At 69.1% G+C, this 57,671-nt stretch carries 56 protein-coding genes (2 of these 56 cut by a window edge); 46 read left to right on the top strand and 10 right to left on the bottom strand.

Features of this window, described 5'->3' with window-relative positions; all coding sequences use genetic code 11:
- Positions 1-594, top strand: partial view of an RNA polymerase sigma factor gene (locus tag A8G18_RS18170; protein ID WP_064064938.1) — the 3' end only. It extends 642 nt beyond the left edge of the window; 594 of the gene's 1,236 nt are visible here — the last part of the coding sequence; its start codon lies beyond the left edge, outside the window; it ends in the stop codon at positions 592-594.
- Here A8G18_RS18170 and A8G18_RS18165 read toward each other — a convergent pair.
- Entirely contained in the window at positions 587-967 is a 381-nt protein-coding gene (locus tag A8G18_RS18165) for a DUF1622 domain-containing protein (protein WP_064064937.1), read from the bottom strand. The genes A8G18_RS18170 and A8G18_RS18165 overlap by 8 nt on opposite strands.
- A gap of 164 nt (positions 968-1,131) precedes the next feature.
- Between A8G18_RS18165 and A8G18_RS18160 the strand changes: the two genes are divergently transcribed.
- The 4 genes from A8G18_RS18160 to aroB are packed head-to-tail and all read left to right on the top strand — an operon-like array spanning position 1,132 to position 4,662.
- Entirely contained in the window at positions 1,132-1,749 is a 618-nt protein-coding gene (locus tag A8G18_RS18160) for a prepilin peptidase (RefSeq protein ID WP_064064936.1), read from the top strand.
- A 48-nt stretch (positions 1,750-1,797) separates the two neighbouring features.
- Positions 1,798-2,985 (top strand): chorismate synthase, encoded by a 1,188-nt coding sequence (gene aroC, locus A8G18_RS18155; RefSeq protein ID WP_064064935.1) that lies wholly within the window; start codon positions 1,798-1,800, stop codon positions 2,983-2,985.
- A 4-nt stretch (positions 2,986-2,989) separates the two neighbouring features.
- On the top strand, positions 2,990-3,556 hold the full coding sequence (locus A8G18_RS18150; protein ID WP_064064934.1) for a shikimate kinase: 567 nt from the start codon (positions 2,990-2,992) through the stop codon (positions 3,554-3,556).
- On the top strand, positions 3,553-4,662 hold the full coding sequence (gene aroB, locus A8G18_RS18145; protein ID WP_064064933.1) for a 3-dehydroquinate synthase: 1,110 nt from the start codon (positions 3,553-3,555) through the stop codon (positions 4,660-4,662). Before A8G18_RS18150 ends, aroB begins: the two co-directional genes overlap by 4 nt.
- 3 nt (positions 4,663-4,665) lie before the next feature.
- On the opposite strand, the gene A8G18_RS18140 is transcribed toward aroB, so the two are convergent.
- Positions 4,666-5,277: a TIGR03086 family metal-binding protein gene (locus tag A8G18_RS18140; RefSeq protein ID WP_064064932.1), complete on the bottom strand. Its 612-nt coding sequence runs from the start codon at positions 5,275-5,277 to the stop codon at positions 4,666-4,668.
- A 79-nt stretch (positions 5,278-5,356) separates the two neighbouring features.
- A complete protein-coding gene (locus tag A8G18_RS18135) occupies positions 5,357-5,941 on the bottom strand; it encodes a B-4DMT family transporter (RefSeq protein ID WP_064064931.1) in 585 nt (194 codons plus the stop codon).
- Positions 5,942-6,016: 75 nt separating this feature from the next.
- On the opposite strand from A8G18_RS18135, the gene A8G18_RS18130 reads away from it, so the two are divergent.
- From A8G18_RS18130 to A8G18_RS18055, 16 genes are all read left to right on the top strand, one after another.
- Entirely contained in the window at positions 6,017-7,114 is a 1,098-nt protein-coding gene (locus A8G18_RS18130; protein ID WP_064064930.1) for an aminopeptidase P family protein, read from the top strand.
- A gap of 34 nt (positions 7,115-7,148) precedes the next feature.
- Positions 7,149-7,712, top strand: a complete 564-nt coding sequence (gene efp / locus A8G18_RS18125) for an elongation factor P (RefSeq protein ID WP_016934777.1) — start codon at positions 7,149-7,151, stop codon at positions 7,710-7,712.
- Positions 7,713-8,222: a transcription antitermination factor NusB gene (nusB, locus tag A8G18_RS18120; RefSeq protein ID WP_016934776.1), complete on the top strand. Its 510-nt coding sequence runs from the start codon at positions 7,713-7,715 to the stop codon at positions 8,220-8,222.
- 211 nt (positions 8,223-8,433) lie between these two features.
- The gene (gene pyrR / locus A8G18_RS18115) at positions 8,434-9,072 is read left to right on the top strand and encodes a bifunctional pyr operon transcriptional regulator/uracil phosphoribosyltransferase PyrR (RefSeq protein ID WP_026003434.1); all 639 of its coding nucleotides are present in this window, start codon (positions 8,434-8,436) and stop codon (positions 9,070-9,072) included.
- Positions 9,069-10,010 carry an aspartate carbamoyltransferase catalytic subunit gene (locus tag A8G18_RS18110; protein WP_016934774.1) on the top strand — a complete coding sequence of 314 codons (942 nt, stop codon included), beginning with the start codon at positions 9,069-9,071 and terminating at the stop codon, positions 10,008-10,010. Before pyrR ends, A8G18_RS18110 begins: the two co-directional genes overlap by 4 nt.
- 44 nt (positions 10,011-10,054) lie before the next feature.
- A complete protein-coding gene (locus A8G18_RS18105; RefSeq protein ID WP_064064929.1) occupies positions 10,055-11,368 on the top strand; it encodes a dihydroorotase in 1,314 nt (437 codons plus the stop codon).
- Between the two features lie 8 nt (positions 11,369-11,376).
- The gene (locus A8G18_RS18100; protein ID WP_016935410.1) at positions 11,377-11,868 is read left to right on the top strand and encodes a PH-like domain-containing protein; all 492 of its coding nucleotides are present in this window, start codon (positions 11,377-11,379) and stop codon (positions 11,866-11,868) included.
- A 117-nt stretch (positions 11,869-11,985) separates the two neighbouring features.
- Positions 11,986-13,167, top strand: a complete 1,182-nt coding sequence (carA, locus tag A8G18_RS18095; protein WP_064064928.1) for a glutamine-hydrolyzing carbamoyl-phosphate synthase small subunit — start codon at positions 11,986-11,988, stop codon at positions 13,165-13,167.
- A complete protein-coding gene (gene carB, locus A8G18_RS18090) occupies positions 13,168-16,512 on the top strand; it encodes a carbamoyl-phosphate synthase large subunit (RefSeq protein ID WP_064064927.1) in 3,345 nt (1,114 codons plus the stop codon).
- Positions 16,509-17,351 carry an orotidine-5'-phosphate decarboxylase gene (gene pyrF / locus A8G18_RS18085; RefSeq protein WP_064064926.1) on the top strand — a complete coding sequence of 281 codons (843 nt, stop codon included), beginning with the start codon at positions 16,509-16,511 and terminating at the stop codon, positions 17,349-17,351. The genes carB and pyrF overlap by 4 nt, the downstream gene beginning before the upstream one ends.
- Before the next feature lie 430 nt (positions 17,352-17,781).
- Positions 17,782-18,102: an integration host factor, actinobacterial type gene (gene mihF, locus A8G18_RS18080; protein WP_006551450.1), complete on the top strand. Its 321-nt coding sequence runs from the start codon at positions 17,782-17,784 to the stop codon at positions 18,100-18,102.
- A 64-nt stretch (positions 18,103-18,166) separates the two neighbouring features.
- Entirely contained in the window at positions 18,167-18,718 is a 552-nt protein-coding gene (gene gmk / locus A8G18_RS18075; RefSeq protein ID WP_016934195.1) for a guanylate kinase, read from the top strand.
- A gap of 57 nt (positions 18,719-18,775) precedes the next feature.
- Positions 18,776-19,096: a DNA-directed RNA polymerase subunit omega gene (gene rpoZ / locus A8G18_RS18070; protein ID WP_371053292.1), complete on the top strand. Its 321-nt coding sequence runs from the start codon at positions 18,776-18,778 to the stop codon at positions 19,094-19,096.
- Positions 19,093-20,376: a bifunctional phosphopantothenoylcysteine decarboxylase/phosphopantothenate--cysteine ligase CoaBC gene (gene coaBC / locus A8G18_RS18065; RefSeq protein WP_064064925.1), complete on the top strand. Its 1,284-nt coding sequence runs from the start codon at positions 19,093-19,095 to the stop codon at positions 20,374-20,376. Before rpoZ ends, coaBC begins: the two co-directional genes overlap by 4 nt.
- 134 nt (positions 20,377-20,510) lie before the next feature.
- The gene (metK, locus tag A8G18_RS18060) at positions 20,511-21,725 is read left to right on the top strand and encodes a methionine adenosyltransferase (RefSeq protein ID WP_016934198.1); all 1,215 of its coding nucleotides are present in this window, start codon (positions 20,511-20,513) and stop codon (positions 21,723-21,725) included.
- A 17-nt stretch (positions 21,726-21,742) separates the two neighbouring features.
- Positions 21,743-23,761: a primosomal protein N' gene (locus A8G18_RS18055; protein WP_064064924.1), complete on the top strand. Its 2,019-nt coding sequence runs from the start codon at positions 21,743-21,745 to the stop codon at positions 23,759-23,761.
- Between the two features lie 41 nt (positions 23,762-23,802).
- Here the strand turns inward: A8G18_RS18055 and A8G18_RS18050 are convergent, their stop codons facing one another.
- The gene (locus A8G18_RS18050; RefSeq protein ID WP_064064923.1) at positions 23,803-24,135 is read right to left on the bottom strand and encodes a hemerythrin domain-containing protein; all 333 of its coding nucleotides are present in this window, start codon (positions 24,133-24,135) and stop codon (positions 23,803-23,805) included.
- Between the two features lie 170 nt (positions 24,136-24,305).
- On the opposite strand from A8G18_RS18050, the gene A8G18_RS18045 reads away from it, so the two are divergent.
- The 21 genes from A8G18_RS18045 (at position 24,306) to A8G18_RS17945 (ending at position 46,920) form a co-directional block, all read left to right on the top strand.
- Positions 24,306-25,316: an esterase/lipase family protein gene (locus A8G18_RS18045; protein ID WP_064064922.1), complete on the top strand. Its 1,011-nt coding sequence runs from the start codon at positions 24,306-24,308 to the stop codon at positions 25,314-25,316.
- 159 nt (positions 25,317-25,475) lie between these two features.
- On the top strand, positions 25,476-26,399 hold the full coding sequence (fmt, locus tag A8G18_RS18040) for a methionyl-tRNA formyltransferase (RefSeq protein WP_064064921.1): 924 nt from the start codon (positions 25,476-25,478) through the stop codon (positions 26,397-26,399).
- Entirely contained in the window at positions 26,396-27,877 is a 1,482-nt protein-coding gene (locus tag A8G18_RS18035; RefSeq protein WP_064064920.1) for an RsmB/NOP family class I SAM-dependent RNA methyltransferase, read from the top strand. The genes fmt and A8G18_RS18035 overlap by 4 nt, the downstream gene beginning before the upstream one ends.
- Positions 27,878-27,954: 77 nt before the next feature.
- On the top strand, positions 27,955-28,884 hold the full coding sequence (locus A8G18_RS18030; protein WP_064064919.1) for a 1-phosphofructokinase family hexose kinase: 930 nt from the start codon (positions 27,955-27,957) through the stop codon (positions 28,882-28,884).
- Positions 28,885-29,024: 140 nt separating this feature from the next.
- Positions 29,025-29,708 (top strand): ribulose-phosphate 3-epimerase, encoded by a 684-nt coding sequence (rpe, locus tag A8G18_RS18025; RefSeq protein WP_064064918.1) that lies wholly within the window; start codon positions 29,025-29,027, stop codon positions 29,706-29,708.
- Positions 29,705-30,724, top strand: coding sequence for a bifunctional diaminohydroxyphosphoribosylaminopyrimidine deaminase/5-amino-6-(5-phosphoribosylamino)uracil reductase RibD (gene ribD / locus A8G18_RS18020; RefSeq protein ID WP_064064917.1), 1,020 nt, complete (start codon positions 29,705-29,707; stop codon positions 30,722-30,724). Before rpe ends, ribD begins: the two co-directional genes overlap by 4 nt.
- A 39-nt stretch (positions 30,725-30,763) precedes the next feature.
- Positions 30,764-31,369, top strand: a complete 606-nt coding sequence (locus tag A8G18_RS18015) for a riboflavin synthase (RefSeq protein WP_016934885.1) — start codon at positions 30,764-30,766, stop codon at positions 31,367-31,369.
- Between the two features lie 74 nt (positions 31,370-31,443).
- On the top strand, positions 31,444-32,694 hold the full coding sequence (locus A8G18_RS18010; RefSeq protein ID WP_064064916.1) for a bifunctional 3,4-dihydroxy-2-butanone-4-phosphate synthase/GTP cyclohydrolase II: 1,251 nt from the start codon (positions 31,444-31,446) through the stop codon (positions 32,692-32,694).
- On the top strand, positions 32,694-33,176 hold the full coding sequence (ribH, locus tag A8G18_RS18005; protein WP_064064915.1) for a 6,7-dimethyl-8-ribityllumazine synthase: 483 nt from the start codon (positions 32,694-32,696) through the stop codon (positions 33,174-33,176). Before A8G18_RS18010 ends, ribH begins: the two co-directional genes overlap by 1 nt.
- Positions 33,173-33,673, top strand: coding sequence for a PH domain-containing protein (locus A8G18_RS18000; protein ID WP_172506040.1), 501 nt, complete (start codon positions 33,173-33,175; stop codon positions 33,671-33,673). The genes ribH and A8G18_RS18000 overlap by 4 nt, the downstream gene beginning before the upstream one ends.
- A 9-nt stretch (positions 33,674-33,682) precedes the next feature.
- Positions 33,683-35,851, top strand: a complete 2,169-nt coding sequence (gene uvrC / locus A8G18_RS17995; protein ID WP_064064914.1) for an excinuclease ABC subunit UvrC — start codon at positions 33,683-33,685, stop codon at positions 35,849-35,851.
- A gap of 14 nt (positions 35,852-35,865) precedes the next feature.
- A complete protein-coding gene (gene rapZ / locus A8G18_RS17990; RefSeq protein WP_064064998.1) occupies positions 35,866-36,789 on the top strand; it encodes an RNase adapter RapZ in 924 nt (307 codons plus the stop codon).
- Positions 36,786-37,838 carry a gluconeogenesis factor YvcK family protein gene (locus A8G18_RS17985; protein WP_084421931.1) on the top strand — a complete coding sequence of 351 codons (1,053 nt, stop codon included), beginning with the start codon at positions 36,786-36,788 and terminating at the stop codon, positions 37,836-37,838. Before rapZ ends, A8G18_RS17985 begins: the two co-directional genes overlap by 4 nt.
- Positions 37,829-38,812 carry a DNA-binding protein WhiA gene (gene whiA, locus A8G18_RS17980; RefSeq protein ID WP_064064913.1) on the top strand — a complete coding sequence of 328 codons (984 nt, stop codon included), beginning with the start codon at positions 37,829-37,831 and terminating at the stop codon, positions 38,810-38,812. The genes A8G18_RS17985 and whiA overlap by 10 nt, the downstream gene beginning before the upstream one ends.
- A 123-nt stretch (positions 38,813-38,935) precedes the next feature.
- Entirely contained in the window at positions 38,936-39,952 is a 1,017-nt protein-coding gene (gene gap, locus A8G18_RS17975; protein WP_064064912.1) for a type I glyceraldehyde-3-phosphate dehydrogenase, read from the top strand.
- Between the two features lie 26 nt (positions 39,953-39,978).
- Complete coding sequence (locus tag A8G18_RS17970; protein WP_064064911.1) at positions 39,979-41,190, top strand: phosphoglycerate kinase; 1,212 nt, start codon at positions 39,979-39,981, stop codon at positions 41,188-41,190.
- A gap of 5 nt (positions 41,191-41,195) precedes the next feature.
- Positions 41,196-41,981 (top strand): triose-phosphate isomerase, encoded by a 786-nt coding sequence (gene tpiA, locus A8G18_RS17965; protein ID WP_064064910.1) that lies wholly within the window; start codon positions 41,196-41,198, stop codon positions 41,979-41,981.
- Between the two features lie 195 nt (positions 41,982-42,176).
- Positions 42,177-42,410 (top strand): preprotein translocase subunit SecG, encoded by a 234-nt coding sequence (gene secG / locus A8G18_RS17960; protein ID WP_026003669.1) that lies wholly within the window; start codon positions 42,177-42,179, stop codon positions 42,408-42,410.
- 64 nt (positions 42,411-42,474) lie between these two features.
- Positions 42,475-45,237 (top strand): phosphoenolpyruvate carboxylase, encoded by a 2,763-nt coding sequence (gene ppc, locus A8G18_RS17955; RefSeq protein ID WP_064064909.1) that lies wholly within the window; start codon positions 42,475-42,477, stop codon positions 45,235-45,237.
- Between the two features lie 90 nt (positions 45,238-45,327).
- Positions 45,328-45,666 (top strand): YciI family protein, encoded by a 339-nt coding sequence (locus A8G18_RS17950; protein ID WP_064064908.1) that lies wholly within the window; start codon positions 45,328-45,330, stop codon positions 45,664-45,666.
- A gap of 3 nt (positions 45,667-45,669) precedes the next feature.
- Positions 45,670-46,920: an RNA polymerase sigma factor gene (locus tag A8G18_RS17945; RefSeq protein WP_064064907.1), complete on the top strand. Its 1,251-nt coding sequence runs from the start codon at positions 45,670-45,672 to the stop codon at positions 46,918-46,920.
- Positions 46,921-46,940: 20 nt separating this feature from the next.
- Here the strand turns inward: A8G18_RS17945 and A8G18_RS17940 are convergent, their stop codons facing one another.
- The 3 genes from A8G18_RS17940 to A8G18_RS17930 all read right to left on the bottom strand — a co-directional run bounded on the left by A8G18_RS17940 (position 46,941) and on the right by A8G18_RS17930 (position 50,200).
- Positions 46,941-48,071 (bottom strand): DUF2235 domain-containing protein, encoded by a 1,131-nt coding sequence (locus tag A8G18_RS17940; RefSeq protein WP_064064906.1) that lies wholly within the window; start codon positions 48,069-48,071, stop codon positions 46,941-46,943.
- A 135-nt stretch (positions 48,072-48,206) separates the two neighbouring features.
- Positions 48,207-48,695: an SRPBCC domain-containing protein gene (locus A8G18_RS17935; RefSeq protein ID WP_064064905.1), complete on the bottom strand. Its 489-nt coding sequence runs from the start codon at positions 48,693-48,695 to the stop codon at positions 48,207-48,209.
- Positions 48,696-48,763: 68 nt separating this feature from the next.
- Positions 48,764-50,200 carry an MFS transporter gene (locus A8G18_RS17930; protein ID WP_084421927.1) on the bottom strand — a complete coding sequence of 479 codons (1,437 nt, stop codon included), beginning with the start codon at positions 50,198-50,200 and terminating at the stop codon, positions 48,764-48,766.
- 1,196 nt (positions 50,201-51,396) lie between these two features.
- Here A8G18_RS17930 and A8G18_RS23455 point away from each other — a divergent pair.
- From A8G18_RS23455 to A8G18_RS17910, 4 genes are all read left to right on the top strand, one after another.
- Entirely contained in the window at positions 51,397-51,963 is a 567-nt protein-coding gene (locus tag A8G18_RS23455; RefSeq protein ID WP_245207910.1) for a hypothetical protein, read from the top strand.
- A 506-nt stretch (positions 51,964-52,469) separates the two neighbouring features.
- Positions 52,470-52,835, top strand: a complete 366-nt coding sequence (locus tag A8G18_RS17920) for a hypothetical protein (protein WP_064064904.1) — start codon at positions 52,470-52,472, stop codon at positions 52,833-52,835.
- A gap of 106 nt (positions 52,836-52,941) precedes the next feature.
- Complete coding sequence (locus A8G18_RS17915) at positions 52,942-53,625, top strand: hypothetical protein (RefSeq protein ID WP_064064903.1); 684 nt, start codon at positions 52,942-52,944, stop codon at positions 53,623-53,625.
- Positions 53,622-55,391 carry a GMC family oxidoreductase N-terminal domain-containing protein gene (locus A8G18_RS17910; RefSeq protein ID WP_064064902.1) on the top strand — a complete coding sequence of 590 codons (1,770 nt, stop codon included), beginning with the start codon at positions 53,622-53,624 and terminating at the stop codon, positions 55,389-55,391. Before A8G18_RS17915 ends, A8G18_RS17910 begins: the two co-directional genes overlap by 4 nt.
- A gap of 385 nt (positions 55,392-55,776) precedes the next feature.
- Here A8G18_RS17910 and pgl read toward each other — a convergent pair whose 3' ends face one another.
- The 3 genes in view from pgl to zwf are tightly spaced (each overlapping or abutting the next) and all read right to left on the bottom strand, a layout consistent with a single transcriptional unit that may run on beyond the window.
- The gene (gene pgl / locus A8G18_RS17905; RefSeq protein ID WP_064064901.1) at positions 55,777-56,538 is read right to left on the bottom strand and encodes a 6-phosphogluconolactonase; all 762 of its coding nucleotides are present in this window, start codon (positions 56,536-56,538) and stop codon (positions 55,777-55,779) included.
- Positions 56,531-57,439, bottom strand: a complete 909-nt coding sequence (gene opcA / locus A8G18_RS17900; protein WP_332307014.1) for a glucose-6-phosphate dehydrogenase assembly protein OpcA — start codon at positions 57,437-57,439, stop codon at positions 56,531-56,533. The genes pgl and opcA overlap by 8 nt, the downstream gene beginning before the upstream one ends.
- Positions 57,436-57,671, bottom strand: the end of a protein-coding gene (gene zwf / locus A8G18_RS17895) for a glucose-6-phosphate dehydrogenase (protein ID WP_026003409.1). It continues 1,306 nt past the right edge of the window; 236 of the gene's 1,542 nt are visible here — the last part of the coding sequence; its start codon lies beyond the right edge, outside the window — the gene reads right to left on this strand; its stop codon occupies positions 57,436-57,438. The genes opcA and zwf overlap by 4 nt, the downstream gene beginning before the upstream one ends.

The following is a 57,671-nucleotide window of genomic DNA, read 5'->3' as shown; positions in this document are numbered from 1 at the left end:
TGCGCGGAGGCCGTGCGCCTGGGCCGATTGCTGGTCCGGCTCGTTCCGGACGATCCCGAGACCACGGGACTGCTCGCCCTGATGCTCCTCGGTGAGTCCCGACGCACGGCACGGACGGGACCCGACGGCGGGCTCGTGCTGCTCGCCGACCAGGACCGATCGCTGTGGGACCGAACCTTGATCGACGAGGGGCAGGCGCTCGTGCGACGCACCCTGCGCTGGAACAGGCCTGGGCCCTGTCAGATCCAGGCCGCCATCGCGGCCGTGCACGCCGACGCGGCCACGATCGACGACACCGACTGGGCGCAGATCGTCGCGCTCTACGACCTGCTGATGGCCTCGGGTCCCTCGCCGGTCGTCGCGTTGCACCGGGCCGTCGCACTCGCCGAAGTGGACGGTCCCGCTGCGGCTCTCGACATCGTCGACCGTCTCGATCTCGATCGCTATCACGTCTTCCACGCGGCGCGGGCCGATCTGCTGAGACGCCTCGGAAGGACCACCGAGGCGAGCGTCGCGTACGGCATCGCCGCCGCACGGACGGAGAACGTGGTCGAACGTGCACATCTGCTGCGGCGGCGCGACGAGCTCAGCTGACAGACGTCGTGCCGGGCGCGCTCTCGGTCTCGGGCACCGAACGCTGCCACGGCCACCGGCCGTCGATCTCCAGTTGCAGCGACCAGCTCAGGAAGGTGCGGATGAACACGATGACCGCCAGCACGCCCACCGATGTGAAGGTGGGTGTGACGGCGACGGTCTTGATGATGTCGGCGGCGACCAGGAATTCGAGGCCGAGCAGGATCGATCGGCCGAGATTGCGCCGGTACGGTTCGTAGATCTCCGCCTCCGGGGTGCGTCGCCGCGCGGTCGCCGCGAGCCAGGTCGCCGCCAGCGCGCCGATCACCATGACGCCTACTCCGACGACGTCGATGACCGTGCCCACGTGTTCGAGCAGCGACGAAATCTCCATTCGACCAGAACCTTCCGACCGGATCCGACAGACTGCGGCAATCCTTGCAGGACGATCGCCGTCCCGTGCGGCTTTGTCCACAGGACCCTGGCGTATCCACAGAAGCCGGGCCGGACCCCGCGCGAGCCCGCTGCCGGGTAGGCGTGGGGTGCACGATCCGGGGCATGACAGGGGAGGCGACAGGCGTGCTCGCGACGGCGGTTCTCGGGCTGGGCGCGGGAGTGATCGTGCGGATTTCGGCGGGGTTGCTGGCCCGACGTCGACCGCCACCGGGACTGTGCGAGCTGGCCTGCGCGGGAGTCGCACTCGTCGTGGTCGCTGCAACCGCCGGCGCCACGACGATCGGAGTGATGGTGTTCGGATGGTGGTGTGTGTGTCTGAGCACCGTGGATCTGCTCGTGCGGCGTCTGCCGAACGTGCTGACCCTCGGGGGAGCAGGAGCGATCCTCGGCGTCGCCACCGCGACGGGACAGGGGCGGGCCGCCTTCGCCGGCGCCCTCCTGCTCGCGGCGCCGTTGCTCATCACCCATCTGACGGTGCCGCGGTCACTGGGCGCGGGCGACGTCAAACTCGCCCTCGGGCTCGGCGCGGTCACCGGACTTGCCGGGCCCTCGGCGGTGCTGCTCGGTGCCCTGCTCCCACCCGTCCTCACCGCAGGTGCGGCCCTGTTTCTGCGGTTCCGGGCGGCCGGTCGCGGGGGAGTGAGGGCCGTTCCGCGTGCGCTTCCGCACGGACCGTCGATGTGTGCCGCCGCGGCACTGGCGTCGATCGTGCCGGGTTGACCAGGGGCGGTATGTCGAGGCGGCGGGCGAACATGGAAGGATGGACCTGTGCTGCGCTGGATAACTGCTGGAGAATCCCATGGTCCCGCCCTCGTCGCGATGCTCGAGGGGATGGTCGCCGGAGTCGAGGTGACGTCGAACGACATCTCGGAGCAACTCGCGCGCCGGCGACTGGGCTACGGCCGCGGCGCACGCATGAAGTTCGAGGCCGACAAGGTCACTGTGATCGGCGGTGTCCGGCACGGACGCACCCTGGGCGGCCCCATCGCGATCGAGATCGGCAACACCGAGTGGCCCAAGTGGGAGACCATCATGGCCTCCGACCCGGTCGATCCCGAACTGCTCGCAGGACAGGCGCGCAACGCACCGCTGTCCCGCCCCCGGCCCGGCCACGCCGACTTCGCGGGCATGCTCAAGTACGGCTTCGACGACGCCCGTCCCGTCCTCGAGCGCGCCAGCGCCCGGGAGACCGCAGCACGCGTGGCGGCCGGCACCGTCGCCCGGAACTTCCTGCGCCAGGCATTCGGGGCCGAGGTCGTCTCGCACGTCATCTCCATCGGCGCATCCGATCCCTATGTCGGCCCCGAACCCGGCGCCGATGATCTCGCCGCGATCGACGCGAGCCCCGTGCGCGCCTACGACAAGGCCGCCGAAGAGTCCATGATCGCCGAGATCGAGGCTGCGAAGCGCGACGGCGACACCCTCGGCGGAATCGTCGAGGTCGTGGTGCACGGGCTGCCCGTGGGCCTCGGCTCGTTCGTCAGCGGCGCCGACCGCCTCGACGCGCGACTGGCCGCCGCCCTCATGGGGATCCAGGCCATCAAGGGTGTGGAGGTCGGCGACGGCTTCGAGACCGCGCGCCGACGCGGCAGTGCCGCCCACGACGAGATGAAGCCCGGTCCCGACGGTGTGCTCCGTTCGAGCAACCGTGCCGGTGGCCTCGAAGGCGGCATGACCAACGGTGAGGCCCTGAGGGTGCGCGCGGCGATGAAGCCGATCTCCACGGTGCCGCGTGCCCTGTCGACGGTCGACATGACCACGGGCGACGAGGCAGTCGCGATCCACCAGCGCTCCGACGTGTGCGCGGTGCCCGCGGCGGGTGTCGTCGCCGAGGCGATGGTCGCACTCGTCGTCGCGCAGGCCGCCCTCGAGAAGTTCGGCGGCGACTCGCTCGCCGAGACCGTGAGCAACATCGACCACTACCTGAAGGGCATCGCGGCGCGGCCGCCGCGGTGATCCCATGTCGCCTCGCCTGGTACTCATCGGCCCGCCGGGAGCGGGCAAGTCGACGATCGGTCGTCGGGTCGCGAACGCACTCGACCTGCCGCTGCTCGACACCGACGCCGAGATCGAGCGCGTGACCGGCCGGACGATCCCCGAGATCTTCTCGCAGGACGGCGAACCCGCCTTCCGGGAGATCGAGGAAGAGGTGGTCGCGCGGGCCCTCGACACCCACGACGGGGTGGTGTCCCTCGGTGGGGGAGCGATCCTGTCGGAACGCACCCGTGCGCGACTCGCCGGACAGACCGTCGTCTACCTCGAGATCAGCGTGTCGGAGGGACTGCGCCGCACCGGCGCGGTCGGAGCCGCCGGAACCCGGCCGTTGCTGGCCGGCGGCGACCCGGCCCAGAAGTACCGCGACCTCATGCGTCGTCGCCGTCCGTTGTACCGGCAGGCGGCGACCATCCGGGTGCGCACCGACGGCCGCAGCCCCGGACGGGTCGTCCAGCAGGTGCTTGCCAAACTCGAAGCAGCGGACACCGCTACCAGCCAGACCATCAGCGAGGATCGGAGCCCCACACCGTGACCGAACCGGTACGCATCGACGTCGAGACCGCCCAGCCCTATCCGGTGATCATCGGCCGGGGACTGCTCGGCGACGTCGTCGAAGAACTGTCCGGCACGCGGACCGTCGCGATCTTCCACCAGCCGACGCTCACCGCGACGGCGGAGGCCGTGCGGGAGGCGCTGGCCGAGACCGGCATCGACGCGCACCGCATCGAGATTCCCGACGCCGAGGACGGCAAGGAACTCGCCGTCGCCGGCTTCTGCTGGGAGGTTCTCGGCCGCATCGGGCTGACCCGCTCGGACGCCGTCGTCAGCCTCGGCGGCGGCGCCGCCACCGACCTGGCCGGATTCGTCGCCGCGACGTGGATGCGCGGTGTGCGCGTCTACCACATCCCCACCACCCTGCTGGCGATGGTCGATGCCGCGGTGGGCGGCAAGACCGGCATCAACACCGAGGCGGGGAAGAACCTCGTCGGATCGTTCCACGAACCGTCCGCGGTGTTCGTCGATCTCGCCACCCTCGAGACGGTGCCGCGCAACGAGATCGTGGCCGGTCTGGCCGAGGTCGTCAAGACCGGCTTCATCGCCGATCCGGTCATCCTCGATCTGATCGAGGAGAACCCCGAGGCCGCGCTCGATCCCGCCGGGACGGTGCTGCCCGAGCTGATCCGGCGTTCGGTCGAGGTCAAGGCAAAGGTGGTCGCGGCCGACCTCAAGGAGTCGAGCCTGCGCGAGATCCTCAACTACGGCCACACCCTCGGGCATGCCATCGAGCGTCGCGAGCGATACCGCTGGCGTCACGGCGCCGCCGTGTCGGTGGGCCTGGTGTTCGCAGCCGAACTCGGCCGGCTCGCCGGGCGCCTCGACGACGCCACCGCCGACCGGCACCGCGCGATCCTCGAATCCGTCGGCCTGCCCACGACCTACGATCCTGACGCCTTCGGCGATCTGCTCGAGGGTATGCAGACCGACAAGAAGAACCGTGCCGGCATGCTGCGCTTCGTCGTCCTCGACGGACTCGCGAAGCCCGGCAGGCTCGAAGGACCCGATCCCACCCTGCTCGCGGCGGCCTACTCCGAGGTCGCGCGACAGGGCAAGGCCGACGCGGGAACCGTGCTGCTCTAGCAGTCACCTCGTCGACGAGGGTGGTCTCCACGACGGGTTGCGCCCGGTGAGTCCGATCAGGCGGTCCAGTGGCGACGCGTCGTCGCCCACCCGGACGGCAGGACCGAACAGACCACCCCCGTCGCCGGCGCGTTCCGCCTCGGTGATGCTCTCCGCGAAGGCGGTGCACGCTGCGATCTCGTCGGGCTCGCAGGTGTACGGCTGTCCCGTGGCGACGGCGAGATCCCAGCCGTGGACGACGAGTTCGTCGAGGGCGACGAGTCCGGCGACCGCCGCCGGAAGGTCGAGTCCGCCCGCGCGGGTCGTGCCCTCCCAGGCCGTGGGCTCTTTCCACGCCCGGCCGAGGTCGGCGAGCCGATCGGGTACGAGGCGACGCCAGTCCGGCTGCAGTTCGCTCGTGAGCTGCGGTGGGGTGTCGGTGTACGGCCCGTGGTCCTTGCGCGCTGCCGCCGTGAACGCGAGCGACAGTCCGAGCACATGGTCGACGAGCACCCCGACGGAAGTGTCGGAACACGGCGTCGGTCCTGTCAGCTGCGCGTCGTCGATGCCCGCCAGGATGCGCTCCATACGGCGGGTGGCGGGAGTCAGGTCGAGCATCTCGGTGGTGTCGGTCATGGGAAGCTCCTCGAGGTCGGCTGTAGGTACCGACCGTCACCACCCGGAAAACTGAGCACCCGCCCGCCTGCCGAGGGGCCTACTGCTTCGGATCGACCCTCGGGAACACCTCGGTGGGGGAGTCGTCGGTGCGCCAGGCAGGGTCGGCCTGCGCCGAACCCGCGGGCGCCGCCGCCCCCACACCTGCGGGCGCGTGGTGCTCCCGATGGACCGACCAGTCGTCGTCACGCGCGGCCTTGCGCTCGCTCCGCCGCGCGAAGAACCTGCCCGAGGTGACCGCGGCCATCGCCGGCAGGAACACCAGCAGCACGGTGAACGCGGCACCGGAGGTGATCTCGAAGAACAGGGACGTCACGCCCACCGGCACCGGGGTGACCGTATCGACGAGCCACGTGAGGACTCCACCGACGATGGCGGTGACCGCGCCGGCGGCGAGCCAGCGCATCGTCAGGTCGTCGCCCTCGTCGGGGTCGGGATGCGCGCGGTGGTCGCGGATGCCGTCGAGACCGGCCCAGACGAACGCGGCGATCACCACCACGGCGAAGCCCAGCCAGCGCAGTACCGATCCCTGCAACGGCCACTGGATGAGAGCGGCACCGAGCAGGACGCGCACGACCACGTGGACGAGGGCGAGCCCGAGTCCGCGAAGCAACCAGGGTTTCATGTACCTCAGCGTAACGGGTGGCGAAGCCGACAGTGTGTCCCGTCCCACAGCTGCCGTCGCGGTAGGTTGAGCGATATGTCTGCCGACCACGCTTCCCGTCGCCGAGCGCTGCGTGCGCTGCTCGCCGACCGCGATCTCGACGCGCTGCTGGTGACCGGTCTGACCGATATCCGATATCTCACGGGTTTCACGGGTTCCAACGCGGCGCTGATCGTCTCCACGGTGGACGATGCGGACGAGACCCGCACCGTCGTCTGCACCGACGGCCGCTACGTCACGCAGGTGGAGGAGCAGGTCCCCGATCTGCGCGCCGTGATCGCCCGGTCGTCGACGGCCCGGCTCATCACCGAGTTCGGAACCGACGCTGCGCGTTGGGGATTCGAGAGCCACTTGGTCACTGTCGACGAGAGGGCCCGGTGGGACGAGCTCGACGTCCCCGTCCGCTTCGTCCCCACTCCGGGACTCGTCGAGCAGCTGCGCGCCGTCAAGGACGAACACGAGATCGGCCTGCTGCGCGACGCGTGCGGCGCGGCCGACCGCGCATTGGCGGATCTCCTCGCGGCGGGCGGGCTGCGCCCGGGGCGTACCGAGAAGGAGGTGGCGCGCGACCTCGAATGGCGCATGTTCGGGCACGGCGCCGACGGGATCTCCTTCGAGACGATCGTCGCCGCAGGCGCGAACTCCGCCGTACCCCACCACCGGCCCACCTCCGCGGTCCTCGTGGAGGGCGACTTCGTCAAACTCGACTTCGGTGCCCGAATCGGGGGTTACCACTCCGACATGACGCGCACCTACGTGCTCGGCCGGGCGGCGGACTGGCAGCGCGACCTGTACGAGCTGGTCCTGCGTGCACAGCAGGCCGGTCGCGAGGCGCTCGCACCCGGTGCCGAATGCTCCGCGGTGGACGCCGCCGCGCGCACGGTGATCGCCGAGGCCGGCTACGGCGAGCTGTTCCTGCACGGGCTCGGCCACGGAGTCGGGCTCGAGATCCACGAAGCGCCCGGGATCGGTGCGGCGGCGACCGGTACACTTGTCGCCGGTGCGGCGGTGACCGTCGAGCCGGGTGTGTACTTCTCGGGGCGCGGAGGCGTGCGGATCGAAGACACGCTCGTGGTGCGGGAGCATACTCCGGAGTTGCTCACGCTCACCGACAAGACATTGACCGTCGTTTGAGGGCGGTTCCTCGACCCTAGGAGACACGAACCAAGTGGCTGATACCAGTGACTTCAAGAACGGCCTCGTTCTGAAAATCGACGGACAGCTCTGGCAGATCATCGAGTTCCAGCACGTCAAGCCGGGCAAGGGCCCTGCCTTCGTGCGTACGAAGCTCAAGAATGTGACGTCGGGCAAGACCGTCGACAAGACCTGGAATGCCGGTGTCAAGGTCGAGACCGCCACCGTCGATCGCCGCGACATGACCTACCTCTACAACGACGGCACCGACTACGTCTTCATGGACGGCGAGACCTACGACCAGATCACCATCTCGCCCGAGCTGCTCGGTACCAGCGCCGACTTCCTGCTCGAGAACATGCCCGTCCAGGTCGCGACGCACGAGGACGTCCCGCTGTTCGTGGAGCTCCCGGTCACGGTCGAGCTCGTCGTCCAGCACACCGATCCCGGCCTGCAGGGCGACCGCTCCACCGGCGGCACCAAGCCCGCGACTCTCGAGACCGGCGCCGAGATCCAGGTCCCGCTGTTCATCAACACCGGCGACAAGCTCAAGGTCGATTCCCGCGACGGCAACTACCTCGGGCGAGTGAATTCCTGAGTGTCCGGTAACCAGAAGAAGCTCGGGGCCCGCCACAAGGCCCGCAAGCGCGCCGTGGATCTGCTCTTCGAGGCGGAGGCCCGCGACGTGCATCCCGTCGACCTCGCCGCCGATCGCGTCGAACTCGCGATCGACGACGATCAGGTCGCACCGGTGCCGGCATACGCGCAGACCATCATCCGCGGTGTCGCCGAGAACCTCGACGAGACCGATCGGGTGATCGCCGACCACCTGCACGAATGGACCCTGGACCGGCTTCCCGCCGTCGACCGCGCGATCCTGCGCATCGCGGTCTGGGAACTCTTCCACGCGACCGACGTGCCGCCCGTGGTGGCGGTCGACGAAGCGGTCGAGCTGGCCAAGCAGCTGTCCACGGACGACTCGCCCGCCTTCGTCAACGGAGTGCTCGGGCAGATCGTCGCCGTCGCCGACCAGGTGCGCGCAGCTGCCGCTGCCACCCTCGTCCGGCCGGCGCAGGCGTCGCAGGACCGGGAGTCGGACGAGTCCTGAGTTCGTCACCCTGTCGGGGCGAGCGACGACACGAGGCACCGTGAGTGGGCCCGGCGGGAATGTTCCTGCCGGGCCCACTCCGGCGTCCGGGAGGTCTGTGTTGCGCTTCACCCACCATCCGTGCCGAGGCGGACGTCGACGCTGATAGGCTCGACAACCGTCAGGCATCCTTTAACGATCCGTCCAGTGAGGCGGAGAAGGAGGTCGCTGCATGGCCGTGTCCGAGGACGGGTCCACAGCTTCTACCCCCACCGAGTCTTCCTCCACTCCTGCTGCGTCGTCCGGTACCGCCGTGCCGGCCCGCGAGCTGCTCTCCGCCGCCGACGTCCATCGGACGATCGCCCGGATCGCACATCAGATCATCGAGAAGACCGCGCTCGACACTCCCGACGACGCGCCGCGTGTCGTGCTCCTCGGAATCCCCACCCGCGGGATCACTCTCGCTCAGCGACTCGCCGAGCGCATCGAGGAATTCGCCGGTGTCCGGGTCCCGGTGGGTTCGCTCGACATCACGCTCTATCGCGACGACCTCCGCACGAAGCCGCATCGACCGCTCGAGCGCACCTCGGTGCCCGAGGGTGGGGTCGACAACACCCTCGTCGTGCTCGTCGACGACGTCCTGTTCTCGGGACGCTCCGTCCGTGCCGCGCTCGATGCCCTGCGCGATCTCGGTCGCCCCCGCGCCGTCCAGCTCGCGGTGCTCGTCGACCGCGGCCATCGCGAACTTCCGCTGCGGGCCGATTACGTCGGGAAGAACGTGCCCACCGCACGCACCGAGGATGTCCGCGTACTGCTCACCGAACACGACGGGCGCGACGCCGTCGAGATCTCCGGAGGCAAGGCTCAGTGAAACACCTGCTCACCATCGCGGATCTGACGAAGGACTCCGCGACGGGGCTTCTCGACGAAGCCGAGCGGTTCGAGCAGGCACTGCTCGGGCGTGAGGTGCGCAAGCTTCCCACGCTGCGCGGCCGCACCATCATGACCGTCTTCTACGAGAACTCCACCCGCACCCGTGTGTCCTTCGAGGTCGCCGGCAAGTGGATGAGTGCCGACGTCATCAACGTCTCGGCGTCGAGTTCGTCGGTGAAGAAGGGCGAATCGCTGCGCGACACCGCGCTGACCCTGCACGCCGCCGGCGCCGACGCCCTCGTGGTCCGCCACTCCGCTTCCGGTGCCGCACACCGGATCGCGCAGTGGACCGACGAATCCGGGTCCGGTCCGGCCGTGGTCAACGCCGGCGACGGCACCCACGAACATCCCACACAGGCGCTGCTCGATGCGCTCACCCTGCGTCAGCGCCTCGGATCGATCGAAGGCCGCCGCATCGGCATCGTCGGCGACGTACTGCACAGCCGGGTGGCCCGGTCGAATGCGCTGCTGCTGAGCATGCTCGGCGCCGAGGTCGTTCTCGTCGCGCCCCGCACCCTGCTTCCGGTGGGCGTGGAGACCTGGCCGGTGACGGTCGCCGATTCGCTCGAGGCGGAACTCCCCACCCTCGACGCAGTGATGATGCTGCGGGTGCAGGCCGAGCGGATGAACGGCGGGTTCTTCCCGTCCGCACGCGAGTACTCGATCCGGTACGGGCTCAACGCCACGCGCGCGGCGCTGCTGCCGGACCATGCCGTGATCCTGCATCCGGGCCCGATGCTCCGGGGCATGGAGATCGGTTTCCCGGTCGCAGACGCCCCGCAGAGCGCGGTGCTGCAACAGGTGAGCAACGGTGTCCACGTGCGGATGGCGGTGCTCTTCCGCCTGCTCGTGGGGACGGAAGGGAACCTGTCGTGACCCACACTTCCCACCCGGGAGATACAGGAACAGGAGACACACAGGTGACGCCGCAGGTGCTCATCCGCAACGTCCGCCTCTACGGCGAGGGCGATCCGGTCGACGTGCTGCTCGGCGACGAGCAGATCCTCGCCGTCGGAACCGACCTCGAGGTCGGCGACGACGCGGAGATCGTCGACGGCACGGGGCAGATCATGCTCCCGGGCTTCGTCGACCTGCATACGCATCTGCGCGAGCCCGGCCGGGAGGACACCGAGACCGTCGACTCCGGCTCGGCCGCCGCGGCGCGCGGCGGGTACACCGCGGTCTTCGCCATGGCCAATACCGATCCGGTCGCCGACTCGGTGGTCGTCACCGATCACGTGTGGCGCCGCGGCCGCGAGGTCGGGCTCGTCGACGTCCACCCCGTCGGTGCCGTCACCGTCGGGCTCGAGGGCAAGCAGCTCGCCGAGATGGGCACGATGGCCGCCGGTGTCGGCGGAGTGCGGATGTTCTCCGACGACGGCAAGTGCGTCTACGATCCGCTGCTCATGCGTCGCGCGCTCGAATACTCCGCCTCGCTCGGGGTGCTCATCGCCCAGCACGCCGAGGAACCGCGTCTGACCGTCGGTGCCGTCGCCCACGAGGGACCGACCGCGGCGCGGCTCGGCCTGGCCGGCTGGCCGCGCGCCGCCGAGGAGTCCATCGTCGCCCGCGACGCGCTGCTCGCCCGCGACGCCGGGGCGCGCGTGCACATCTGCCACGCTTCCACGGCCGGGACGGTCGAGCTCGTCCGCTGGGCACGCTCGCAGGGCATCGCGATCAGCGCCGAGGTCACGCCGCACCACCTGCTCCTCGACGACTCGCGTCTCGAGAGCTACGACGGCATCAACCGGGTCAACCCGCCCCTGCGGGAGCGGAGCGACGTCGAGGCACTGCGACGCGGACTGGCCGACGGGACCATCGACTGTGTGGCCACCGACCACGCCCCGCACGCCGAACAGGACAAGTGCTGCGAGTTCTCGCAGGCACGTCCGGGAATGCTCGGACTGGAGACGGCGTTGTCCGTCGTGATCGAGACGATGGTCCGGCCCGGGCTGCTGGACTGGCGCGGCGTCGCGAAGGTGATGAGCGAGCGTCCCGCGCAGATCGTGGGCCTCGACGACCAGGGCCGGCCGCTCGACGTGGGCGAGCCCGCGAACGTCGTGCTCGTCGACCCGGACACCGAGTGGACGGTGCACGGCCCCGACCTCGCGAGCATCTCCCACAACACGCCGTACGAAGACATGACCCTGCCGGGCCGGGTCACCACCACCGTGTTGCGCGGGCGGATCACCGCCCGCGACGGTGAGGTGTTCCCACGCACAGGCGAAAGGTAGGAACCGGCATGGATCGCCTTTTTCTCACCGTCGGTTTCCTCGCGCTGTGGGTCGTGCTCGTCCTGCTGATGTGGAAGGGCTGGAAGGGACGCGCCCGCCGGCAGCAGGACGCCGTCGGCGAATTGCCGACCGTGCCCGCGGAGCTGGGGGAGCGGCTCGTCGAGCCGAGCACGGGCCTGTACGTCGGCAGCACCCTCGCGCCGAGCTGGCAGGACCGCGTCGCGGTCGGCGACCTCGGACACCGCGCGAACGCGGAACTGTCGCGCTACCGATCCGGTGTCCTGCTCGAACGCGACGGTGCATCCCCGATCTGGATCCCGCAGGATTCGATCCGCGCGATCCGCACCGAGCGCGGGCTGGCAGGCAAGGTCATGTCCAAGGACGGGGTGCTGGTCATCCGCTGGGAGCTGCCCTCGGGGACCGAGATCGACACGGGCTTCCGCGGCGACGACAAGTCGATCTACCCGCTCTGGACGAACGGGAACGACGAAAGATCTTGAGACGGTGACGATCACAACGACGATGACGATCACGACGAACAACACGACGATCACGACACGCGAGATCTCAGCCCGCGCGGCCGGCTCTGGTGCGGTCGATAAGAACGGAGACAACGCATGAGCGGCAGAACATTCGGCGGCGGCACCGCGGTGCTGGTCCTCGAGGACGGACGTGCCTTCCGCGGCACCACTTTCGGCGCGGTCGGCCAGACGCTCGGCGAGGCCGTGTTCACCACGGCAATGACCGGCTACCAGGAAACCCTCACCGATCCGAGCTACCACCGCCAGATCGTGGTTGCCACCGCACCGCAGATCGGCAACACCGGCTGGAACGACGAGGACAACGAATCGGTCGGCCCCGACGGCAACGCGGCCGACTCGAAGATCTGGGTGGCCGGCTACGTGGTGCGCGACCCGTCGCGCACCACCTCGAGCTGGCGCGCCACCGGTTCCCTGCAGGACGAACTCGAACGGCAGAAGGTCGTCGGGATCGCGGGCATCGACACCCGCGCGCTGGTACGGCACCTGCGCACCCTCGGCTCGATGCGCGCGGGAATCTTCTCGGGCGACGCACTCGCCTGGAACGGCGACGACCTCGACATCGACGCCCTCCTCGACCGCGTCAAGGCGCAGCCTCCGATGCTCGGCGCGAATCTCGCACGTGAGGTCACGACCACCAGCGGCTACGTCGTCGAACCCGAGGGTGAGGCGCGCTTCGACGTCGCGGCCCTCGACCTGGGGATCAAGAGCAACACCCCGCGACTGCTGGCTGCGCGCGGGATCCGCGTGCACGTGCTCCCCGCCACCACGACCCTGCACGACATCCTCGACCTGAAGGCCGACGGCGTGTTCCTGTCCAACGGTCCCGGTGATCCCGCGGCGGTCGGCGACGTGGTGCACCTGACGAAGGAGATCCTCGGCCAGGGGCTGCCGTTGTTCGGTATCTGCTTCGGCAACCAGATCCTCGGTCGCGCGCTCGGCCTGAACACCTACAAGATGAAGTTCGGCCACCGCGGCCTGAACATCCCGGTCATCGACCACGAGACCGGGCAGATCGCGATCACCTCCCAGAACCACGGCTTCGCGCTCGAAGGTGAGGCCGGCCAGGAGTTCGACACCCCGTTCGGGCGCGCGAAGGTCACCCACACCTGCGCCAACGACGGTGTCGTCGAGGGCGTCCGACTGCTCGACGGTTCGGCGTTCTCCGTGCAGTACCACCCCGAGGCGGCGGCCGGTCCCCACGACGCCGTCGACCTGTTCGATCGTTTCACCCGCCTGCTCGAGGGAGAGAAGAACTAAATGCCACGCCGTACCGATCTCTCCCACGTCCTGGTCATCGGGTCCGGCCCGATCGTCATCGGGCAGGCCTGCGAGTTCGACTACTCGGGCACCCAGGCGTGCCGGGTGCTCCGCGAGGAGGGCCTGCGGGTCTCCCTCGTGAACTCGAACCCGGCCACGATCATGACCGACCCCGAGTTCGCCGATGCGACCTACATCGAGCCGATCACCGCCGACTACGTCGAGAAGGTCATCGCGACCGAACAGGCCAACGGCACGCCCATCGACGCGGTGCTCGCGACCCTCGGCGGCCAGACCGCACTCAACACCGCCGTCGCGCTGTCCGAGCGCGGCATCCTCGACAAGTACGGCGTCGAACTCATCGGCGCCGACTTCGACGCCATCCAGCGCGGCGAGGACCGGCAGAAGTTCAAGGACATCGTCACCAAGTGCGGCGGCGAATCCGCTCGCTCGGCCGTCTGCTACACGATGGACGAGGTCCGTGCGACCGTCGCCGAACTCGGCTTCCCCGTCGTGGTGCGGCCGTCCTTCACCATGGGCGGCCTCGGCTCCGGCATGGCCTACGACGACGCCGACCTCGAGCGCATCGCCGGCGGTGGCCTCGCGGCCTCGCCCACCGCGAACGTGCTCATCGAGGAATCCATCCTCGGCTGGAAGGAATACGAGCTCGAACTCATGCGCGACGGTGCCGACAACGTCGTCATCGTCTGCTCGATCGAGAACGTCGACCCGGTCGGTGTGCACACCGGCGACTCGGTGACCGTCGCCCCCGCGATGACGCTCACCGACCGCGAGTACCAGCAGATGCGCGACCTCTCGATCGCCATCCTGCGCGAGGTCGGTGTCGACACCGGCGGCTGCAACATCCAGTTCGCGATGGATCCGCGCGACGGCCGGCTCGTCGTCATCGAGATGAACCCGCGCGTGTCGCGGTCGTCGGCGCTCGCGTCGAAGGCCACCGGCTACCCGATCGCGAAGATGGCCGCCAAGCTCGCCATCGGCTACACCCTCGACGAGATCGTCAACGACATCACCAAGGAAACGCCGGCCTGCTTCGAACCGAGCCTCGACTACGTCGTGGTCAAGGCCCCGCGGTTCGCGTTCGAGAAGTTCCCCGGTGCCGACGGCACTCTCACCACCACCATGAAGTCGGTCGGTGAGGCCATGTCGATCGGCCGCAACTTCACCGAGGCCTTCGGCAAGGTGCTGCGCTCGCTCGAGACCAAGTCCGCCGGTTTCTGGACCGGCCCCGAGGTCGAGGGCACGCTCGAGGAGATCCTCGAAGAGATCCGCACTCCCACGGACGGCCGGTTCTACCGGATCGCCCGGGCGCTCGAGCTCGGCGCGACCGTCGAGCAGCTCTTCGACGCCACGAAGATCGACCCGTGGTTCCTCGAGCAGTTCGCGTACATCGTCGAGCTGGGCGAGGACGTCCGCACGGCCGAGCAGTTCGGTGCCACCGAGCTGCGCTACGCGAAGCACCACGGTTTCTCCGACCGGCAGATCGCGGCGCTGCGCCCGGCGCAGTTCGCCTCCGAGGACGATGTCCGTGCCCTCCGTCAGGAGCTGGGCGTCCACCCGGTCTACAAGACCGTGGACACCTGCGCGGCCGAGTTCGAGGCGAAGACGCCGTACCACTACTCGACCTACGAGCTCGACCCCGCGGCCGAGACCGAGGTCGTCGAGCAGCGCGACAAGCCCAAGGTGCTCATCCTCGGTTCCGGCCCGAACCGCATCGGACAGGGCATCGAGTTCGACTACTCGTGCGTCCACGCCGCGCTGACGCTGTCGGAGGCCGGTTACGAGACCGTGATGGTCAACTGCAACCCCGAGACGGTCTCGACCGACTACGACACCGCCGATCGCCTGTACTTCGAGCCGCTGACCTTCGAGGACGTCCTCGAGGTCTACCGCGCCGAGTGCGAGTCCGGCACGGTCGCCGGCGTCATCGTCCAGCTCGGCGGTCAGACCCCGCTCGGCCTGGCGCGCCGCCTGAAGGCCGCAGGCGTGCCGATCGTCGGTACCTCGCCCGAGGCGATCGACCTCGCGGAGGATCGCGGCGAGTTCGGTCGCGTGCTCGACGAGGCCGAGCTGCCGGCCGCGAAGTACGGCACCGCCACCACCTTCGAGGGTGCGCGCGAGATCGCCGCGGGCATCGGCTACCCGGTGCTGGTGCGCCCGTCCTACGTCCTCGGCGGTCGCGGTATGGAGATCGTGTACGACGAGAAGGCGCTCGAGACGTACATCTCCAATGCGACCGAGATCTCCGACGACCGCCCGGTGCTCGTCGACCGTTTCCTCGACGATGCGGTCGAGATCGACGTCGACGCGTTGTGCGACGGCACCGACGTGTACATCGGCGGGATCATGGAGCACATCGAGGAGGCCGGGATCCACTCCGGCGACTCGGCCTGCGCGCTGCCGCCGATCACGCTCGGCCGTGCCGACATGGAGAACGTGCGTCGTTCGACGGCGGCGCTCGCGAAGGGCATCGGCGTCAAGGGCCTGCTCAACGTCCAGTACGCGCTCAAGGACGACATCCTGTACGTCCTCGAGGCGAACCCCCGCGCCTCGCGCACGGTGCCGTTCGTCTCCAAGGCCACGGCGGTGCAGCTCGCCAAGGCCTGTGCTCGGGTGATGCTCGGCGAGTCCATCGCGGATCTGCGCGCCGCGGGCATCCTCCCGGCGGAGGGCGACGGCAGCGACGTCCCGCTCGACGCGCCGGTCGCGGTGAAGGAAGCGGTGCTGCCGTTCAACCGGTTCCGGCGTGCCGACGGCACGGGCATCGACACCCTGCTCAGCCCGGAGATGAAGTCCACCGGTGAGGTCATGGGCCTCGACGACGACTTCGGTACCGCGTTCGCGAAGAGCCAGACCGCGGCCTACGGCTCCCTGCCCACCTCGGGCACGGTCTTCGTCTCGCTCGCGAACAAGGACAAGCGGTCGATGATCTTCCCGGTCAAGCACCTTGCCGATCTGGGCTTCCACATCATGGCCACCGTCGGCACGGCAGAAGTGCTGCGCCGCAACGGTGTTCCCTGCGAGCAGGTCTACAAGGTCTCGGGCGAGGACAAGCCCGAGGGCGCGCTCGACATCGTCAATCGCATCCGCGCCGGCGACGTCGACATGGTCATCAACACCCCCTGGGGCAATGCCGGTCCGCGCGTGGACGGCTACGAGATCCGCAGCGCGGCGGTCGCCGCGAACATCCCGTGCGTCACCACGGTGCAGGGTGCCTCCGCCGCGGTGCAGGGCATCGAGGCGGCACTGCGCGGTGAGATCGGCGTGAGCTCGATCCAGCGGATGCACGCGCGACTGCGCGGCGCACCCGCCGAACGGGCGTGACGCCCTTCGGGCAGCGACTCGCGGACGCCCTCGGGCGCCGCGGGCCGCTGTGTGTGGGCATCGATCCGCACCCGGGGCTCCTCGCCGCATGGGGTCTCGGCGACGACGTGGACGGTCTGTCCCGGTTCAGCGAACTGTGCGTCGAGGCGTTCGGCGATACCGTCGCGGTCGTCAAGCCCCAGGTGGCGTTCTTCGAGGCATACGGCTCCGCCGGCCTCGCGGTGCTCGAACGCACCATCGCCGGGCTGGGGGAGACGGGCGTGCTCGTGCTCGCCGATGCCAAGCGCGGCGACATCGGTTCCACGATGGACGCCTACGCCCGGACCTGGCTGTCGGACGACTCGCCGCTGCGTTCGGACGCCGTGACCGTCTCCCCGTATCTGGGCTTCGGTTCGCTCGCCCCTGCGCTGGATCTGGCGGCCGGGACGGGCCGCGGGGTATTCGTGCTCGCGGCCACCTCCAATCCCGAAGGTGCTCAGGTCCAGCGGGCCCGGGTCGCCGACGGGCGCACCGTGGCGCAGGTCGTGGTGGACGAGTGCGCCGCCCGCAACTGCGCCGACGCGAGCGGCGGAGCGGCAGAGCTCGGATCCGTGGGTGTGGTGGTCGGAGCGACCCTCACCGAGGCGCCCGACCTGTCCGCCCTCCACGGGCCCATCCTGATGCCCGGAGTGGGCGCCCAGGGCGGCACCGCCGACGACGTGCGCCGACTCGTGGGCGACCACCTGCGGGCCGTCGTGCCCAACGTCTCACGGGACGTGCTGCGGGCAGGTCCGTCCGTCGCGGGGCTGCGGGCCGCCGTCGCCCGCACGTTGGACGGCTTCGCCTTCCTGACGGACTGAGACGTTCGACTCTCGTGCCCGGATCGCCACGCGCGGTCCGGGCACGAGTCGTACATACCGCTGGTATGCACTCTGACCTGCGCTCGGAGCGGCGCGACACGCGGAATGGGAAGAAAAATTTCTCGGGCCGCCGAAGTGCCCGAACGTCCGGTCGCCGATCCCGTGAGCCGCTCGGCGCGCTGCGGACCTCTCCGGCGCCCCGGATACCCACTCACCTGCAGTTTTCCCTCATTTGGGCAGGTCGCGGCGATGCGCGGACGCGCACCGGAGGGCGCGGAATCCGCTGCGGAATCGGCGTGCACTACCGCACGGATTTTCGAGCGGAACGCCGGGGGGTGGGTTCGCATTCGTCGGTGGTCGTGAGTACGGTCGCTATCGCCGCTGGTTGCAGCGGTGAAGACTCGAAAGCCAACGATGAGACGGAGGAACCGTGGCCCTTCCCCAGCTGACCGATGAGCAGCGCGCCGCTGCTCTGGAGAAGGCGGCTGCTGCCCGTCGTGCCCGGGCTGAGCTCAAGGAGCGCCTCAAGCGCGGCGGCACCGACCTCAAGCAGGTGCTCAAGGACGCCGAGAACGACGAGATCCTCGGCAAGATGAAGGTGTCGGCTCTGCTCGAGGCCCTGCCGAAGGTCGGCAAGGTCAAGGCGCAGGAGATCATGACCGAGCTGGAGATCGCCCCGACCCGCCGTCTGCGCGGCCTCGGCGACCGTCAGCGCAAAGCCCTGCTCGCCAGGTTCGATTTCGACGCCTGAGCACGTGGTAGCTGACGCACGAACCGTGACGGACAGCGTGCCCGCAACGCGGAGGGGCCGGCTGGTGGTACTGGCCGGGCCCTCCGCGGTGGGTAAGTCGACCGTCGTACGCCTGCTGCGGAGCCGGATCCCGGATCTGCACTTCAGTGTCTCGGCCACCACCCGGGACCCGCGACCGGGCGAGGTGGACGGGGTGGATTACCACTTCGTCGGCCGCGCCGAGTTCGACCGGATGATCGACGCCGGTGAACTGCTCGAATGGGCCGACATCCACGGCGGTCTGCAGCGTTCGGGCACGCCGGCCGAGCCGGTGCGCGACGCACTCGCCGAGGGACATCCGGTGCTCGTGGAGGTCGACCTCGCGGGAGCACGGGCCGTCCGCGCCGCGATGCCGGACGCAGTACTGGCCTTTCTCGCCCCGCCCAGTTGGGAGGTGCTCGTCGAGCGCCTCACCGGCCGAGGCACCGAAACCGACGAGGTCGTCGCTCGCAGGCTCGATACCGCCCGCAGCGAACTGGCCGCGCAGGACGAGTTCGATGTCGTGATCGTCAACGACGACGTCGACCGGGCCTGCGATGAATTGGTATCCTTGTTGGTCGGACCCGGAGCCGACTGACCGTCCGCGCCTCGTGCGCGTCCGGCCGCCGGTTTCGGTGCCCCCTTATTCCGCGACATCTCAGGAGAACACCGAGTGAGCAGCATCCAGGCAGCCGCGACCGACCTTGAGGGCAACGCCCTCCCGGTCTACGACACCCCCTCGGGTATCACCAACCCGCCTATCGACGAGCTGCTCGAGCGCGCCTCCTCGAAGTACGCGCTGGTGATCTACGCCGCCAAGCGGGCACGCCAGATCAACGATTACTACAACCAGCTCGGCGACGGCATCCTCGAGTACGTCGGCCCCCTCGTGGAGCCGGGCCTGCAGGAGAAGCCGCTGTCGATCGCCATGCGCGAGATCCACTCGGATCTGCTCGAGCACACCGAAGGCGAGTGAACAACCCCGCTTCGAGCGGCGAGGCCGGATCCGTGCAGCGCCGCCGCATCGTCGTCGGTGTCGCCGGCGGCATCGCCGCCTACAAGTCCTGCGCACTGATCCGCGCGTTCACCGAGAGCGGCCACCACGTGCGGGTCGTCCCGACGGAGTCCGCCCTCGAATTCGTCGGCCGCGCCACCTTCGAGGCGTTGTCCGGCAACCCCGTCGAGACCGGTGTATTCGCCGACGTGCCGCAGGTTCCGCACGTGCGGCTCGGTCAGGAGGCCGACCTCGTCGTCATCGCGCCGGCGACCGCCGACCTGATGGCCCGGGCGGTCGCAGGTCGCGCCGACGACCTGCTCACGGCGACCTTGCTCACCGCGCGGTGCCCGGTGATGTTCGTGCCCGCGATGCACACCGAGATGTGGGAGCATCCCGCCACCGTCGACAACGTCGCGACCCTGCGCCGCCGCGGGGCGGTGGTCGTGGAACCCGCGTCCGGCCGGCTCACCGGCAAGGACACCGGAGCCGGGCGGATGCCCGAACCCGACGAGATCTTCACTTTGGCCGCGTTGCTGCTCGAACGCGCCGACGCGCTGCCTCGCGACCTGGCAGGACGCCGCGTCGTCGTGTCCGCCGGTGGCACCCGCGAGCCCCTCGATCCGGTGCGCTTCCTCGGCAACCGGTCGTCCGGCAAGCAGGGCTACGCACTCGCACGTCTCGCCGCGCAACGCGGCGCCGACGTGACCCTCGTCGCCGGCAGTGTCGCAGGTCTCGACGACCCGGCCGCGGTCGACGTCGTCCGGGTGCAGACGGCCGCGCAGATGCAGGACGCCGTCGCCAAGCACGCCTCCGGCGCCGACGCTGTGATCATGTCCGCGGCCGTGGCCGATTTCCGGCCGTCCACCTTCGCGATCAGCAAGATCAAGAAGGGGAAGGGCGAACCCGACTCCATCGCGCTGACGAAGAACGACGACATCCTCGCCGGGCTCGTCCGGGCACGCACCGAAGGGGGCCTCTCCGCGGAGACGGTCATCGTCGGGTTCGCGGCGGAGACCGGCGACGAGCACGGTGACGTGCTCACCTACGCCCGGGAGAAGCTCGCCCGCAAGGGATGCGATCTTCTCGTCGTCAACGCCGTCGGAGAAGGCAAGGCGTTCGAGGTCGACGACAACAACGGCTGGTTGCTGTCCGCGGACGGTTCGGAAACCGCCCTCGCTCACGGATCGAAGGCCCTCATGGCCAGCCGCGTACTCGACGCGCTCGGACCTCTGCTGGCGGAACGCAGCAGAATCGGGTGATTTCAATACTCGCGTCGACGCCTGCGGAGCAGTAGCGTCGGCACTGCGATCGGGTCGTTGCGGCCCGTTCGAGGAGCGCACGCTCCACACGGTTTGTCCGTCCAGCGCCTGGCGCATAGTCGAGAGGGAGTTTCGTGGCCAAGACCGGCGGTCGTCTTTTCACCAGTGAGTCCGTGACGGAAGGACATCCGGACAAGATCTGTGACGCGATCAGCGACTCGGTTCTCGACGCGCTCCTCACCGAGGATCCTCGTGCCCGGGTAGCGGTGGAGACTCTCGTGACCACGGGGCAGGTGCACGTGGTGGGTGAGGTCACCACCTCCGCATACGCCGACATCCCCAAGATCGTGCGCGATTGCGTGCTCGAGATCGGCTACGACTCGTCGTCGAAGGGCTTCGACGGCAACTCCTGCGGCGTCAACATCGCCATCGGCGCCCAGTCCCCGGAGATCGCCGGTGGCGTCGACGTCGCCCTCGAAGCGCGCAGCGGTGTGCTCACCGACGACGAGGTCGCGCTGCAGGGCGCCGGCGACCAGGGACTGATGTTCGGATACGCGTGCTCCGATACGCCCGAGCTGATGCCGCTGCCGATCTCCCTCGCCCACCGCCTGTCCCGGCGCCTCACGGAGGTCCGTAAGTCCGCGGTCCTGCCGTACCTGCGCCCCGACGGCAAGACCCAGGTCACCATCGAGTACGACGGCGACAAGCCCGTCCGCCTCGACACGATCGTCATCTCGACGCAGCACGCCGCCGACATCGACCTGAACAACCTGCTCACGCCGGATCTGCGCACCCACGTCGTCGACGCGGTGCTCGCCGACCCCAATCTGGCCGATCTCGACACCGCCGACGTGCGTCTGCTGGTCAACCCGTCCGGATCGTTCGTCCTCGGCGGTCCCATGGGTGATGCCGGCCTGACCGGACGCAAGATCATCGTCGACACCTACGGTGGTATGGCGCGTCACGGTGGCGGCGCGTTCTCCGGCAAGGATCCGTCGAAGGTCGACCGTTCGGCCGCCTACGCGATGCGCTGGGTCGCCAAGACCGCCGTCGCCGCCGGCCTCGCCGAGCGCATCGAGGTGCAGGTCGCCTATGCGATCGGCAAGGCCGCTCCGGTCGGTCTGTTCGTCGAGACCTTCGGTACCGAGAAGACCGACCCGGCCCGCATCCAGCAGGCGATCGGCGAGGTCTTCGACCTGCGTCCGGGCGCGATCATCCGCGACCTCGACCTGCTGCGCCCGATCTACGCGCAGACCGCTGCGTACGGTCACTTCGGCCGTACCGACATCGACCTGCCGTGGGAGAACACCGACCGCGCCGACAAGCTGCGCGCGGCCGCCGGTCTGTAGATTCCGATCGGGCCCGGGTGGCTGCCGATTTCGACGCCGCCGAGGTCGATCCGGTCGCGCGGGTTCTCCCGCTGCTGCCGGTTCCGCACCTCGACCGGGAGTTCGACTACCTGATCCCGCGCGACCTGGACGCGGACGCCCGCCCGGGCGTCCGCGTCCGCGTCCGCTTCGCCGGACGCCTCGTCGACGGTTTCCTGCTCGCGCGCGCCGCGTCGAGCGATCACACCGGCAAGCTGGGCCGCCTCGACCGGGTGGTCTCGTCCGAGCAGGTCCTCACGCCCGAGATCGCCGCTCTGGCGGAGGAAGTTGCGACCCGCTATGCGGGGACCCGGGCCGATGTGCTGCGTCTCGCAGTGCCGCCGCGACACGCACGCGTCGAGGCCGAGGATCCCCGCACACCGCACTCCCCGTCGGTTCCGGAAATCGATCACGGGGCATGGGGCCGGTACCGGCACGGCGAGAACTTCCTCGAAGCGCTCGGTGGCGGCCGTGCCCCGCGCGCGGCGTGGCAGGCGCTGCCCGGTGAGGACTGGCCCCGTCGGCTCGCCGAACTCGCCGCGCTGACCCTGGCCTCGGGAAAGGCGGCCGTGCTCGTCGTCCCCGACCAGCGCGACCTCGACCGCCTCGTGTCGGCGTGCGCCGACGTCGCCGGGGCCGACCACGTCGTCGGCCTCGCCGCCGGTCTCGGGCCGGCCGAACGCTATCGACGTTGGCTCGCGGCATTGAGAGGCTCCGCGCGGATCGTCGTCGGGACCCGTGCCGCGGTGTTCGCGCCGACACCCGATCTCGGGCTTCTCGTGGTGTGGGACGACGGCGACGACCTGCACTGTGAGCCGCGGTCGCCGTATCCGCACGCCCGCGAAGTGGCCGCCCTGCGCGCCCACGCGGTCGGTGCCGCGATCGTGATCGCCGGGCACGCGCGCACCGCGGAGACCCAGGCACTCGTCGACGCCGGATGGGCGCACGACCTCGTGGCGCCCCGTGACGTCGTGAGGGCGTGCGCTCCCAAGGTCACAGCCCTCGCCGACAGCGACCAGGCACTCGCGCGGGACCCGGCCGCGCGTGCCGCGAGGCTGCCGGCCATCGCGTTCGCCGCCGCGCGGTCCGCTCTCGCGTCGGAGCGCCCGGTCCTCGTGCAGGTACCACGGCGCGGTTACGTGCCCGCGTTGGCGTGCGGCAAGTGCCGGGCACCCGCTCGGTGCCGGCACTGCAACGGTCCGCTCGCGCTGCCCACCGCGGCCGGGCCCGACGGAGCCGCGATCCCGGCGTGCCGGTGGTGCGGTGTCGCCGACGCGCGGCACCGGTGCCACGCGTGCGGTGCACGTTCGTTGCGGGCTGTGGTCGTCGGGGCGGCTCGCACCGCAGAGGAACTGGGACGCGCCTTTCCCGGTGTGCCCGTCGTGACCTCCGGCGGAAACGAGGTCAAACACGCGGTGCCCGGTTCGGCGGCGCTCGTCGTCGCCACCGTGGGAGCCGAACCGGTCGCCGAGGGCGGTTACGGGGCGGCGCTGCTCCTCGACGGGTGGGCGTTGCTCGGTAGAGCCGATCTGCGTGCCGCCGAGGAGACGCTGCGGCGCTGGCTCACGGCGTCGGCCCTCGTGCGCTCGGTCGCGGAGGGGGGACAGGTCGTGGTCGTCGCGGATTCCGGGATCCCCACCGTGCAGGCACTCGTGCGCTGGGATCCCGTGGGGCATGCCCGATCCGAGGTCTCCGAACGAGCCGAGGTCGGGTTCCCTCCCGCGGTCCACATGGCCGCGATCGACGGGTCGTCGGCGGCGGTCGCCGAACTGCTCGGGGCCACACACCTGCCCGAGGGAGCCGAAGTACTCGGACCCGTACCGCTACCGCCGGGCCAGCGACTGCCGTTCGGATCCGACGGGCCCGAACCGGAGGACGTGCACCGGATGATCGTGCGGGTCGCACGGGAGCGCGGTCGCGCACTCGGTCGGTCCCTGCGCGACGCGCAGGCCACCCGCACGGCACGTCGCGCGGACGGGCCACTGCGGGTCCAGGTGGATCCGCCGCGTATCGGCTGATCCGGCCACGGGAGGATCTCTCCGGCTCCTCGCCTCGCGCCTCACGCCGCTTTCGGAATCGGTTGCGAAGGAATGGATGCGGCTTCGGAACCCTTCCACAGCGCTGCGAACTCGTCGTCCCACGCCCGCCACTGCGCATCGGTGATGCTGTCCGAGACCAGCGGCATCATCTCCCGTTCCTCGAGTTCGAGGTGGGGGAGCAGAACCTCGGACAGCCGGGACAGAGCGGCCCCGAGCGCCTCTCCGGAACCCGGACGGTCGGAGCGGAGATCGAGGGCGGCGGCCTCGACGGCCGAGATCGCCGGTTCGATCGTGTGGTGGTCGGTGTTCATCCTGTCCGCGAGTGGGCCGGCATCGGAGTTGCATCGCAGCACGAGCGGATACCACCTCGATACGAAGGAGGTCGCGGCGCAGGGCCGAGTACGCAGAAACGACAGCGACACACCGTGCGGGAGATACCATTCGTCACAGTAGCGAAGCTGGTGATTGTGACCGATCTCTTTCGTAAGTGCCGGGAAGGCGCGCAGAGGGAGAGGACGGACGAATGAGAACCGGGCGGAATGTCGGCGGTGTCGTCGGCGTATGCGTCGCCGCGATGCTCACTGTCGGTACGGCGGCGGCGCAGCCGATCTCGCCCGGGGACGGGCCGATACTCGGTCTCGGTGAGGGTTCCGGCAGCAGCGTGCCGGTCCCGGCGGGACCGGTGGCCACCGGCCACGCCGAAGCAGCCGAGTATGCCGAGAACAATCCCGACGTCGCGCCGGCGGGCAGTAACGACTTCTCGTGTGTGCCGTCCGAGGAGCATCCCCGCCCGGTGGTGCTCGCGCACGGCACCGATTCCGACGCGTACTCCGACTTCGCTGCGCTCTCACCGCTGCTCGCCGCATCGGGCTGGTGCGTGTTTGCACTGAACTACGGTCTCGCCGACGGCGCCGACGACTACGGCACGGGTGACATCCGGGTCTCCGCAGCACAGTTCGGCGACTTCGTCACCGAGGTACAGGGCGCCACCGGTGCGGAGGAGGTGGACGTCGTCGGTTATTCGCAGGGAGCCACCGTCGCCCGGTACTACATCAACGAACTCGGTGGCGCCGAGGTCGTCGACCGATGGGTCGGAATGGCGTCACCCACCTACGGGGGCACCTTCTACGGAATCGGTGCGGCCGTCGCCACGCTGCCCGGAGCGACAGACATCGTCGAGGGCGAATTCTCCGTCGCGCTCGTGCAGCAACTCGAGGGATCGGAACTGCTCACCGAACTCAACACGCCCACCGACACCGTTGCCGGCGTGCGGTACACGACCATCGGAACCGAGGTCGACGAGGTCATCCAGCCCGCCGGCAACGTCGCACTGCGCGGGGAAGGCGCGACCAACTACGTCATCCAGGAGCTGTGCCCGCAGGATCTGACCGGTCACTTCAACATGGTCTACGACTCGTTCTCGCTGCAGCTCGCCCGGCACGTGCTCGATCCCGATCGGTACGCGCTCGGTGAATGCAACCCCGTCGCGCTCGGTACCGGCATCCCCGAACTGATCCTCCAGTCCAACACCTGACCGTGACGAGAGCCCGCACGGCGCGGTGATGCGGGTCGCACGGCACCGACTCCCTAGACTGTGGGAGGTCATCGCCGTCGAGAACTGGAGCAGCACCCGTGACATCCCCGCACAGTCCACACGCAGCGCACCCCACGTCCTCCCCGGTGGTGCTCTGACATGCGCGTGGTCTTCGCGGGAACACCGGAACCCGCCGTCCCGTCGTTGCTCCGCCTCATCGAGTCGTCGCGCCACGACGTCGTCGCGGTGGTCACCCGCCCCGACACGACCGCCGGTCGCGGCCGGAAGGTCGTGCGATCGGCCGTGGGGCAGCTCGCCGACGAGCACGGCATCGAGGTGCTCACTCCGCGCACGCCGCACGACCCCGAGTTCGTCGCTCGACTGACCGAGCTCGCACCCGACTGCTGCCCCGTGGTCGCCTACGGCGCCCTGATCCCGCAGCAGGTCCTGGACATCCCTGCTCACGGATGGGTGAACCTGCACTTCTCGTTGCTGCCCGCCTGGCGTGGCGCAGCACCGGTGCAGGCGGCGATCGCCGCCGGTGACGAGATCACCGGTGCAAGCACCTTCCGGCTCGAAGCCGGACTCGACACCGGGCCGGTCTACGGCGTCGTCACGGAGACGGTCCGTCCCACCGACACCGCCGGAGACCTGCTCGGCCGACTCGCGGAAGCGGGAGCCACGCTGCTCGAGTCCACCCTCGACGGACTCGAGGACGGCATCCTCACGCCCGCTCCCCAGCCGGCCGACGGTATCTCGCACGCTCCGAAGGTCACCGTCGAGGCGGCCCAGGTGCAGTGGACCCTGCCCGCGCACGTCGTCGACCGTGGGATCCGCGCGGTCACCCCGGCTCCGGGCGCGTGGACGATGATCGGCGACCTGCGAGTGAAGATCGGACCTGTGACGGTGACCGACGAGTCCCTCGAACCCGGTGAGCTCGAGATCCGCAAGGACGGTGTGCTCGTCGGTACCGCTACCGCGGCGGTGCGACTCGGGACGGTGCAGCCGCCCGGAAAGAAGGCGATGGCAGCCACGGACTGGGCGCGCGGCGCCCGTCTCGACCCGAAGGTGCGTGCGCGATGAGCGAGTCCGGTAGGCCCCCGCGGGGCAAGCGCGATCCGGGGGGACGCACTCCCGCCGGGCGCGGTGGGCGCAACAGCGGAGGGAAGCCGGGTCGCACCCCGGCGTCCGAGCACACCCGCCGCCCGCCGAAGCCGCACTCCGACCCCGCCCGCGTCGCCGCGCGGGACGTGCTGCGCGCGGTGCGCGAACGCGACGCGTACGCGAATCTCGTTCTGCCGTCGTTGCTGCGCGAGCGGCACCTCGATGCGCGCGACGCCGCCCTGGCCACCGAACTCACCTACGGCGCGGCCCGCGCACGGGGTCTGCTGGACGCGGTGATCGCCGACGCCGCCAACCGTCCCGTCGACGAGATCGACGGCGCGCTGCTCGACGTGTTGCGGCTGGGCGCCTACCAGCTGCTGCGCACACGCGTCGCGCCGCATGCCGCCGTCGCCACGAGCGTCGACCTGGTGCGAGCGGAATTCGGTTCCGGCCGAGCCGGATTCGTCAACGCCGTGTTGCGTCGTGTGGGGGAGCGGTCCGAGGACGAGTGGGTCGCACTGCTCGCCCCCGACCGGGAACGGGACCCGGTGGGGCACTTGGCGTTCCGGTACGCCCACCCCCTGTGGATCGCGCAGGCGTTCGCCCACGCGCTCGGCGCGGACGCCTCCGAGCTCGCCGACGTCCTCGCCGCCGACGACGCGCGCCCGATCGTCCATCTGGTCGCCCGGCCCGGTGTCATCACCGCCGAAGAACTCGCACTCGTCACCGGCGGTGAGATCGGTCCGTGGTCGCCGTACGCGGTGCATCTCGACCACGGCGATCCCGGCCGACTCGAACCGGTCAGGGAAGGAATGGCCGCCGTCCAGGACGAGGGAAGCCAGCTCGTCGCCCGCGCCCTCACCCTCGCGCCTCTCGAGGGAGAGGATCGGGGCCGCTGGCTCGACCTGTGCGCGGGACCGGGCGGAAAAGCGGCGCTGCTCGGCGCCATCGCGGCGATCGACGGATTCGCCGTCGACGCCGTCGAACCGGTCGAGCACCGTGCCGAACTGGTCCGCAAGACCGCCCGCGACCTGCCGGTAACCGTGCATGTCGCCGACGGCCGCGACCCGGGCCTCGAACCGGGATACGACCGCATCCTCGTCGACGCTCCCTGCACGGGTCTCGGTGCTCTGCGGCGGCGTCCCGAGGCGCGATGGCGGAGGCAACCGGGCGACGTCGCCGAACTCGTGCGGCTGCAGAAGGAACTGCTCGCGTCGGCGATCGGGCTGTTGCGTCCCGGCGGCGTGGTGCTCTACTCCACGTGCTCACCGCACGTGTCCGAGACGGTCGCCGTCGTGTCCGACGCGGTGCGCCGCCACGGCGTCGAGCAACTCGACACACGCGAACTCGTCCCCGGCGTGCCGGGGATCGGGGAGGGGCCGGGAGTCCAGCTGTGGCCGCACCGGCACGGCACCGACGCCATGTTCATGGCGGCGCTGCGTAGACCCGAGCACTGACCGAGGGGAGTCGCACTCCCGGACCGGTCGGGCGGAAGCCCCGCGCGCCGGCCCGCCGGTCCGAATAGGGTTCGGTCATGCCCGAGATCGTCACCTTGACCATGAACCCGGCGCTCGACGTCACGACCTTCACGGACGCGGTGGTGCCCACCCGCAAGCTCCGCTGTGACGAGCCGTTCTACGACGCCGGTGGAGGCGGAGTGAACGTCGCGAAGGTCGCGCGCGTGCTCGGTGCCTCGGCCGCCGCCGTCTATCCGGCCGGCGGTGCGCGGGGCGAGCAGATGAGCGGTCTGCTCGACGACGACGGCGTCGAGGAGCACATCGTCCCCATCGCGGGGTCCACCCGCGAGTGCTTCACGGCGATCGACCGCAGGAGCGGTCAGGAATATCGCTTCGTCACGCCCGGCCCCGAGCTGACGAGTGAGGAGCAGGAGCGTTGTCTGGCGACGCTCGAGAAGGTCGCCGAAGGTGCGAAGTACGTGGTGGCGAGTGGCAGCTTCCCGCCCGGAGTCCCCGGAACCTTCGTGCGCCGCATCGCCGCGGCTGCCCGGGAAGCCGGCGCCCGCTTCGTCCTCGACTCGTCGGGTGATGCGCTGACCAGCATCGATTCGGGGGTCTTCCTCGTCAAACCGAGCCTGGACGAGCTGTGCGAGTGGACCGGGCGGGAGCTGGACACCGGCGACGAGCAGATCGCGGCCGCACGGGCGCTCGTCACCGCCGGTGTCACGGAGATCGTCGTCGTCTCGCTCGGCGCGGACGGCGCGATCATGGTGACCGCCGACGAGGCCGTGCGGGTACCGGCTCTGGCGGCCAAAGTGCGCAGTGCCGTCGGAGCCGGTGACAGCATGGTCGCAGGTCTCGTCGTGGGGCTGCTGCAAGCACGGTCGCTGCGCGACGCACTGGCACTCGGGATCGCCTGCGGTACGGCCGCTCTCCTCACCGCGGGTAGTCAGGTCTGCCGCCGCGAGGACATCGACCGCTTCGACGCCCTCGCTCGCGCGGTCTGACCTCGCGCGGTCCGAGCACCGCCGTTCACGGTGGACGCGCGCGGATCCCGGGTGCGGGCATTCCCGGGGTGTGCGGCTACGGGCTGTGTGGTCCGATGCAGGTCCGACCCGGTGGAGAGCGCCGACTAGACTCGTCGGTTGTGGCCCACCCGATGATCGCTCCGTCCATCCTGTCCGCGGATTTCGCTCGTCTCGCCGACGAGGCGCAGGCCGTCGCCGGTGCCGACTGGCTCCACGTCGACGTCATGGACGCTCATTTCGTTCCGAACCTCACGCTCGGTCTCCCGGTCGTCGAGTCGCTGCTGAAGGCGACCGACATCCCGCTCGACTGTCACCTGATGATCGAGAATCCCGGCCGGTGGGCGCCGCCCTACGCCGAAGCGGGTGCGCACAACGTCACCTTCCACGCCGAGGCCACCGACGATCCGGTCGCAGTGGCCCGCGACATCCGCGCAGCCGGCGGCAAGGCCGGGTTGTCGGTCAAGCCCGGTACCCCCATCGGGCCCTATCTCGAGATCCTGAAGGAATTCGACACGCTGCTCGTGATGAGCGTCGAACCGGGCTTCGGTGGTCAATCCTTCATTCCCGACGTCCTCGACAAGGCCCGTCAGGTCCGTCGTCTCGTCGATTCGGGCGAGCTCCGCCTGCTCGTGGAGATCGACGGAGGCATCAACGCCGACACCATCGAAGCCGCCGCCGAAGCGGGTGTGGACTGCTTCGTCGCCGGGTCTGCGGTCTACGGTGCCGCCGATCCCGGCGAGGCGGTCCGCAAGTTGCGGGCGCAGGCCGGGGCTTCGTCCCCGCACCTGACGCTCGCGCCGTGACCGCGCCCGAGATCGCCGAAGCCCTCCAGTTCGCGCTCGACGCCTCCGAGGCCGTGCGGGGCACGACCAGCCCCAACCCGCCGGTCGGTGCGGTGATCCTCGACGCGGACGGCGCGGTGGCGGGTATCGGTGCCACCGCACCGCCCGGCGGCCCGCACGCCGAGGTGCGAGCACTCGTGGCAGCGGGGGAGCGTGCCCGGGGCGGTACCGCGGTGGTCACTCTCGAGCCGTGCAATCACACCGGCCGCACCGGACCGTGCGCACAGGCTCTCGTCGATGCGGGGATCGCCACTGTCTACTACTCGGTCGCCGACCCGAATCCCGTCGCCGGCGGGGGAGCCGACACCCTCCGCGCCGCGGGCGTCACCGTGCATCCCGGTCTCGGTGCCGAAGCCGTCACCCGCGGACCGCTGCGGGCATGGCTGCATCGGCAACGTACCGGCCGGCCGCACGTGACGTGGAAGTACGCCGCGTCGATGGACGGCCGCAGCGCGGCCGCCGATGGCACGAGCAAGTGGATCTCCGGCCCCGAATCGCGGGCACGAGTGCACGACCAGCGCAGTCGGCTCGACGCCATCATCGTCGGCACCGGCACCGTGCTCGCCGACGATCCCTGGCTCACCGCCCGCCTGCCCGACGGGGAACTCGCACCCCACCAGCCCCTGCGGGTGGTCGTCGGTATGCGTGAGATCCCAACCTCCGCACGGGTTCTCGACGACTCTGCACCGACGCTGGTGCTACGCACCCATGACCTCGGTGCGGTACTCGCCGCGCTCGACGACCGGCCCGACGTGCTGGTCGAGGGCGGACCCCGACTCGCAGGTGCGTTCCTCGCGGCGGGGTGCGTCGACCGCGTCCAGGCGTACCTGGCGCCCGTCGTGCTCGGAGCCGGCGAGGCCGCCGTCGAGGACGCAGGCGTGGGCACGATCGCGGACGCGCTACGGTTCCGCCGGGAACGCGTCGAGACGGTCGGCTCGGACATTCTGTTGACCCTCGTCCCGGACCGGGACAACTGAATCGGACCCGGTCACGGATCGGGAGCTAAGGAGCGGAACATGTTCACGGGCATCGTCGAGGAACTCGGTGAGATCGTGGCGAAGGAGAGCCTCGCCGACGCGGCGCGCTTCACCGTGCGCGGACCGTTGGTCACCTCCGACGCCAAGCACGGCGATTCGATCGCGGTCAACGGGGTGTGCCTGACGGTCGTCGACGTCCTCGACGGAGACTCCTTCACCGCCGATGTGATGCAGGAGACGCTCGACCGTTCGTCGCTCGGGCAGCTCACGCTCGGCAGCTCCGTCAACCTCGAACGTGCCGCGGCTCTGAACAGCCGGCTCGGCGGTCACCTGGTGCAGGGCCACGTCGACGCCACGGGCGCCGTCGTCTCCCGCACGCCCTCGGAGAACTGGACGGTCGTGCGCATCTCCCTCCCGGCCGAGATCTCCCGCTACGTCGTCGAAAAGGGCTCGATCACCGTCGACGGTGTCTCGCTGACGGTCTCGGATCTCGGTGGGGAACCGGGTGGCGAGTGGTTCGAGATCTCGCTCATCCCCACCACCCTGTCGCTGACCACCCTCGGCACCGCCGAACCGGGCACCCTGGTCAATCTCGAGGTCGACGTGATCGCCAAGTACGTGGAGCGCCTGCAGAACGCGCGTTGAGGCGTCGTAGTGTGGAGATCGACAATGGACGCGGAGCACGAGTCGTCCGGATACGAGAGTTGGAGTCCAGGGAAGTGACGAGGTTCGACACCATCGAGCGCGCGGTCGCCGATATCGCCGCCGGTAAGGCGGTCGTCGTGGTCGACGACGAGGACCGTGAAAACGAGGGCGACCTCATCTTCGCCGCAGAGAAGGCGACGCCCGAACTCGTGGCGTTCATGGTCCGCTACACGTCCGGGTACCTGTGCGTGCCCCTGGACGGGGAGGACTGCGACCGTCTCGGGCTTCCTCCCATGTACAGCGTCAACCAGGACAAGCACGGCACCGCCTACACGGTCACCGTCGACGCGAAGGAAGGCATCGGCACGGGCATCTCCGCGTCCGACCGCGCCGCCACCATGCGACTGCTCGCCGACCCGAACACCACCGCCCAGGACTTCACACGTCCCGGCCACGTGGTGCCGCTGCGGGCCAAGGAGGGCGGCGTCCTGCGCCGGCCCGGCCACACCGAGGCGGCCGTCGACCTCGCCCGCATGGCCGACCTGCGACCGGCCGGCGTCATCTGCGAGATCGTCTCGCAGAAGGACGAAGGCGAGATGGCCCGCACCGCCGAGCTGCGGGTCTTCGCCGACGAACATGAGCTCGCCCTGATCTCGATCGCCGATCTCATCGCGTGGCGCCGTAAGCACGAGAAGCACGTCGTGCGTGTCGCGGAGGCCCGCATCCCCACCCGGTACGGCGATTTCACGGCCGTCGGCTACCAGAGCATCTACGACGAGGTCGAACACGTCGCGCTCGTCCGCGGCGACATCGCCGGTCCGGACGGCGACGGCTCCGACGTGCTCGTACGCGTGCACTCCGAATGCCTCACCGGCGACGTCTTCGGGTCGCTGCGCTGCGACTGCGGTCCGCAGCTCGACGCCGCCCTCGAGATGGTCGCCGAGGAAGGCCGTGGCGTCGTCCTCTACATGCGCGGCCACGAGGGGCGCGGCATCGGCCTGATGCACAAGCTGCAGGCCTACCAGCTGCAGGACTCCGGCTCCGACACCGTCGACGCCAACCTCCAGCTCGGCCTGCCCGCCGACGCTCGCGATTACGGCATCGGTGCGCAGATCCTCGTCGATCTCGGCATCTCGTCGATGCGGTTGCTGACCAACAACCCGGCCAAGCGTGTCGGTCTCGACGGCTACGGCCTGCAGATCACCGAACGTGTCCCGATGCCGCTGCGCGCGAACCGCGAGAACATCTCGTACCTGCGCACCAAGCGCGATCGCATGGGCCACGACCTGATCGGTCTCGACGAGTTCGACGAGGGAGACGCCTGATGAGCGGCGAGGGCCTGCCCGACCTGCAGCTCGCCGACGCCGCGGGCCTGAGCCTCGCGATCGTCGCCGGTCGCTGGCACACCGAGATCTCCGACGCGCTCATCGCCGGCGCCCAACGGGTCGCCGAGCAGGCAGGCGTCACCGACGTCACGCTCGAGCGCGTTGCGGGAGCCATCGAGCTCCCCGTCGTCGCACAGCAGTTGGCGCGCACCCACGACGCGGTCGTCGCGCTCGGCGTGGTGATCCGCGGCGGCACACCGCACTTCGAGTACGTGTGCGACGCCGTGACCTACGGCCTGACCCGGATCGCGCTCGACGAGGGCACCCCCGTGGGCAACGGTGTTCTCACCACCGACACCGAACAGCAGGCCCGCGACCGCGCCGGTCTGCCCGGCTCCGCGGAGGACAAGGGCGGACAGGCCTGTGCGGCCGCGCTCGACACCGCCGTGACGCTGCAGCGGCTGCGGAAGGTGGCGCGTTGACCCGCGAAGAGACCGGCCGGGATCTGGAAGTACGCCCGCAGAAGATGCGGCGCTGGGTCGTCGTGGCGGCCGTCGTCGTCCTTGCCGCGCACATCTTCGCGGCGCTGGTACTCCGCGGGGGCGGCGACACCGGGGTGAACCTGCGGTTCGTCGACCAGATCGCGATCCTCGCCATCGGCATCATGCTCACCGGGGGCGTCCTCTTGTTCACCCGGCCGCGGTTGCGTGCCGGGGCGGAGGGAGTATCCGTCCGCAACGTCGTGGCCGAACGACACATCCCGTGGACCGACGTGCGTGGGTTGTTCTTCGACCACGGGGCGCCCTGGGCGCGCCTCGAACTGCCGTTCGACGAGTACGTGCCCGTCGTCGCCATCCAGGCGCGCGACGGGGAACTCGCCGTGAACGCACTCGAGCGTTTCCGCGAACTCGAGTCCTATTACACCGGCGGAGCCGTCAGGCGCGACGACGACGGGGGAGCCGTCAGGGGCGACGACTAGCCTGGACCTGTGCCCGACCCCTCGACATATCGCCCCGCCCCCGGCTCCGTTCCCACGGAGCCGGGGGTCTACAAGTTCCGCGATCCGCACGGCCGGGTCGTCTACGTCGGCAAGGCGAAGAACCTTCGCTCCCGTCTGAACTCGTACTTCGCCGACATCGCCTCGTTGCATCCGCGCACCCGTCAGATGGTGACCACCGCGGGCCGGGTCGAGTGGACGGTGGTGCGCACCGAGGTCGAGGCACTCCAGCTCGAGTACAACTGGATCAAGGAGTTCGACCCGCGCTTCAACGTCCGCTACCGCGACGACAAGACCTATCCGATGCTCGCGGTCACGTTGAACGAGGAATATCCCCGGCTGTTCGTCTACCGCGGGCCGCGCCGTAAGGGCGTGCGCTATTTCGGCCCCTACTCGCACGCCTGGGCGATCCGCGAGACCCTCGATCTGCTGTTGCGGGTGTTCCCGTCGCGCACGTGCTCGGCCGGGGTCTTCAAGCGGCACGCGCAGATCGGCCGTCCGTGCCTGCTCGGCTACATCGACAAGTGCTCCGCGCCCTGCGTCGGGCGCGTGTCCGCCGAGGAGCACCGTCGCATCGTCGAGGACTTCTGCGACTTCCTCGCCGGACGCACCGACAAACTGGTACGCGACGTCGAGAAGCGGATGCAGGCCGCGGCGGAGGAACTCGACTTCGAGACCGCCGCCCGCCTGCGCGACGACCTCGGTGCGCTGCGCAAGGCCCTCGAGAAGCAGGCGGTCGTGCTCGGCGACGGCACCGACGCCGACCTCGTGGCCTTCGCAGGCGACGACCTCGAGGTGGCCGTGCAGGTCTTCCACGTGCGTGGCGGGCGCGTGCGCGGTCAGCGTGGCTGGGTCGTCGAGAAGTCCGGTGACGTGCTCGATCGTCCCGAGGACCGCGACGTCGAGGGCGTCGAGGCTGTCGAGGGAACGGACGACGCCGAAGAGCTCTCCCTGCTCGTCGAGCAGTTCCTCACCCAGTTCTACGGTGAGGAGGCCGCGCTCGACAGCGGCGACACCGACGCGACCAGCGCCGTGCCGCGCGAGGTGCTCGTCCCCGCTCTGCCGCCGGATCCGGACGAGATGAGCCGCTGGCTCGGGCGCCTGCGGGGTGGTCCCGTGCGTCTGCGCATCCCGCAGCGCGGCGACAAGAAGGCCCTGGCCGACACGGTCGAGCGCAACGCCAAGGAAGCCCTCGCCCAGCACAAGCTGCGGCGCGCCGGCGACTTCAATGCTCGCTCGGCGGCCTTGCAGGGCATCCAGGACGCCCTCGACCTCGACTCGGCTCCGCTGCGCATCGAATGTGTCGACATCAGCCACGTGCAAGGCACCGATGTCGTCGCCTCGCTGGTGGTGTTCGAGGACGGGTTGCCGCGCAAGTCCGACTACCGGCACTACGCGATCAAGGAGGCGGCCGGAGACGGGCGCAGCGACGACGTCGCCTCGATCGCGGAGGTGACGCGTCGACGCTTCCTCCGTCACAACCGCGACGTGGCGCGACAGACGGATGCGGCCGAACCTGCGTCCGACGACGGCAACGGCGGGGATCTCGCGCCCGAGGCAGCACTGGACCCGGCGACGGGCCGCCCCCGGCGGTTCGCCTATCCGCCGAACCTGTTCGTCGTCGACGGTGGTGCACCGCAGGTCGCGGCCGCGGCGGAGGTCCTCGACGAACTCGGCATCACCGATGTCGCCGTCGTCGGACTCGCGAAGCGTCTCGAAGAGGTGTGGGTGCCGGGAGAGGAGGATCCGGTGATCCTTCCGCGCACCAGCGAGTCGCTGTTCCTGCTGCAGCGCATCCGCGACGAAGCGCACCGTTTCGCCATCGGCTACCACCGGAGCAAGCGGTCCAAGCGGATGACGGCATCCGCCCTCGACGGGGTTCGTGGCCTCGGCGACACCCGGCGCAAGGCCCTGGTCACCCATTTCGGGTCCGTTGCACGGTTGCGGGAGGCGAGCGTCGAGGAGATCACCGCGGTACCCGGCATCGGGCAGGCCACCGCGCGTGCCGTGCTCGAAGCGCTGCGGGACGACACGCCGCCACCGGCCGCACCACGGCAGGACGGTACCGACGCGCCGGCGGTCGCGGATGCGGGCGACACGCCGGTAGGCGATGATGGCTCCGTCGGCGTGTCGGGTGTACGAGCGGAGTCGGAACAGTGACCGAAGTGGGTCGGATCCCGGGAACGGCGGACGGTTCGGAGTCGGGAGTCGACGGTGAGAGGCCGGCACAGGCCGAGGTCATCGTCGTCACCGGCCTGTCCGGGGCAGGGCTGAGTACCGCGGCGACCGCACTCGAGGACCTCGGGTGGTACGTGGCGGAGAACCTTCCGCCCCAGCTGATGCTGTCCATGATCGATCTCGCGGTGCAGGCCGAGCCTCCTCTGCAACGTCTCGCCGTGGTGATGGATGTGCGCAGCCGGCTGTTCACCGGCGACCTCGAACGTGTCGTCACCGACCTCGCGGCCCGTCCGGTCAACACCCGTGTGCTGTTCCTCGAAGCAGCCGACTCGGTGCTCGTCCGGCGGTTCGAACAGGTGCGCCGCAGTCATCCGCTGCAATCCGACACGGCCGACCGCACGCTCACCGACGGTATCGCCGTCGAACGCGAGCAACTCGCTCCCGTCAAGGCCGCCGCCGACCTCGTGATCGACACGTCCGCCCTGTCGGGGCCCGATCTGCGCCGCAAGATCGAAGCGGCCTTCGGCGACGCCGCGTCCGACACCATCCGGGTGACCGTGGAGTCGTTCGGCTTCAAGTACGGCCTGCCCATGGACTCCGACGTCGTGTGCGACGTGCGGTTCCTGCCGAACCCCCACTGGATCGCCGAACTGCGACCGCATACCGGGCAGGAGCCCGCGGTGCGCGACTATGTACTGTCCCGCGACGGTGCCGAGGACTATCTCGCCACCTATCACCGGCTGCTCGATCTGACGACGGCCGGTTACCGCCGGGAGGGGAAGCGCTACATGACGATCGCAGTGGGCTGCACGGGAGGGAAACACCGGAGCGTGGCGATGGCAGAGGCCCTCGCCGCACGCCTCGAGCAGGCACCGGATCTCACGGTGAACGTGGTGCACCGGGATCTGGGGCGCGAGTGAACTCCGACGAGGCTCCGAACCCCGACGCGGTTTCGAACTCCGACGAGGCCATATCCGGACCTGCGATCACGGCTCTCGGTGGCGGACACGGCCTGTACGCGACCCTCAGCGCCGTACGGCGTCTCACCGAGCGGGTCACCGCCGTGGTGACCGTCGCCGACGACGGCGGATCCTCCGGGCGGCTGCGCGCCGAACTCGGCGTCGTCCCACCCGGCGATCTGCGCATGGCCCTCGCCGCGCTCGCCGGTCCGGACGACGAGGTCCGGGTGTGGACCGAGACCGTGCAGCACCGTTTCGGGGGGACGGGTGCGCTCGCCGGGCATTCCGTCGGCAACCTGATCCTCGCCGGGCTCGCCGAGGTGGCCGGCGACACCGTCACCGCGCTCGACATGCTCGCCCGCGTCCTCGACGTGCGCGGCCGTGTCCTGCCCATGTCGCCGATCCCGCTCGACATCGAGGCCGACGTGTCGGGACTCGAATCCGACCCGCGGGTGAGCCGGTGCATCCGTGGGCAGGTCGCGGTGGCGACCACCCCCGGCAAGGTGCGCAGGGTCCGCCTGATCCCCGCCGATCCGCCGGCCTGCCCGTCCGCGCTCGACGCGGTCTGCGAGGCCGACCTCGTGGTGCTCGGCCCCGGATCGTGGTTCTCGAGCGTCATCCCGCACGTGCTCGTCCCGGACCTGCACGAGGCGCTGGTCCACACGAAGGCGCTCAAGGTACTCGTGCTCAACCTCGCGGCGGAGCCGGGGGAGACCGCCGGATTCTCCGCCGAGCGTCACCTGCACGTTCTCGCCCAGCACGCACCCGATTTCCGTGTCGACCACGTCGTCGTGGATGCTGCCTCGGTACCGGAAGGACGCGAGCGCGAGCACCTGAGCCGGTCCGCGGCCCGATTCGGCGCGGACGTCTCGTTCGTCGACGTCGCGGAGACCGGTACGCATCGACACGACCCCGCCAAGTTGGCAGGGGCACTGGAAACATGTCTGTCCTCGCGCCGTGGAAACCGTGCCGCACGCGGGGACGGGAGGGAGAGCGTCTCGTGGCAATGACAGCGGAGGTCAAGGACGAGCTGAGCAGGTTGTCGGTCACCAGGATCAGCAACCGCAAGGCCGAGGTGTCCGCCCTCCTGCGCTTCGCCGGGGGATTGCACATCGTCGCCGGACGGGTGGTCGTCGAGGCCGAAGTGGACCTCGGTTCGATCGCCCGCCGTCTCCGCCGCGAGATCTTCGAGCTCTACAGCTATCCCGCCGAGATCCAGGTGCTCGGCGCGGGCGGACTGCGCAAAAGCTCCCGGTACGTCGTCCGGGTCGCCAAGGACGGTGAGGCGCTGGCCCGCCGCACCGGTCTGCTCGACGGCCGGGGACGACCCGTACGCGGCCTGCCGGCGCAGGTGGTCGGCGGCAGCGTCTCCGACTCCGCCGCGGCCTGGCGGGGGGCGTTCCTCGCGCACGGCTCGCTCACCGAACCGGGCAGGTCCTCGGCCCTCGAGGTCAGCTGTCCCGGCCCGGAGGCCGCCCTCGCGCTCGTCGGTGCGGCCCGCAGGCTCGGCGTCACCGCCAAGGCGCGCGAGGTGCGCGGCGCCGACCGCGTCGTGATCCGAGACGGCGAGGCCATCGGCGCGCTGCTCACCCACATGGGCGCCCAGGACACCCGCCTGGTCTGGGAGGAACGCCGCATGCGCCGGGAAGTGCGCGCGACCGCCAACCGCCTCGCCAATTTCGACGACGCCAATCTGCGCCGGTCCGCACGCGCCGCAGTGGCAGCCGCGGCGCGGGTCGAACGGGCGTTGGCGATCCTGGGAGAGGACGTGCCCGACCACCTCGCCGCCGCCGGATCGCTGCGCGTGCAGCACCGCCAGGCGTCCCTCGAGGAACTCGGACAGCTCGCGGACCCGCCGATGACCAAGGACGCCGTGGCAGGGAGGATCCGCCGCCTGCTGTCTATGGCGGATCGACGGGCGAAGGAACTCGGTATCCCCGACACGGAGTCGGCCGTCACCGCTGAGTTGCTGGACGAGGCGTAGCGGGGCACGCTGGGAACGGAGTTCGCGCCACGACAGGGCGGCTCCCACCGCACGACCACAGCCCACTAGGGTAGGGGTCACACCAGCACAATCATCGAAATTTCAGGGCAAAGGAGCTTCACTGTGACTGTCCGCGTAGGCGTGAACGGATTCGGACGCATCGGGCGTAACTTCTTCCGTGCGGTCGAGGCGCAGAAGGCGCTCGGCACCACCGACATCGAGATCGTCGCCGTCAACGATCTCACCGACAACGACACTCTCGCGACGCTCCTGAAGTACGACTCGATCCTGGGTCGCCTCGACAAGGACGTGCGTGTCGAGGGCGACTACATCATCGTCGGCGAGCAGAAGATCAAGGCTCTCGAGATCAAGGAAGGCCCCTCCGCGCTGCCCTGGGGCGACCTGGGTGTCGATGTCGTCGTCGAATCCACCGGCATCTTCACCAACGCTGCCAAGGCGAAGGGTCACCTCGACGCCGGTGCCAAGAAGGTCATCATCTCGGCGCCCGCCACCGACGAGGACATCACCATCGTCATGGGCGTCAACCACGACAAGTACGACGGCACGCAGAACATCATCTCGAACGCCTCGTGCACCACGAACTGCCTCGGCCCCCTCGCCAAGGTGCTGAACGACGAGTTCGGCATCGAGAAGGGTCTGATGACCACGATCCACGCGTACACCCAGGATCAGAACCTCCAGGACGCGCCGCACAAGGATCTGCGTCGCGCCCGCGCCGCCGCCCTGAACATCGTGCCCACGGGCACCGGCGCCGCCAAGGCCATCGGCCTGGTGCTCCCCGAACTGCTCGGCAAGCTCGACGGCTACGCGCTGCGCGTTCCGGTCCCGACCGGTTCGGTCACCGACCTCACCGCGACCCTCACCAAGAAGGCCACCGCCGACGAGGTCAATGCCGCGCTGAAGGCCGCTGCCGAGGGCCCGCTGAAGGGCATCCTGAAGTACAACACCGACCCGATCGTGTCCTCGGACATCGTCACCGACCCGCACTCGTCGATCTTCGACGCGCCGCTGACCAAGGTCATCGACGAGCAGGTCAAGGTGGTCTCCTGGTACGACAACGAGTGGGGCTACTCGAACCGTCTGGCAGACCTCATCGGTCTCGTCGGCAAGTCCCTCTGACACTCGCAGAACAGGACATCCGAACAGTGGCAGTTCAGACCCTGAAGGATCTGCTCGACGCCGGTGTCGAGGGCCGTGGCGTGCTCGTGCGCTCCGACCTCAACGTCCCGCTCGACGGCGAGACGATCACCGACGCCGGCCGCATCCTCGCGTCCGCGCCCACCATCCGCACGCTGGCGGAGGCCGGGGCCAAGGTCGTCGTGACCGCGCACCTCGGCCGCCCCGAGGGCGAGCCGGATCCGAAGTACTCACTCGCCCCCGTCGCGGCGAAGCTCGGTGAGGTTCTCGGGCGCAACGTCCAGCTCGCCGGCGACGTCGTCGGGCAGGACGCGCTCGCACGCTCCGAAGGCCTGACCGACGGCGACATCCTCCTCCTCGAGAACGTCCGGTTCGACGCTCGCGAGACCAGCAAGGACGACGCCGAGCGGCTCGCCTTCGCCCGCGAACTCGTCGAGCTCGTCGGCGACGACGGCGCGTTCGTCTCCGACGGCTTCGGTGTCGTGCACCGCAAGCAGGCGTCGGTCTACGACGTCGCGACGCTGCTTCCGCACTACGCGGGCGGTCTCGTCGCGGCCGAGGTCGAGGTGCTCGCCAAGCTCACCACCGACACCGAGCGGCCCTATGCCGTGGTGCTCGGCGGCTCGAAGGTCTCCGACAAGCTCGGGGTCATCGAGGCACTTGCGCCCAAGGTCGACACGCTCGTCATCGGTGGCGGCATGTGCTTCACCTTCCTTGCCGCGCAGGGTTGTCCGGTCGGCACGTCGCTGCTCGAGGAGTCGATGATCGACACCTGCAAGCAGCTGCTCGAGCGGTTCGGCGACGTCATCCACATCCCGCAGGACGTTGTGGTGGCCGACAAGTTCGCGGCCGACGCACAGTCGCAGACCGTCGCGGCCGACTCCATCCCGGACGGATGGATGGGCCTCGACATCGGACCGGAATCCGTGCAGCGCTTCGCCTCGCTCCTCGGCTCCGCGAAGACGGTGTTCTGGAACGGCCCGATGGGCGTGTTCGAGTTCGAGAACTTCGCGGCAGGCACGAAGGGTGTCGCGGAGGCGATCATCGAAGCCACCGGAAAGGGCGCGTTCAGCGTCGTCGGCGGCGGCGACTCCGCTGCGGCCGTGCGGTCGCTCGGACTCGGTGAGGACCGTTTCTCGCACATCTCCACCGGTGGCGGCGCCTCCCTCGAATACCTCGAGGGCAAGGAACTGCCCGGCATCTCGGTTCTGGAGGGCTGACGGGAATGGCACGGACACCGCTCATCGCGGGCAACTGGAAGATGAACCTCAACCATCTCGAGGCCATCGCTCTGGTGCAGAAGATCGCGTTCACCCTTCCCGAGAAGTACCTCGAGAAGGTCGACGTGACGGTCATCCCGCCGTTCACCGACATCCGCTCGGTGCAGACGCTCGTCGAGGGCGACAAGCTCGGCATCACCTACGGGGCGCAGGATCTGTCGGTCCACGACTCCGGCGCCTACACCGGAGAGATCTCCGGCGCGATGCTCGCCAAGCTCGGCTGCACCTACGTGGTGGTCGGGCACTCGGAGCGTCGCACCCTGCACGGTGAGACCGACGAGATCGTCCGCGACAAGACCAAGGCCGCGCTTCGGCACGGCCTCACGCCGATCGTCTGCATCGGCGAAGGTCTCGACGTCCGCGAAGCGGGCAACCACGTCGAATACAACGTCGAGCAGTTGAAGAACTCGCTCGCCGGTCTGTCCGCCGACGAGATCGCGAAGATCGTCGTCGCGTACGAGCCGGTCTGGGCCATCGGCACGGGCAAGGTCGCCTCGGCGGCCGACGCCCAGGAGGTGTGCGCCGCGGTGCGCACCACCCTTGCCGAGCTGGCCTCGTCCGAGGTCGCGGCGTCGGTCCGCGTCCTGTACGGCGGGTCGGTCAACGCCAAGAACGTCGGCGAGCTCATCGCTCAGTCCGATGTCGACGGTGGTCTCGTGGGAGGCGCTTCCCTCAAGGCCGACGAGTTCGCTCAGCTGTCGGCGATCGCCGCAGGCGGTCCGCTGCTCTGAGCGACGAACATCGCGGTGGAGTGCAGGATCTCGTCGAGATCCTGCACTCCACCGCTTTTCGCCTCTGTACGCAGATTTCCCGCCCGGCATCGTGCTCGCAGCGACCCTCACCGGCACACCCACGCCGTCGTCCCACGACGAGCGGGTAAGCTGACGCCGACGTCGCCCACCATCCGAAGGACATCGAACACCGACATGGAACTGTTCCTGGACATCCTCCTGATCGTCACGAGCCTGCTGCTCATCCTGCTGGTGCTGCTGCACCGCGGTAAGGGCGGTGGTCTGTCCAGCCTGTTCGGTGGCGGAGTCCAGTCCAATCTCTCGGGCTCGACGGTGGCGGAGAAGAACCTCGACCGTCTCACCGTGTTCACCGGCATCATCTGGGTGATCGCGATCCTCGGCATCGGACTGCAGATCAAGTTCAGCTGATCCGACCGGGCGCACGGCCGCGTGCGCGGTCGCGCACCGGCCACGAGGCACACATACTGGCCGTATGACGGACGCTGTGCCTACATCTGCGACAGAACCTCTCCGCGAGGACATCCGCCTGCTCGGCGGCATCCTCGGCAACGTCATCCGCGAGCAGGCGGGAGCCGACACCTTCGACCTGGTCGAATCGGCCCGGGTGGAGAGCTTCCGGATCCGGCGCTCCGAGATCGACCGCACCGCACTCGCCGACCGCTTCGCCGGCGTCGCCACCGACGACCTGCTTCCCGTCGCCCGCGCGTTCAGTCATTTCGGTCTGCTCGCCAATCTCGCCGAGGATCTGCACCGCGAACGACGCCGCGCCCTGCACGTGCGGGCAGGCGACCCGCCGCAGGACAGCAGTCTCGCCGCCACCTACGCCAAGCTCGACGCGGCCGGCCCGAGCCTGGACGTCGGCACCGTGACCGACGCGCTGTCCTCCGCCCTCGTCGCTCCTGTCATCACCGCTCATCCCACCGAGACCCGGCGGCGCACGGTCTTCGACGTGCAGACCGCCGTCACCGACCTCATGCGGCGCCGTGAGAAGACCGACGACCCCGCCGCGCTCGAGGAGATCGACCGTGCGCTCTACCGGCACATCCTCACCCTCTGGGACACCGCGCTCATCAGGCTTGCGCGGCTGCGGATCAGCGACGAGGTCGACAACGGTCTGCGCTACTACGACCTCGCGCTGTTCGACGTCGTGCCCGCTCTCAACGCCGAAGTGCGCCGCGAACTCCGGCGACGCTGGCCCGACGCCGCGGTGCTCACCGAGCCGCTGGTGCGGCCCGGCACCTGGATCGGTGGCGACCGCGACGGCAACCCCAACGTCGACGGGGAAGTCGTCACCACCGCCGCGAATCGTGCCTGCGAGACCGCGCTGCGTCATCACCTCACCGAACTCGCGGCGCTCGAACGCGAACTGTCGATGTCCGAACGCACCGCGACCATCAGCGGTGCCCTGAAGAAACTCGCCGACGACTCGGGCGACGAGGATCCCGCGCACAGTGACGAGCCGTACCGGCGTGCCGTGCACGGCATCCGCGCTCGCCTCACCGCGACCGCGGAACGGTTGCTGCCCGGCGTCGACCTGCCCCACACGGTGCGCATCCCGTGCGAACCGTATCCTCACCCGGCCCGCCTGCACACCGACCTGAACATCGTCGACGCATCCTTGCGTGCGGGTGGTGCCGCGGTGATCGCCGACGACCGGCTCGCCCACCTGCGCAGCGCCGTCGAGGTCTTCGGGTTCCACCTCGCACCGCTCGACCTGCGGCAGAACTCCGAGGTACACGAGAACGTCGTCGCCGAACTGCTCTCCTGGGCGGGGGTCACCGACCGCTATCGCGATCTGCCGGAAGACCAGAAGGTCGCGCTCCTCACCGCGGAACTGCGGATTCGCCGCCCGCTCACCGCCGCCGATGCGCACCTGTCGGACGAGACCGCGAAAGAACTCGGCATCCTGCGTGCCGCCGCCGAAGTGGTCCGCCGCATCGGACCGGCCGCCATCGAGCACTACATCATCAGCATGTGCACCTCGGTGTCCGAGCTGCTCGAGGTCGAGGTACTGCTCAAGGAGGTCGGCCTGCTCGACCTCGACCGCGGCTATCCGCGCAGCACGGTGCAGGTCATCCCGCTCTTCGAGACGATCGACGACCTGCGCGGCGGCGCTGCCACGCTGACCGCGGCCCTCGCCGTGCCCGAGTTCCGCAGCCTCGTCGACGGGCACGACGGCCTGCAGGAGATCATGCTCGGGTACTCCGACTCCAACAAGGACGGCGGCTATCTCGCCGCCAACTGGGCGCTCTACCGCGCGGAACTCGACCTCGTCGACGCGGCTCGCACCGCCGGGATCCGGCTGCGTCTGTTCCACGGTCGCGGCGGTACCGTCGGCCGCGGTGGCGGACCGAGCTACGACGCCATCCTCGCCCAGCCGCCAGGAGCGGTTCAGGGATCGCTGCGCCTCACCGAGCAGGGTGAGGTCATCGCCGCGAAGTACCGCGAACCGGTGCTCGCCCGCCGCAATCTCGAAGCGCTCGTCTCGGCGACACTGGAATCGAGCCTGCTCGACGTCGAAGGCCTCGGAAAGGACGCACCGGAGGCCTACCGGATCCTCGACGAACTCGCCGACCTGGCCCGCGCCGCGTACAGCCGCCTGGTCCACGAGACGCCGGGCTTCGTCGAGTACTTCACCACGGCGACACCGGTCTCGGAGATCGGGGCGCTCAACATCGGCAGCCGTCCTGCCTCCCGCAAGCAGACGAAGGCGATCAGCGACCTGCGGGCCATCCCGTGGGTGCTCTCCTGGACGCAGAGCCGTGTGATGCTCCCCGGCTGGTACGGCACCGGAACGGCCGTGCACGACTGGGTATCCGGCGATCCGGACCGATTGGCAACTCTGCAGGATCTCTACCGACGCTGGCCCTTCTTCCGTTCGGTGTTGTCGAACATGGCGCAGGTGCTCGCCAAGTCCGATCTCGGCCTGGCCGCCCGATACTCCGAACTCGTCGACGACACCGAACTGCGTGAGCGGGTGTTCGGCAGCATCGTCGACGAGCACGCCCGCACCGTCGTCGCCTACGAGCAGATCACGGGGTACGACTCGCTCGTCGCGGACAATCCTGCCCTCGAGCGGTCGCTGCACAACCGCTTCCCGTACCTCGAACCGCTCAACCATCTGCAGGTCGAGTTGCTGCGCCGGTTCCGCGCCGGCGAGGACACCGACCGGGTCCGGCGCGGCATCCAGATCACCATGAACGGGCTTGCTACCGCGTTGCGCAACAGCGGCTAGAAAGAGTTTCTCGTCGGGTTGTCGATCCGGCACATGTCCGTTCGTCGTGATGGTGTAGGGACGAACACCACACAGACGGGAGCGACCGCCATGAAGTACATGCTGCTGATCTACGCATCCACCACCGATGAGCCCACATGCACCATCGAGGACTGGCAGAACTACGAGAAGGCGATGCGCGACGCGGGAGTCCTCGTGTCCGGGCACGCTTTGCAGGATCTCGTCACCGCGACGTCCGTGCAGGTCGACGCGAACGGGCGACGCACGGTGACAGACGGACCGTTCGGCGAGAGCCGCGAGGTGCTCGGCGGATACGACGTCATCGACGTCGGCAGTCTGGACGAGGCACTCGACTGGGCGGCCCGCTGCCCCGGTTCGAGGGACGGCGGCACGGTCGTGGTGCGGCCGATCGCGGACTTCGGGGACTGAGCGATGGAGGAACCGGCCGCGACCGTCGAGGCGGTGTTCCGGGAGGAACACGGCCGGCTCCTCGCCGCGCTCGTCCATCGGTTCGGCGATCTCGACCTCGCGGAGGAGGTCGCATCGGACGCGCTGGAAACGGCGCTCGTACGCTGGCCGGCCGACGGGGTGCCCGAGCGTCCGGGTGCCTGGCTGCTCACCACGGCGAGGCGCCGAGCGCTGGACCGGGTACGCCGCGACCGCGTGTATGCGACACGCCTCGCCGAACTCGCCATCGACACCGAACGTCGCACGTCGAACGAACCACCCGAGACCGGTGAGCTGCCGGACGACCGCCTCGAACTGTTCTTCACCTGCGCCCACCCCGCCCTCGCCGCCGACGACCGCGTCGCGCTGATCCTGCGCTGCCTCGGCGGGCTCACGACGAACGAGGTGGCCCGCGCCTTCCTCCTTCCGCCGCCGACGATGGCGCAACGGATCGTGCGGGCCAAGAAGAAGATCCGCGGTGCTCGCATTCCGTTCCGGGTGCCGGGCCCCGACGAACTGCCGGAGCGACTACCGGCGGTGCTTGCGGCGCTCTACTCGATCTTCACCGAGGGTTATGTCGCGAGCAGCGGCGAACATCTGCAACGCCTCGACCTCGCCGAGGAAGCGATCCGCCTCGCGCGCATCCTGCACCGCCTGATGCCGGCGGAACGGGAGGTGAGCGGGCTGCTCGCGCTCATGCTGCTCGTCCATGCACGCCGGGACGCACGCACCGACCCGTCGGGCGCGATGATGCTGCTCGACGTACAGGACCGCACCCGCTGGGACCGCTCGATGATCGAGGAGGGCAGTTCGCTGGTGGTCGCCGCACTCACCGGGGGACCACCCGGCCCGTACGGAGTGCAGGCCGCCATCGCCGCACTGCACGACGAAGCGAACGACGTCGACAGCACCGACTGGCCGCAGATCGTCGCGCTCTACGACGTGCTGACCGCACTGAGCCCGTCGCCGGTCGTCGCACTGAACCGCGCCGTGGCGGTGGCGATGCGCGACGGGCCCGCGGCCGGACTCGAACTCCTCGACGGTCTCGTGGAGGAGCCGAGTCTGCGCGACTACGGGCCGTACGCGGTGGCGCGGGCCGAGTTGCTGAGCCGGGTCGGTCGGAAAGGTGAAGCGGCCGAGGCGTATCGGCGCGCGCTCGAGCTCGCCGGTACCGAACCCGAGCGGCGACACCTTCGATCGAGACTCGTGAGGGCGGCGAACCCACCGGGTGAGTAGAGGATTGCGGGCGCTGGAGCTTACGATTCGGGCAACTCCGGGTCGCCGCGTGATTCCGAGAGAGCGAGCGGCACGGGATCGTCCGGAGGTTCCGGGTCGCACCAGCCGTCGTCGATGCATGCCGGATCGTCCGGGCCGTCTCGGAAGTCGTCCCACCGGAACAGCACGCTCGCGTGGAAGTTCGCGTCGGGTGGGATCGGGCGCCGTGTGCGACCGGCAAGGATCCAGATCCGGCCCATACGATTCGGCTTCGCCTTTGCGTACTCTTTGTCCCGCTGGGGAAGTCCACGCAACTCCGCTTTCCGACGCAGCAGTACCCCGTGCTCACGTGCCCCGTCGAGCACCCACAGAAGCGAGATGTTGGCGAGTCTGTCGTCCTTGAATCCGCCACCCACGTCGGAATGGACGCCGGTGAACCAGGCTTCTTGGATCGCCGCGTTCGTCACCAAGTCCGCCTTGTACGGCCTGCGATATTCGTCGATCGAGACGGCATGCCGACCTGCTTCCACATTCGGGAGGTCCTCGGTCTTCACGAAGTGAAGGTCTCGCCGGAACAGGCCGGGGGCGCTGACAGTGTCCCAGATGCCGAGGTAGTGCACAGGAACGGAGAACGAGCCGTTCGGCGCACGGCACACGGTGGCGGAGAATTCCTGGGCGGCTTTCTCGTTCTCCTCTGTCCACTCGCCCCGGGGCGCATACCTGGCGATCGCATACTGGACGAGGTTTTCTGCCGCCGGTCGTGGAATGCCGATGACGTGCAACATGCCCGCAAACGCCCGGGCCGTGTACGCACCTCGGCTGAACCCGAAGAGATAGATTCGATCTCCCGGCTCCCACTGGTTCATCAGGAAGGCGTAGGCCTCCGCGAGATTCGTCTTGATTCCGACGCCGAATGCGAGCCCGAGCGTGCGCGAGATCTTCTGCCCGACGCGTGTCGACGCGCCGGCCGACGAGAATGTGCCGACCCCCGGGTCGTAGTAGACGATCTGTTCGCCCGTGGTGTTCTCGAGTGCTCGGAACAATCGGACGACGTTGGTGTTCCCCGTGGCGCGAATTTCGTTCCCGGTGCCGTCGAAGCACAGGACGATGTTCTTCGATCCTTTCTTCGTCGTTGTTTCGGTCTGCTGTGTGTCTGTTCCGGGCTGCGGCATAGTAGGACTCCCTGAATGCGTCCGGCTGGTAGACCCGACGCTAGGAGCCCTGACAGGACGTCTCACGGGTAGTGCACTACTCGAATCCGTCCGACGCGTCGGACGGCGTTCCTGCATCGGACGCGTCCGTGCCGGTCAGCGGTATTCGTCGACCAGGTCGAGATAGTCGTCCCATGACGGTGGGCGGGTGCCGGCCAGTGCTGCGTCGAGACGGTCGAGGTAGTACTGCCAGCCCGGCCCGATCTCTCCGGCTTCCGAGCGCGGAACGTGACGGTGCGTGAACTCAAGGGTGGTGACCTTTCCGACCTGGTGCAGCGCAACCTCGAGCTGCCACCCGTCCACGTCGACGGCGAATCCGTCCGGGGGAGAACACCGAAGGATGTCCACGTATGTGGTGGCCGAGTCGTGGTCGTCGGTCATCGTCAACCGCACACGGCCCGTGGCCGGGTCGCCGGTGTATGTGCCGTACCAGCGACCCAGCTTCTCGGAGTCGGTGAGTGCCGCCCAGACCTCGCCGATCGGGAGCGGGAAGTTGCGGTGGTAGCTCAGCCGCACCAGCGACGAGTCGCTCGGGCAATCACGTTCCGGGTTCACTTCGCCTGTGATCGTCCTCGGCGTGCTCATCACGGCTCCTCTCATGGGCGCTCGCCTCACCGAAATTGTCCTGTATCCGGCTGTCGGCGCGAGCCGTTTCACCGCGATGGTTCCTCCGCTGTGGCCAAGGAGGTGCGCAGCCGTTGGTTCGGCAGCAGGGCGACCGCGACGAGTCCGACGACGGACAGCACCGCCAGCAGGAGGAAGACCCGGTCGGTGCCCTCGCCGTGGGGCGGGACCGTCGCGGCGAGGAGGGGCAGACCCACGGCCGCTCCGATGAGGCGGAAGAAGAAGACCGCCGCACCGGCCGCACCGAAACGCTCCGGGGCGACGGCGTTCTGGACCAGCGTCACGAGGTTCTGCAGCAGGACCCCGATCCCCAGACCGAGCAGCAGGACTGCGAGCTCGATCCACCACGGAGCGGTGTTGCCGTCGGCGCACGCGAGCATCGCGCATCCGGCGACCTGGAGCACGGACCCGGCCACGAGCAGTGCCTTCCACCTGCCGGAGCGAGCGATGAGACGACCCGAGGTGTAGGAGGAGGACGCGAGTCCGAACACCAAGGGGGTCAGCAGGATCCCTGTGGCAGTGGCCGTGTGGTGGCGCACCGCCTGAAAGTACTCGCTGAGGAAGGACAGCGTTGCGTAGAACGCGAACCCGGACGACACGGACGTGATCAGAGCGCACGCGACGGTGCGCTGCCCGAGCAGATCCACCGGCACCACAGGGACGGGAGTGCGGCGTTCGACCGCGAGCGCAGCGACGAGCAGGACCCCGCCGACGACGAGGTATCCGACCTGCGGCCACGACAACCGGCTGCCGCCGGAGCTGACCCACACGAGCACCAGCGTCACCCCGGCTGTGAGCAGTACCGCGCCGGCCCAATCGACCCGCGCATCCGACGAGCTGCGCGGCCGCGACTTCAGCCTGCGTCGCAGTGCGACCAGCGCCACGCCGGCCGGTACCGCGGGCACGAGGAAACAGGCCCGCCAACCGAGAGGAGTGTCGACGAGTGCGCCGCCGAGGAGCGGACCGCCCGCCATCGACACCGCCATGACCACGGCGCCGTACCCGGCATAACGGCCCTGTTCCCGCGGCGGGATGAGAGCGCCGAGCACCGCCACGGTCACGGCCACGACGCCGCCGAGACCGACCCCGTGCACCACGCGACCGGCGAGGAGAACGGACAGAGCCGGAGCGCAGGCCGAGATCACCGACCCCGCCGTCAATGTCAACAGCGCCGCCTGGACGAGAAGACGCGTGTCGTAGCGGTCGGATATCGATCCCCAGACCGGGGTGGTGGTCGCGTTGGCGAGGAGAGCGACCGTGATGATCCAGGTCAGGCCGACGGAGCCGCCACCGAGTTCTGCTGTGACGGCAGGTAGTGCGGGGATCGCGACGGTGCCCGAGAGCAATGCGGCGAACAGCGCTGCGAGCAGGGGGAGCAGCACCGCGAGGATGTCGTGATGGGTGGGTGGTGGGTCGACGGATGTCGGTGACGAGAGCTGCGGAACCGCAGCTCGGTGCGAGGACATGACGGGGTCCTTGGACGAAGTCGGCGTTCGACGGAGTCGAGGGCAGGGCCGGAACCGAATGCGACACGAAGTGAGGGCGCACGGGGATCGGACCGCCGGAAGGCGGGATCACCGATGCGATACTCGTCGCTCCGTCTTCTGCATTCGCATTACTTCTCCTCGGACGGGTGGACGCTTCCGTGTCCACCGAATCGATATTCCCAGTGTGCGCCGTCGGCAGGCATCAGCACGAGTAGTGCGTTACTCGATCCCGTCGGACCGGACCGGACCGGACCTGATCGAGAAGAGCATTTGCGAGACCGCATCTCGCAACGTCGTTCGAATGATGATTACCACCGGATGGGAAGGTGGCAAACCGCAGCAAGGCGCACCGACGTCGGTCTGTTCTCGACATCCTGTGGCGCGTGTGAGTGAAGGAGGACCAGACGGGTGAAGACCTGCTCTCTGCACGCAGGCCCTCCACCTGTCGACCGCAATCAGGTAGGGAACTACCCGTGCCTCGGAGTTCGAAGTGCGGCACCCTCGGTATCGACGCAAGACGTCGACCGGAGGTACCGATGTCTACCGCGACCACACGATCCGACGGACAACCACCCCCGGTGCTCCTCGCCTCCGGCGGGAAGACTGTCGAGTTTCCCGACATGGGCGGTCCCGTGAGTGCCGGATGGCAGGAGGGCACGCTGACGCGTGCTGCGGAACTCGAAGCGATCTGCGAATGCGTGGAACAGCAGCAGACACATACGGAGGGACGCGTCCTGTGCGGAGCCGTTCGTCGGCATCTCGAAGCAGCTCGCGGCGCTGCAGAATGGGGAAAGTCGCGGTTGCGCCGACCACTCCTCGTTCTGCACAGCGGTCCATTGATGGAACGCGCGATGAGCAACCTCGACGCCGGCGAAGCCCATCTGTTGAACCTGGAGCCGGCTGCGGATGTACTCGGTCGGATGCCCTGTTTGCTCAGGCACGTGCAGTGCCACCTGCGTCCGAACGATCCCCGTAGGCAGGAATTCGAGCGCTTCGCGCGGAGGCTCGGGATGGGAGAGTTCGATCAGTCGCTGCCGACTCCCACCGAACCCAATCGGGCAGATCAGGAACGGATGGTAGAGGAGGAGCGACGGAAGATCGTCGCCATCGTGCGGGCAGCGAGTTCGGCCGGTCTCCGAGAGCAAGTGCGGCTCCGCAGTTTTCGAAACATTGTGGTGACCACGACCGTGCTCTTGACGCTCCTCGCCGTGGGAATCGCGATCACCGGCCTGATCTACCCACAGTTGGTTCCGATGTGCTTCGCGCCGGAGGAATCGGGCAGGGCAATGGTGGTGTGCCCGAACGGCCAGTCCGGACCCTTCCTCCCGAGCGGGGGCATGGCATCGGGTGGGCAGGGGGTCGACGACATGGTCAGAGCTACCGTTCGACCGGCGGATCTCCTCGTCATCGAACTGGTCGGAACGACGGCTGCTGCCATAGCCGCCGCAGCCGCGATACGCGGTCTCAAGGGCTCGTCCGAGCGGTACGGCCTACCGGTTGCACTTGTTGCACTCAAGCTCCCGATGGGCGCGATCACTGCGTTCCTGGGGTTGTTGTTGCTGCGCGGCCAGTTCGTCCCGGGACTCGGCGCACTGGACACCTCGGCGCAGATCGTCGCCTGGGCGCTGGTATTCGGCTACGGGCAGCAACTGTTCACGAGACTCGTCGACCAGCAGGGGCAAGTCGTACTCGAGACCGTGCGTGGTGCCGACAAACGAGAAACCGGAACGAGTTCGGACTGAAATCATGACTTCGAAGGATGGGCAGACGACAGAGTCGATCACCGGCACGCTGAAAGAGACGAATGTGCTGAATCCTTCGTCATTGATGTTCGCGGTCCTCGCCTCCGTGGTGTGCACGGTGATCACACCGGCCTTCGGTGCCGGCCGCGCGGGCACGCCGGCAGCTGCGGCTGCAGGACCAGTAGTGGCTGCGATCATCACGACTCATGGCCGCGGTCCCGCTCGAATCGCCGGAATCTGCGGATTGGCGCTCGTAGCCCTGCTGATCACGGTGACCGGGTTCACGGCAACCGAACTGGCTGGTGGGGGGACAGGCATTCGCTACCGACCGGCAAGGAACGTTCGTCGAGACGGACAGCATCGCCGCTTCCGGCCGGACGAGTTCGGCTTCCGAGGTCCACCCGGATGGCACGTCGATGCCCGGACCAGGCATACAAGTGGGTTCCGCCGTCGAATGCGAGCCCAGTGGTAGCGGCTCGACGTGCGGACCGATAGAAGTTCTCAGTGTGGGAACAGAGGACCTGCAGGTTACGTCGCTCGAACTCGAGGGCCCGAATGTCGCCGGGTTCGACTACTCCGGTGATTGCTCCTCTGTGGTGTCGGGATCATCGTGCAGCCTCCTCGTCACGATCTACTCCGCAGTGGACGAAGGGGAGTTCGATGCGGTGCTCGTCATCAACCAGAACCTGCCCGGGCCACCGACCTACGTGACACTCTCCGGTGCCGCGTCGTGCACTACCGAATCCTCGAACGGGGACGACTGCGGCGGTGTGACGACCGGCAGCTCGCCTTCGGTGCCGAGCACTCCCGGAGTGTCCGATCGGGTCCCTGTGAGCACATCGAGCGAGGACGATCTCGTGCCGGAACCTTGATCCGTGTTCGCACTACGGGGGTGCTGGGAAGTGGGATTCGGGCGAAATACCGCACCCGTTCCGTGACATCTCGTACGCTGCACGCCGGAAGCGACGAGGGGGCGACGTGGACGACGCGCAACAGGGGTACTGGAACAGGCGGCGTTTTCTCGCCGGAATGGCCACGACCATGGCGGCCCTGGTCGGCACCGCAGGGGTGTTCGCGCGGGAGTCGGCCGCGAGTCCGCCGAGCGAGACGCCTCCGGTGCGCGACACGATCAACGGAGTGCTCGCGTTCGTCGTACCCGGCAACGACCTGTACTCGCACCAGCAGGGCGTGTGGACCGACAGGCCCGGTGGCGTCACCGTCGGCACGGCGGAATCCCTCGAGCGAACTTTGGACCAGGCGTCGCCGATGCCGCTGCTCGGCCCCGAGGCGGGCAACCTGCCCGGCGCCGCGGCGATCGCGGTGCTGCTCAACACCTTCGGTGTCACCGCCGACCCGCGTTCGGTGAGTGGGCCGTTCGCGGCGCCCTTCGCGAACCTGAGTCACGCCGCGAAAGCGCAGGTCTTGGAATGGCTCGACACCGACCCGCGTTTCGAAGGTCTGGTGCTGAAGTTCATGGTCAACGCGATCCCCACCCTGGCGGCCTTCGCGGCCTTCGCGGAGGTCTCCGCTTACGACCGCGCGCGCCGGCAGATCACGGGACGCCCGGTCGGCTGGGAGCTGAGCCGCTATGCCGGGCCGAGCGACGGGTGGGACGAGTTCCTGGGCTACTACGGCGGAATCGACGAGGTGGGGGACAGATGACCGACGTCATCGTCATCGGGGCCGGTGGCGGCGGACCCGTCGTGGCCAAGGAGCTCGCAGCGCGCGGCCTCGACGTGCTCGTTCTCGAGGCAGGACCTCGCTTCGCCGACCCGGAGAACGAGTGGACCCACTTCGAGGACGACATCAACAATCCGATCACCGGGCTGTTCCGCCACGGGCCGGGAGACCGCTCGGGCACGCCGTGGCTGCGTGATCTGCCTCAGAACTCGTTCGTGTGGCAGGTGTCCGGCGTGGGGGGCACCACGCTCCACTTCTTCGGCAACTCACCGCGGGCGGCACCCGGCGCGTTCTCCGGATACGACGGCGCCGACCGCGACATGTACGACACGGCGCACCTGTTCCCCTTCGGCTACGACGATCTACGTCCCTACTACGAGTGGGTGGAGGCCACGTTGCCCGTGCAGACCGCACCGATGGGCGCCAAGGAGCAATTGTTCCTGCGGGGCGCAGCCGCCATGGGTCTGCCGCACCAGACCTCGCTCGACACCACCGGGGCAGCCCACCGCGCCCAGCAGAACGCGATCCTCCAACCCGGTGGCACCGCCGGACGCACCCGCGACCGCGCGCGTCTGCACCATCCCGAAGCACGGGGTTGCACGATGTGCGGGCACTGCTATCAGGGCTGTTTCCTGCCGCTGGGGGCGCCGCGCAATCTCAAGGCCAAACGGTCCACCGACAACTCGTACGTCCCGATGATGCTCACCGCAGACGCGTGGTCATCCCCGGGGCGTGCCGTCACTCTGATCGCCGATGCGGTGGTCTCCGAGATTCTCGTCGACGAGGTGAACGGGGAGACCGTGGCACGCGGCGTGCGGTTCACGACAGCGGGGGAGGAGCACGAGGCGACCGCCCCGGTGGTGGTGCTGGCAGCCGGGTGCATCGAGAGCCCGCGATTGTGGCTGAACTCGACGCTGCCGAATCCGAACGGTTGGGTCGGCCGCGGTCTCACCGACCACCACATGGACGCGGTCTTCGGCGTCTTCGACGAGTACACCGGACAGACGCGCGGACCGGGTTCCAACGCTCGCGTCGATCTGCCCGGCTACGGCGGGATCGAGCAGGTCGGTCTGCCCCCGGCGTTGATCGCGTATGCGCTGAACTTCAGCGACTCCGGCATCCACGGGTACGGACGTGCCGGCGGTGTCGTCGATTCCGCGGGGGCCGACAGTATGGGGCGGCTCGTCGGACGCGACCTGCTCGACACGATGGCGGACGCCGACCGCGTCCTCGCGGCGCTCGTCATCTCGGACGACGACGTCGAACCTGACAACCGCGTGACGCTCTCACCGATCCTGTATCCGGACGAAGGAGGTCCGGCGCCGCGGGTGACCGTGCAGCATCGTCGGCGCTCGGCTCGTACCCGCCGCAATCGTGACTACGCGACCCGCAAGGCCGTCGAGTTGATGAGGGCGGCGGGTGCGAAGAGGGTGCATCGCTGCGATTGGCCGCCGCTGATCCTGCACTCGCAGTCGAGCATGAGGATGGGGGTGAGCGACCGGGATTCGGTGCTCGATGCCGACGCCGAAGCGCGGTGGGTGAAAAGGCTGTTCGTCGCCGACAATTCGGCGCTCGCCAACAGTCTGGGAGGTCCGAACCCGACGTTGACGACGCAGGCGCTCGCCACCCGCACAGCCGAGAAGATCTTCGCGAAGTACTTCGGTGGCGATCCCTGGGTGGCACGTGAGAACCCCGTGTCGTCGATCGACGACCGCGTCACCGCCGCGGTGATCGAACGGGGTATCTGACCGCTCGCTCCCGAATCGGAACCGTCGATTTCGTTCCGAATGGAACCGTCGGGCGTCCCGGCGCGTCGAACGAGACAGAGGGCCGTGACGACAACGGTCCACGACGGGAGGAGTTCACCGGCATGGACCCACGAACGGTGCGATGTGTCCCGGGTCGATCACCACTACGAGCACTACGGTCGACGGCAGGTCCGCGATCGTCGATTCGGATGCGTTGTGTGCGAAGCGGTCTCGACGACCGCAGCGGTGGCCACTCCGCAGGGGATCGTCGCACGGAGACGGACGAGGCCGACGACCCCGACTTCGACGGTGCCGGCGCGTGAGCGCCGAGTCGCCGATCGCGGCCTCACGACGCAGGCAGCGATCTCGGCAGTACTCGGCTCGATCATGAGGCCGGAAGTTGCGCGGCGGCCTCCGGATCGAGGAACCACACGGTGCGTTCGGTGCCACGGGCGCCCGCCGAGGGGAAATCCTCCGGTGCGGCACCGGCCACGGCCGCCGCGACGGCCTCGGCCTTGGCGGAGCCGGTGACCAGCAGCCACACCTGGCGCGCCCGTTGTACGGCGGGCAGCGTCAACGTCACCCGCGCCGGCGGCGGCTTCGGTGAATCGTCGACACCCACCACGAAACGCTCGGACTCGCGCACCGCATCGGTATGGGGGAACAGCGAATTGATGTGTCCCTCACCGCCCATGCCGAGCAGGTGCACGTCGAACACCGGCACGGTGCCGTCGGGGGAGTGTGCGGCCAGGAGTTCGGAGTACCGTTGCGCCGAGTCCTGCGGCGTGCTGCACCCGTCCTCGCCGAGCGCCGGCATGGCGTGGATGCGGGTCGGGTCGATCGGCACGTGGTCGAGCAGAGCGTGCCGGGCCTGCACCTCGTTGCGATCCGGATCGCCGGGCGGGAGGAAACGCTCGTCGCCGAAGTAGACGTTCACTGCCGACCAGTCGATACCGCCCTGGGCGCGGCGCACATGCTCGAGCATCGCGATACCGGTGCCGCCGCCGGTGAGCACGACATGGGCCTGCACCCGCTCGCGCTGCGCGGCGACGACCGCGTCGACGAAGGCGGACGCCGCCGCGCTCGCGACCTCGTCGGCATCGGCGAAACGCAGGATCTCGGACGGGTTCCGGGCGAGGTCAGGCATATTCCACCTTCGGCAGGGCCGACAACGCGGCTTCGTAGACTTCGTCGGGATCGAGTCGGCGCAGTTCCTCGGCGAGGCATTCGGCCGAGTTCCGGCGCGCCAGGCTGATCAGCGAATCGGGTTTGTGGGTACGTTCGAGGGTTGCCACGCGGCCTTCCTGCGGTCGCTCCAGAGCGATCGTCTGCGAGGCCGTGCGCAATTCCACCCTCAGTTCGCCGATCGTTCGCTCGACGGGACAGTCGAGACGGCTCGCGAGCCAGCCTGCGAGCAGATCGACCGCGGGCTCGGTTCGCAGCCCCGAGACACGGGCCGAGAGCACCGGCTCGTGCGGTGGCTGGTCGAGCGCCGAGACCAGCAGTGCCCGCCAGTAGGTGATCCGTGCCCAGGCCAGATCCGTGTCGCCCGGCCGATAACCGGACAAACGGGTGGCGAGATCGGCCTGCGGGTCGTCGGAGTTGGTCACGTCGGTGATGCGGCGGACGGCGAGACGTCCCACCGGATCCTCGGCCGGTACCGCAGGGGCCTGGTTGGGCCACCACGCGACGACGGGCGTGTCCGGCAGCAGGAACGGCACCACAACCGATTCCTGGTGCTCACCGAGTTCGCCGTGCAGGGCGAGGATCAACGCCTCGGACGCGCCCGCCTCACCGGCGACCCGGATCTCCGCGTCGAGCCTCGACGGGCCGTCCTGGCGACCGCGACCGACGACGATGACGCGGCAGGGATGTTCCTTCGACGCCTCGGTGGCCGCGGTGATCGCGGCGTCGAGGCCACGGGCGTCGCCGGCGCACACGATGAACGTGAGAACACGTCCCTGCGTGACCATTCCGCTCGATCGTCGCAACTCCACCAGCTTGCGGCTGATGGCGTTGGCGGAGGTGTTACGCAACTGCAGCCTCACGGACGCCTCCATTCCCGGCCCGTACGACGGAGCATCTCGTCGGCCGAATGCGGACCCCACGTACCGGACTCGTAGGGTTCCGGTCGCCCGTTCGCCGCCCAGTGCTCGAGCACCGGATCGAGGATCTTCCAGGACAATTCGACTTCCTCGTCCACCGGGAACAACGACGGGACGCCGAGGAGCACATCCAGGATCAGTCGCTCGTAGGCCTCGGGGGAGGAGACCGTGAACG

The organism is Rhodococcus gordoniae, from assembly GCF_001646655.1.
In the GTDB taxonomy this organism is placed as follows: domain Bacteria; phylum Actinomycetota; class Actinomycetes; order Mycobacteriales; family Mycobacteriaceae; genus Rhodococcus; species Rhodococcus gordoniae.
This window is presented reverse-complemented; position numbering and strand designations above follow the sequence as displayed.

Coding starts and splice junctions, on each gene's coding strand:
- A8G18_RS18165 (WP_064064937.1), bottom strand. CDS start 967: ATGGAGATTTCGTCGCTGCTCGAACACGTGGGCACGGTCATCGACGTC.
- A8G18_RS18160 (WP_064064936.1), top strand. CDS start 1,132: ATGACAGGGGAGGCGACAGGCGTGCTCGCGACGGCGGTTCTCGGGCTG.
- A8G18_RS18150 (WP_064064934.1), top strand. CDS start 2,990: ATGTCGCCTCGCCTGGTACTCATCGGCCCGCCGGGAGCGGGCAAGTCG.
- A8G18_RS18140 (WP_064064932.1), bottom strand. CDS start 5,277: ATGACCGACACCACCGAGATGCTCGACCTGACTCCCGCCACCCGCCGT.
- A8G18_RS18135 (WP_064064931.1), bottom strand. CDS start 5,941: ATGAAACCCTGGTTGCTTCGCGGACTCGGGCTCGCCCTCGTCCACGTG.
- A8G18_RS18130 (WP_064064930.1), top strand. CDS start 6,017: ATGTCTGCCGACCACGCTTCCCGTCGCCGAGCGCTGCGTGCGCTGCTC.
- pyrR (WP_026003434.1), top strand. CDS start 8,434: ATGGCCGTGTCCGAGGACGGGTCCACAGCTTCTACCCCCACCGAGTCT.
- A8G18_RS18100 (WP_016935410.1), top strand. CDS start 11,377: ATGGATCGCCTTTTTCTCACCGTCGGTTTCCTCGCGCTGTGGGTCGTG.
- carA (WP_064064928.1), top strand. CDS start 11,986: ATGAGCGGCAGAACATTCGGCGGCGGCACCGCGGTGCTGGTCCTCGAG.
- carB (WP_064064927.1), top strand. CDS start 13,168: ATGCCACGCCGTACCGATCTCTCCCACGTCCTGGTCATCGGGTCCGGC.
- A8G18_RS18045 (WP_064064922.1), top strand. CDS start 24,306: ATGAGAACCGGGCGGAATGTCGGCGGTGTCGTCGGCGTATGCGTCGCC.
- fmt (WP_064064921.1), top strand. CDS start 25,476: ATGCGCGTGGTCTTCGCGGGAACACCGGAACCCGCCGTCCCGTCGTTG.
- A8G18_RS18035 (WP_064064920.1), top strand. CDS start 26,396: ATGAGCGAGTCCGGTAGGCCCCCGCGGGGCAAGCGCGATCCGGGGGGA.
- A8G18_RS18030 (WP_064064919.1), top strand. CDS start 27,955: ATGCCCGAGATCGTCACCTTGACCATGAACCCGGCGCTCGACGTCACG.
- A8G18_RS18015 (WP_016934885.1), top strand. CDS start 30,764: ATGTTCACGGGCATCGTCGAGGAACTCGGTGAGATCGTGGCGAAGGAG.
- ribH (WP_064064915.1), top strand. CDS start 32,694: ATGAGCGGCGAGGGCCTGCCCGACCTGCAGCTCGCCGACGCCGCGGGC.
- tpiA (WP_064064910.1), top strand. CDS start 41,196: ATGGCACGGACACCGCTCATCGCGGGCAACTGGAAGATGAACCTCAAC.
- secG (WP_026003669.1), top strand. CDS start 42,177: ATGGAACTGTTCCTGGACATCCTCCTGATCGTCACGAGCCTGCTGCTC.
- ppc (WP_064064909.1), top strand. CDS start 42,475: ATGACGGACGCTGTGCCTACATCTGCGACAGAACCTCTCCGCGAGGAC.
- A8G18_RS17950 (WP_064064908.1), top strand. CDS start 45,328: ATGAAGTACATGCTGCTGATCTACGCATCCACCACCGATGAGCCCACA.
- A8G18_RS17945 (WP_064064907.1), top strand. CDS start 45,670: ATGGAGGAACCGGCCGCGACCGTCGAGGCGGTGTTCCGGGAGGAACAC.
- A8G18_RS17940 (WP_064064906.1), bottom strand. CDS start 48,071: ATGCCGCAGCCCGGAACAGACACACAGCAGACCGAAACAACGACGAAG.
- A8G18_RS17935 (WP_064064905.1), bottom strand. CDS start 48,695: ATGAGCACGCCGAGGACGATCACAGGCGAAGTGAACCCGGAACGTGAT.
- A8G18_RS17930 (WP_084421927.1), bottom strand. CDS start 50,200: ATGTCCTCGCACCGAGCTGCGGTTCCGCAGCTCTCGTCACCGACATCC.
- A8G18_RS17910 (WP_064064902.1), top strand. CDS start 53,622: ATGACCGACGTCATCGTCATCGGGGCCGGTGGCGGCGGACCCGTCGTG.
- pgl (WP_064064901.1), bottom strand. CDS start 56,538: ATGCCTGACCTCGCCCGGAACCCGTCCGAGATCCTGCGTTTCGCCGAT.